Below are 56,833 nucleotides of genomic sequence, written 5' to 3'. Positions count from 1 at the left end.
ACCTCACCTATCTCTCCGGTGGTGATGCCTATTTCGGCGCTGATTTCGGCGGCGCCGATGTGCGGACCCTCGCCCGCGCGGGCTGGGCGACCGAGTGCCCGAACGCGGCGACCTTCTTCAAGCAGCTGAAGTTCGACCTCGCGACCGAGAACGCCATGATGGGCAAGATCCTCGATGACGGGCAGACCCCCGAGGCTGCCGCCAAGGCCTGGATCAAGGCCAATCCGGCCGCGCTCGGCCCCTGGCTCGACGGCGTGACCACCTTTGACGGCAAACCCGGCCTGCCGGCGGTGAAGGCCTCGCTCGGTCTGTGACCCCTGTGGGGAGGCCGGTGGCGCCCGCTGCCGGCCTGCGCCCTGCTTGCGCCCACCGTCCCGTCCACAATCGGCCTGCCGCCTGGAACGTGCCATGACGCGCCCGAACATTCTCATCCTGATGGTCGACCAGCTGAACGGGACGCTGTTCCCCGATGGCCCGGCCGAGTTCCTGCACGCGCCGCATCTGAAGGCGCTGGCGGCCCGCTCCGCGCGCTTTGCCAACACCTATACGGCGAGCCCACTCTGCGCGCCGGCGCGGGCCTCCTTCATGTCCGGGCAATTGCCGAGCCGCACGCGGGTCTATGACAATGCCGCCGAGTTCACCTCTGATATCCCGACCTTCGCCCATCATCTGCGCCGCGCCGGCTATCACACGGCGCTGTCGGGCAAGATGCATTTTGTCGGGCCGGACCAGCTGCACGGCTATGAGGAGCGGCTGACCACCGACATCTACCCCGCCGATTTCGGCTGGACGCCCGATTACACCAAGCCGGGCGAGCGCATCGACTGGTGGTACCATAATCTGGGCTCCGTCACCGGCGCCGGGGTGGCGGAGATCACCAACCAGCTCGAATATGATGACGAGGTGGCCTATCACGCTGCCCGCAAGCTCTATGACCTCGCGCGTGGCCATGACACCCGCCCCTGGTGCCTCACGGTGAGTTTCACCCATCCACACGACCCCTATGTCGCCCGCAAGCGCTTCTGGGACCTCTATGAGGACTGCCCGGCGCTGGACCCTGTGGTGCCGCCCATTCCCTTTGACGAGCAGGACCCGCACGCGCAGCGCCTGATGCTGGCGAGCGACCATGCCGCCAGCCCGGTCACACCCGAGGATGTGCGCCGCTCGCGCCGGGCCTATTTCGCCAACATCTCCTATATTGACGAGAAGATCGGCGAACTGCTCGACGTGCTGGAGCGTTGCCGGCTAAGTGACGACACGCTCATCGTCTTCGTCTCCGACCATGGCGACATGCTGGGCGAGCGCGGCCTGTGGTTCAAGATGAACTTCCTCGAAGGCTCGGCCCGGGTGCCGCTGATGTTTGCCGCGCCCGGGCTTCCCGCCGGGCGGATCGACCGCGCCGCCTCGACCCTCGACGTGCTGCCCACTCTGGCTGAGTTGGTCGGGCTTGATCTCGCCGGGGTGCTGCCCTGGACCGATGGCGAGAGCCTCGTCGCGCCGGCGCGGGGGGAGGGGGAGCGCTCGCCGGTGCCGATGGAATATGCGGCGGAAGGCTCCTATGCCCCGCTGGTCGCTTTGCGCGACGGGCCGTGGAAGCTGATCCTGTGCGACCTCGACCCGCCGATCCTCACCCATCTCGACGAGGACCCGCAGGAATTGGTCAACCGCGCGGCGGACCCGGCCTGTGCCGGAGTGATGGCCGCTATGAGCGCGGCGATGAACGCCCGCTGGGACCTCGCCCGCTTCGACGCCGAGGTGCGCGCCAGCCAGGCGCGGCGGCATGTAGTGTATGAGGCGCTGCGCAACGGCGCCTATTACCCCTGGGATTTCCAGCCGCTGCAAAAGGCCTCGGAGCGCTATATGCGCAACCACATGGACCTCAACGTGCTGGAAGACGGTCAGCGCTTTCCGCGCGGCGAATAGCGCCCGCGTCTTTCCCCGACAACGGCCCGAACCCGCGATCGTGCTGCGCCGCGGCGCAGATGAGGTGCGGCGCATCACGCTATTGCGATCTGGAACCGCGCGTCGAGTGGAAACAATGGCGAAGGACGCACGTTGTCCCGGCAGATTCACCGGCTGCGCAGGTTTGCTGTGGCGAGGTGAATGAGAGTTGAAACAAGCAATGCGACGCTGTTGTGCGCTGACGAACGTGCCGAAGGGTCGCTCTGTTCAAAGGATGTTGATTATGAAGAAGACCGTTTCCATCCCCATGCTGGGTGCTGTTCTCGCGGCTGCGTTTGTCGGCCCGGCCCTGGCCGACACCAACCGTCCGGTCATTGGCAGCAATTCCGGCTGGGCGCCGGGCACCCAGCAGACCCAGAATTATGGCGCGTCGAGCCATCAGGGTTGGTCGCAGCAGGGCCACGGCACCATGTATGAGGGGCGCAACGCCGCCACCATGTATGACGGCCGCAATGCCGGCGGCATGTACGGCCCGAACACCCAGGGCGTCGAGCCCTATATCGCCAACCAGATCGAGCAGAACGCCCGCAGCACCCGATGAGTGCGGCCCTCTTCCGAGGGCGTGCGTTGAAAAAGAGTGGCGGTCCCGCAAGGGGCCGCCATTTTTCGTGGCCGCCGATTCAGCCCGGCCCGCTGCCGCCGCCGCCCGGCCGTTCCGGCGGGGCGAGCGCAAGCATTGAGGTAACGGATTCCGGCGCCGGGCCGGCCTTGACCCCGCGCCGGGGCATGCCCTCGACGAACGGCACGAGTTGCAGCCGGGCGATCTCCAGCACCCGGCGCAGCTCGGTGACGGGCTGGGGATGCTCGTCAACGCGCAGATCGAGGGCGCAATAATCCTCCGCGCCCTGCACCCGCAGGCTGGCCGATTGCCGGCCGCGCTTGTCGCCGCCGGCCCGATCGCCCGCTTCCATTGCCCGCATCAGACGCTCGTCGAGCCTCTGCCCCGCGCTGGCGCGGAAGGCGCTCGCCATGGCGTCGATCACCTCGGGTCCGGTGAGCATGTTGCCCTGCACGGCAAAACCGTCGCCGATCTCCTGCCCGCACCAGGGCGTGCACTGCGCGCCGGTGAAGGCGGCCGCTTCGCCCGCGTGATCCACCACCCCGATCTGGCGCAGCTCGCGCGCGGCGTCCGCCGCCAACGCGCCCTCAAGCGCGGCGCGGGCGCCGTGCCCGCCGGCGATGGCGTCGAGCACGCCGAGCGCCAGATAGGGGTTCACCCAGGACTGGGTGGAGGCGGCGCCCACTTTTGCCCGGGTGAACGGGCACATGGAGCCCACCGCCGGCACGGCGGTCGCCACCGCGACGCCGAGCAGGCCGGAGGCGGGGCAGCGGGCGACGATGGAGAAGGTCATGCCGGGTTCCTCACACGCTTAAGTGTTTCAGCACCCGCGCGCGGGACTCCGGCTCGGAGGTGGCGCCGGTCTCGGCGATCTCGCCGCGGTCCAGCACCGCCCAGCGATCGGCCACGGCGAGCGCGAAGGGCAGATGCTGCTCGACCAGGAGCATGGTGGTGCCGTGCCGGTCGCGGGCGCTGCGGATGACCCCGGCCAGCCGGTCGATGACGGAGGGCTGAAGCCCCTCGGTGATCTCGTCGATCAGCAGCAGCTTCGCCCCCGTCGCCAGCGAGCGGGCCATGAGCAGCATTTTCTGCTCGCCGCCGGACAGCGTGCCGGCGCGCTGCTTGAGGCGCTGCAGCAGGAAGGGGAAGGAGGCTTCCACCTCGGCCAGCGCGGCTTCAAAATCCGGGCGCCGCACGGCGAGGCGCAGGTTTTCCTCCACGCTCATATCCTGGAACAGCGCCTTTTCCTGCGCGACATAGCCCACCCCCAGCCGCGCCACGCGGTGCGGGGAGAGCTTTGTTGCCTCGCTGCCGGATATGGCCACCGTGCCGGTCATCTTCGGCAGGAAGCCCATCACCGCTTTCAGCAGGGTGGACTTGCCCATGCCGTTCTTGCCCAGCACGGCGAGGATTTCGCCCGGTGCGAGGGACAGGCTGACCTCGCGCAGCACCACCGCGCCGGCATAGCCGCTGGAGAGATTGTCGACCGAGAGGGCGTTCATGCCGGCATCTCCTGGCTCGGGGAGGGGGCCGTCTCGTGATCGATTCCGGCATGGCCGGAGCCGGCATAAACCTGCTTGACCAGCTCGGAGGCCACCACCTCCTCCACCGAGCCGTCCAGCACGATGCGGCCCTGGTGCAGCACGATGACGCGCGAGGAAATCTCGCGCACGAAGTCGAGATCATGCTCGACCAGCAGCACGCACAGGCCCTGCTTCTTCGCGAGGTCGATCAGGATGGCGCCGATCTGCATCCGCTCGGTCTTGGTGAGGCCGGCGGTCGGCTCGTCCAGCAGCAGCACGCGCGGCTCCAGCGCCAGCACCATGGAGAGTTCCAGCGCCTGCTTCATGCCGTGCGAGAGCAGATGCGCCGGGGTGGACAGCTGCTTGTCCAGCCCGGTGGTGGCCAGCACATGCATCGCCGCTTGCGGCAGCTGCAGGTCCTGCGCGCGGCGCCAGACCGAGGGACGGTCATGGCGGACGCGGGCGATCTGCAGGCATTGCGCGACGGTCAGCGTCTCGAACACATTGGCCATCTGGAACTTGCGGCCGACGCCGAGCGCGACGCAGGCCTCCGGCGGCTTGCGGCCGATGTCGTAGCCATTGACGTGGATGGAGCCGGAGGTGCGCTCGGCGCCATCGGCGATGCAGCGCATCAGCGTGGTCTTGCCGGCGCCATTGGGGCCGACAAGGCTGACCAGTTCGCCGGCTCTCGCCTCGAAATCGATGCCCTCCAGCACGGTGAGGCTGCCGAAGCGCTTGACCACGCCGGCCACCATGAGCGCCGCCCCCTCACCCGGCTCGACGCCCTGGGCGTCGGCGGGATCGAGGGTGGAGAGCGTCACCGATGTCGCCGGCGTGGTGGGGCGCGGGCGGAGGAGTCCGAGCAGCTTGCGCGGCACATCGAACACCACAGGCAGCAGGCCACGCGGGAAGGCGACGATGACAAGCACGAACAGCGTGCCGATGATGAGCTGCCAGACGAAGGGATAATCGCCGGCGAGCTGGGCGCTCTCATAGTCGACGATCAGTGCCCCGAACACCGGGCCGAGCAGCGTGCCGCGCCCGCCGAGCGCGGTCCAGATCACCAGCTCGGTGCCGAAGACGAAGCCGGCGAGTTCCGGCGCCACCACCATGGCATAGCCGGCATAGATATAGCCGGCGATGGCGGCGATGGCGGCGCAGGCGAGATAGACCAGGATCTTCAGCCGCGAGGTATCGAGGCCGAGATATTTGCAGCGCTGCTCATTCTCGCGCACCGCCACCAGCAGGCGGCCGGCATCGCTCTTGACGAAGATATAGGCGAGCGTCGTCACTCCCACGAGAAAGCTGCCCGAGAGCCAGAACCAGGCTTCCATCGACAGGTCGAAGCTCATGAAGCCGGAGAGGCCGCTCGACGAGCCGGTGAAGGTGCCCCCCGAGTAGAGCAGCTGCGTCGCCACGATCGGCAGCACCAGCGTGATGACCGAGGCATAGAGCGCCGAGGCGCCGTGCCAGAAGGCGAGCCAGCCGACGATGGCGGCGACCAGCAGCGCGCCGCCGACGCCCAGCCCCAGCGCCAGGAAGGCGTTGGAGGTGGAGAAGTCCATATGGGTGGAGACGAGGCCGGCCGCATAGGCGCCGCAGGCGAAGAACACCGACTGGCCGAAGGTGAGGATGCCGAGAAAGCCCCAGAGCAGGTCCACCGTCAGCGCCACCGCCGCATAGAGCAGCGAGCGGGTGAGCACGTTGACCGAATAGGTGTCGAGCACATAGGGCCCGGCGAAGATCGCCGCGAGTGCGAGCAGGGCGACGACGAGGATGAGGGAAAGGCGGCGCGCTTCAGTCACGGGCGAACCCCTGAGGACGGATGCGCAGGATGATGGCGGCGAGCACGGCGATGGTGAGACCTCCGAGAACCGGGCTGAAATGGGTGGCGACCAGCACCTGCGCCCCGCCCAGCACCAGGCAGGCGAACAGCAGGCTGACCAGCGAGGCGCCTGACACCAGCACCAGCATGAAGGCGTTGACCAGCCAGGGCACGCCCATGGCCGGGTCGACGCTCGACAGCGGGGTGATGAGTGCACCGGCCACGCCCGCCAGCGCCGAGCCGAGGGTGAAGGTGAGAAAGCGCACCAGCCCGCTATTGATGCCGAGCCCGCGCGCCAGATCCTCGTTCATGATCACCGCCCGCGTCTCCAGCCCCAGCCGCGTGCCCTGAAGCAGCGCGGTGAGGCCGATGCCGAGCACGGCGGCGATGCCGACCAGAGCGAGGCGGTAGGCGGAATAGCTCTCGCCCCACAGGTCCAGCGTGCCGTTGAGCGGCGATTGCGCGAACTGAACCCCACGGCCGAAGGCGATGGTGATGAGCTGGCCGATGATGATCGACAGGCCCCAGGTGGCGAGGATGGCGTCGAGCGGACGGTTATAGAGCGGGCGGACGACGAAGCGTTCGATCGCCATGCCGACCACGCCGCCGAACAGCGCGGCGGCGGGAATGGCCAGCCAGGGGTTCAGCCCGGCCTGGGTGGTGAGGAGCGCGGCATAGCCGCCCAGCGTCATCAGCCCCCCATGGGCGAAATTGATGATCTTCATGACGCCGAACACGAGCAGCAGCCCGGTCGCGACCGCATAGAGGATGGCGGCGGTGGTCACGATGTCCAGCATCTGGCCGATCATGCGGAAGTCCTTGGGTTTGAGGCACGGCGGGTCGGTAAGTGAATCCGAGGACACGTCATCCTGAGGTGCGCGCCCACGGGTCTTGCCTCTGGCAAGCCCGAGGACAGGCTCCGCGCGCCGCGAAGGATGCCGGTACAGAGGCGCGCGTCGGGGACGCGTATCCCTCAAAGCCCGGCGGTGCCGGTCGCCTCACGAGGAGGGTGGGAGCCGCGCAGCAAGGATCGGGCCGCGCGGAGAAGTGGGCGCCCCTCTCCCGGCGGGGAGGGGGCGAGGGGCATTGGCGGGCGGGCACGAAAGCCGCCGCCGCTCACCCCGCACGTCGCACTCGCCTCGTCGCGATGGCGAGAGGCGGGTGGTTCACGCGGATGGGCTCACTTCAGCTTCGGGCACTGCTCGCCGGGATCGACGTCCTTGAAGGTGGAGATGATGCTCACCGAGCCGTCGCCCTTCACCTGGCCGAGATACATGGTCAGCGGCGCGTGGCGCTGCTTGTTCATGATGATGGTGCCGCGCGGGCCTTCCACCGCGACCTCGGCCAGCGCCGGGATCACCTTGGCGGCGTCGGTCGTGCCGGCCTTCTCCACCGCGGCCTTGTAGGCGTAGACGGCCTCATATTCCGGCACGGAGAGGTCGTTCGGGGTCTTCAGGTCGGCGCCGAACTTCTTCTCCATCGCGGCGAGGAAGGCCTTGTTGGCGGGGGTGTCGATATTGGTGAAGTAGGAGCCGGCGATGTAGATGCCCTCGGCATCCGGGCCCATCGACTTGGCGGTGCCTTCATCCACGGCCAGGTTGCCATAGAGCGACTTGATGCCCGCCGCGCGCAGCTGCTTGGTCAGGGTCACGTTCGGCGCGCCGCCGGCGGTGGAGGTGATGATGGCGTCCGGGTTGGCGGCCTTCACCTTGGAGAGGATGGCGGTCCAGTCGGTAGCGTCCATCGGCGCGTATTCGTCGCCGACGATCTTGCCGCCGGTCTTCTCGATATATTCCTTGGTGAAGGCGAGCATGCCGCGGCCGAAGGCGTAGTCCGAGCCGATCAGGAAGTAGGTCTTGGCGCCTTCCTTGTTGAAGAAGTCGACGATCGGGGCGACCTGCTGGTCGGGCACCCAGGCGTTCACATACATGTAGGGGCTGCAGGAGCGGCCCTCATAGAACGAGGTGTAGATGTAGGGCACCTTGCCGCGATTGACGATCGGCAGGCCGGCATTGCGGGCGGCCGAGGTCTCCATCGAGATCAGCGCGTCGACCTTCTTCTGGAAGATCAGCGAATCGAAGGCCTTCTGCGCGCCGGCCGCGCCGGAGGCGTCGTCGGCGACTTCCAGCACCACCTTCTTGCCGAGGATGCCGCCCTTGGCGTTGATCTCTTCCACCGCCAGCTCGGCGGACTGGACGACGGAGGGGGCGACCACCGAATTGGCGCCGGACAGGCCGACGGGAATGCCGATGGTGATGGTGTCGTCGGCGGCGAGCGCCGGGCCGGCGAGCAGGCCGGCGGCGAACACGCCGGCCATCAGCAGGGAGCTACGGGACATAGGCTTTCTCCGGAAGGTTGCGGTTCTTGTTGGGGTGGAGGGCGGAGCGGGGCCGGCTCAGTACCAGCCCCGGGAAATGTCGGAGCCGAGCATCTCGGCATAGACATCGGTGCGCCGGTCGCGCAGCACCTGGTTGAAGTCGTTCCAGTTGCGGGCCCGGCGGGCGGCGCCGAGGTCGATCTCGGCCGAGACGATTTCCTCGCCGGTGCGGCTGGCGGGGCCGGCTTCGGGCCAGCCGGTGTAGCCGACGATGAGGCTCTGGCCCTCGAAGGGCTGGCCGCGCTCGGTGCCGATTCGGTCGGCGCAGGCGATATAGAGCGAGTTGGAATGGGCGGCGGCCATGGCGAGGATGTTGGCCATCGCCTCGCGGCCTTCCGCCTGGCCGGGGATCGGCACCCAGTTGGTGGGCACGCAGACAATGTCCGCGCCCTGCAACGCCTGCAGCCGGTAGGTCTCGGGGAACCAGCCATCGTAGCAGATGGCGACGCCGATGCGCCCGAGCGCGGTGTGAAACACCGGGAAGCCGTTATTGCCGGGCTCGAAGAACAGGTTCTCGTTGCCCCACAGATGCATCTTCCGATAGGTGCCGATATGGCCCTCCGGCCCGATCACCACAGCGCTGTTGTAGAGCGCCGTGCCCTCGCGCTCGGTGATGCCGGCGACGATGTGCAGGCCGCGCTCGGCCGCGATCTTCGCCCAGGCCAGGCAGGTCGGCCCGTCCGGAATGGTCTCGGCCAGCGCGAAGGCCTCCTCGCGGGTCTCGAACACGTAGCCGGTATTGGCCAGCTCCGGCAGCACGATCAGCCTGGCGCCGTCATCGGCCGCGCGGGCGATGAGACCAAGCGAGTGGGCGACATTGGCGCTGGTGTCGCCGAAGCGCGGCTCCATCTGGATGCAGGCGACGCGGACAAGGCTTGAGACCGGCATGGAGGCACACCTCTGCGATCGCCGCGGCGGTCCGCAGCGTGAAAACAAAAAGCCCCCGGCAGTGCCTTTCGGCACCATCGAGGGCTGCATAGCCTGGATGTTGAGCGGCAACGCTGCCGCCACGCTCACGAAGCGTTGGACCTATGGAAGCGCAGCGGCGGGGTCCTGTCAAGCGACAATGCACGCCTTAAGGGCACAGCCGCATTTGCCTAGGAGTTAGGCAGCAAGGCTTACTTGTCCGGCTCGCCGTCGCGATCAAGCTCGGCCAGCATCGCATGGGCGTTGATGATCGAGCCGGCAATGGTGCCGATCGGCACCCGCTTGGCGGTCGCCTGCTTGCGCAGGAACTGGTAGGCGTCGTCCTCGGACAGATTGCGCAGGCCCATCAGGAGCCGCGTCGCCTTCTCGACGTCGCGGCGGGTGCGCAGCGTGTCTTCGAGCTTGCCGATCTTCGCCAGCAGCCGCCCCTCATAGCCGCGCTGCGACAGCGCCAGCACCAGGCTGGAGAGCACGCCGGAAGCGCGGATCGGGCGCACGAGCACGCCATGGGCGCTGGAATCCAGCAGCGCCTTCAGCACAGTCGGGTTCTCATAGTCGACAATGGCGATATGGGCGATGGCGAGGTCGGCCATGCGCCACGGCATGGAGCTGCGGGTGTCGCGGTCGAGCAGGAAGAACACCGCGTCGAGCGGGAGCGGCAGCTGCGAGGGCGGCGGCCACACCACCTGCACCTGGCAGCCGATGCGCTGGAGCTGGCGCACCAGATCGTCGCCATCCTGGTCGCGCGGATGCACCACGGCGACGCGGGTGTTGCGCAGGTTCTGGATCAGCTGCGAGGCGCTCATGCCGGCCGCCTCCGCGCCGTCTGGCGGGCCGGCTCACGCATGGTCATAGATGTGGTCGACGAGATAGGGGTCGGGCTTCACCGGCGCCTTGGCCTCCCACACCACGTCGAAATCGCCATGCTCGTTCACCATGCCGATGCGCGGCAGGAGATAGGTGTGGTTATTGTCGGGGTCGATGCGGATGCGGCCCTGCGGCGCGTCATATTCGGTGCCGAGCGCGGCGTCGACCAGGCGCTGGGTGTCGAGCGACTTCGCCCGCTTGAGCGCGTCGGCGAAGAGGTGGATCTGGAAATAGGCGGCTTCCGCATACATCGTCACCGCCGCGTCGCGGCCGAAACGGGCGCGGTAGGCGGCGACGAAGCGGCGATTGGCCGGGGTGTCGACGGTAGAGAAATACGGCGCCGAGGTGATGTGGCCGACGCACAGTTCCGGCCCGATGGCGCGGATCTCACCCTCCGACATGGTGAGGCTGGCGATCGGCAGGGTGCGCGGGTCGAGCCCGGCCTCGCGGAACAGCCGGTAGAGCAGATGCGCGCCCTGGCCGACCACGGTGGAGAACACCACGGAAGGCGCGCGGCGGCGGATATCCTCCACCACCCGGCGGATCTGGTCCTCGTGCGGCTGCTCCGGCACATAGGTTTCCGCCACCACCTCGCCGCCCTCGCGCGAGACGAGGTCGCGCATGATGCGGTTGGATTCGCGGGGATAGATGTAGTCCGAGCCGACGAGATAGAAGCGCGGCCCGAAGCGGGCGAGCAGATGGCGGGCGAGCTGCAGGCTGTTCTGGTTCGGCGCCGCGCCGGTGTAGATGACGTTCGGCGAATATTCGAAGCCCTCATAGAGCGAGGGGTACCAGAGCAGCGCGTTGCGCCGTTCCACCGTGGCGAGGATCGCCTTGCGGCAGGAGGAAGTGCAGCAGCCGAAAATGGTGCTGATGCCGTCCTCGGTCAGCAGCCGCTCGGCATAGCGGCGGTAAAGCTCCGGGCTCGATTCCGGGTCGTAGCACACCGGCTCGATCGGCCGGCCGAGCACGCCGCCCGCGAGGTTGATCTCCTCGATGGCGAGCGCGGTACCGCGGAAATGCTCGGTTTCCGGCTCGCGCATGTGCCCCTTGCGGGAGAACAGCACGCCGACCCGCCAGGGCGTGCCTGACGTGCCGGAACCGTTCTCTGCGCTGCCGAAACTCGTCACCGGCGCCTGCCCCGTGCCCTGATTGCCGCCCGCGCGCCGCGCCGGCGTCCGATTGCGCAATTGCTGCCCGGTTTCGCTGGAAGTCGAGCTGGCCCGTTTTGGCGCGCGGGAACGCGGCAGGTCAAGTGCGGGCGGCACGCGGCGGGGCAGGGTGCTGATTTATCGGGCGGCCATTCTGGCAATTCTGACATTAAGCGGCGCCGCGCGCGCAAATCCTCGGCGCCAAGCCGGCAAGGTGAGCATGGCGGTGCCAGCGATTGGTCACGCGGGGTGTCAAAAGCGTCATTATGGTGAGGAGGTTCCCCCGGTGGCGGAAACCGGCCGAAAGCTGCGCTCTATTTCGTCTTGTCTCGCGCGGAGCGTGGATTTCTCATGGTGCCAATCTCTCGACTATTTCGGGAACCGGAGAGCGCACATGTCGAACATCTTCCGCAGCGGCGTCGATCGGCGCCATTTCCTCAAGACCACGGCGGCAGCGGCCGGTGGCCTCATGGCCATGCCCTATATCGCCACCCGCGCCTCGGCAGCGACACTGAAGACGGTGAATTTCAGCGAGGCGGTGCACAATCTCGGTTACATCAACCTCTATGTCGGCATGCATGACGGCATCTTCGAGAAGCACGGGCTCGACATGAAGGTCTCCGCCGCCGGCGGCGACACCCAGACCTTCGCCGCCGTGCTCGGCGGCTCGGCCGATTTCGCCATTGGCGACGCCACCATGGCGCAGATCTCGCGCGAGAATGGCGGCCCCGGCGTCGTCGTCGGCACGGTGGTGCAGCGCGCGCATTATTTCGGCGTGTCGAAGACGATGGAGCCCTTCTCCGACCCGAAGGACCTGAAGGGCAAGAAGGTCGTCACCTCGCCGGAGCCGAACACCAATTATTCCGTCACCAAGCGCATGGTCGAGCAGGCCGGGCTGAAGCTCGGCACCGATGTGACCATCGTGCCGGTGAGCCCCGGCACCGAGATCGGCGCCATGCTGGCGGGCCAGGCCGACATGGCGGTGGCCTATCAGCCGAGCGTCGCCGCCGCCGAGGCGCAGGGCTCCAAGGTGGTGTTCGACTTCTCGAACTATATCGGCCCGTTCTGCAACACCGGCATCATGGTGCTGCCCACCACCATCGCCAAGGACCCGGAAATGGTGCAGGCGCTGGTGACGGCGTTCGAGGAGGCCTCGCGCAAGACCTATGCCGACCCGGCCTTCGCCAAGAAGGTGGCGCGGCTCGAATTCCCCGACCTGCCGGGTGAGGTGGTCGACAAGGCGATCGACGCCGAGCTGAAATATCTGATCCCGGCGCAGTCGGTCGTCACCAAGCCCGACCAGTGGAAGAACCTGATGGACATGCAGCTCTACCTCGGCAACATCAAGGGCACGGTGAGCTTCGACCAGATCATCGACAATTCCTTCGCCGACAAGGCCGTCAAGCAGCTCGGGTGAGCGCGGTGGTTCCCCCCGCCATCGCGGCAGGGGCGCGCGCACCGGTGCAAGCCGGCGCGCCGCCCCTCGTGGTCGCGCATGTCGCCAAGAGCTTTGATGCCGACGGGCGGGTGGTGCCCGTCATCGGCGACCTCTCGCTGACGCTGAACGAGGGCGAGATCGTCGCCATTGTCGGCCCCTCGGGCTGCGGCAAGACCACGCTGCTCAACACGCTGTGCGGCCTCATCGCCCCCGATGCCGGGCGCGTCAGCTGGTTCGGCCGGGAGATGTCCGGCCAGCCCGCCGGCGTCGGCTACATGCTGCAGAAGGACCTGCTGCTGCCCTGGCGCACGGCGCTGCGCAACGCGATGCTGGGTCTGGAGATACGCGGCGTGCCGCTTTCGGAAGCCGAGGAGCGCGCCCATGTCATGCTCGACCAGCTCGGTCTGCACGGCTTTGCCGACCATTACCCCACAACGCTGTCCGGCGGCATGCGCCAGCGCGTGGCGCTCGCCCGCACGCTGGTGAACGAGCCGGACGTGCTGCTGCTCGACGAGCCCTTCGCCGCGCTCGATTTCCAGACCAAGCTGCTGATCGAGAGCGACACCGCCAAGCTGGTGCGCGAGAGCCAGCGCTCGGTGCTGCTCATCACCCATGACATCGAGGAGGCGGTCTCCATTGCCGACCGCGTCATCGTGCTGAGCAAGCGCCCGACCCGGGTGAAGGCGATGTACGACATCGCGCTCGGCACCGAGCGCACCGACATGATCGCCGCCCGCGAGAGCGCCGGCTTCGTCGATTACGTCAGGCGCATCTGGGCCGATCTCGACGTGACGCGGCAATAGGAGGAACGCGATGAACGGTTCCCCCCTTCAGTCCCCCATTGCCGCCGACGCTGGGATCGACGCGGCGGCGAAAGGCGCCGCCGCTCGGCGCCTTGCCACGCATCGCCGCGCCCGGCTGCGGGCGAGCCTGCTGGTGCTGGCGAGCCAGATCGCGCTGCTGGCGGCCTTCATCGCCTTCTGGGAATACATGACCGCCTTCGACAAGCAGGCGGCGTTCATGTTCGGCTCGCCCTCGGCCATTGCCGGCTTTCTTCTCACCATGGCGCGCGACGGCAGCCTGTGGCGCGACACCTATGTCACCGGGGTGGAGACGCTGCTGGGCTTCCTGGTCGGCAATGTCATCGGCACGCTGATCGGCCTGTCGCTGTGGTATTCGCGCTTCGTCTCGCGGGTGATCGAGCCCTTCGTCATCGCGCTCGGCTCGATCCCGATCATCGCTTTGGCGCCGATCATCATCATCTGGTTCGGCACCGGGCTGACCTCGAAGATCGCGATGTCGACGCTCTCGGTGGTCATCGTCGCGCTGGTGACGTCGTACAAGGGCGCGGTGGGCGTCGATGCCGACCAGATCAACCTGATGCGGACGCTCGGCGCCTCGAAGTTCCAGATCTTCCGCAAGCTGGTGGTGCCGGCCTCGCTGACCGATATCTTCGCCGGCTTCAAGCTCACCGTCGGCTTCGCGCTGATCGGCGCCATTGTCGGCGAGTTCATGTCGTCCTCGGAAGGGCTCGGTCACGCCATCTTCAAGGCCGGCTCGCTCTACATCATCCCCAAGGTGTTCGCCGCGCTGGTCGCCACCATCGCGCTGGCCCTTGTCCTCACCTTCATCGTCGGCAAGGTGGAAAAGCTGCTCATGCCCTGGCGCCGCCTGGGCTGAGCGCGTTTCGACCTGCCGCGTCAGTGCCCAAAGGAGTGACCATGACCCAGCGTGTCAGCAAGGCCGGCAACATCAAATACGCCCTGTCGGCCAATGATGCCTTCGTCGCCGCCGTCTTGCCCGGCGAGACCTTCGTGGTGGAGTGCGCCATCAACGCCAATGACGGCACCATCCGCCATCTCGGCCAGCAGCTGACCGAGGCCGACGTGTCGCTGCCCTTCGTCAACGGTGCCACCGGGCCGATCGAGGTTAAGGGCGCCAAGGCGGGCGACATGCTGAAGCTGGAAATAATCGGCATGGAGCTCGACACGCTCGGCTTCACCGCGCTGTGGCCGGGCATCGGCATGTTTCCGGACTGGGTGCGGCAGAAGGAGTTCGGCATGCGCACCCATGTCGTCGAGGTGAAGGACGGCATCGTCCACTGGAGCGACAAGGTGAAGCTGCCGGTGCGCCCGATGATCGGCGTCGCCGGCGTGGCGCCGGTGCATGGCGGCGTGCTCACCGTCGACAACGGCACCCATGGCGGCAATCTCGACGTGCAGGAGATCACCCCCGGCAACACCGTGATGTTCCGGGTGAACCATGACGGCGCCCATCTCTTCCTCGGCGATTGCCACGCGCTGCAGGGCGACGGCGAGGCCAATGGCATGGGTGCGATCGAAATCGCCGCCACGCTCACCGTGCGGGTGACGCTGGAAGAGGCGCCGGCCCGGCTCAGCCATCCCCGCATCGAGACGTCGACCCATATCTGCACGCTCGGCTGCGCCCGCCCGCTGGAGGACGCGATGCGGATCGCCTTCCAGGAAATGATCTACTGGCTGGAGGACGACTACGGGATCCCGGCGGCGGAAGGCTACATGCTGCTCGGCCAGATCGCCGAGGCCCGCTGCACCCAGGTGGTGAATCCGAAATACACCTATATCTGCAAGGTCGACAAAAGCGTGCTCGCCCAGTTCGCCGGCTAGATCGGTCCTTCAGCGCGGCCCGGCGGCAGCGGCGGTGGGGAAGGCGACGACGTTTTCCTCCCGCCGCGTCAGGCTGCCGGCGATCTCGACCAGCTGGTGCGGGGTGAACGGCTTGGCGATGATCGGGGCGTGGGCGAAGGCGGCGGGCAGGCTCTCCCGGCCATAGCCGCTGACAAAGGCGAAGCGGATGCCGCGCCTCGTCAGCGCGGCGGCCAGCGCATCCACCGGCTTGCCATGGAGATTGCCGTCGAGCAGCGCGGCGTCGAAGCTCTCGGCCTCGATCATATCAAGTGCTTCTTCCACCGTGCGGGCCGGGCCGCACACGGTGGCGCCGGCATCTTCCAGCACCGCGATGAGTTCGAGGGCGACCAGCGCCTCGTCCTCGACCACCAGCAGGCGGCAGCCATCGAGCGCCTGCGCCACCCGCTCCGGTGCTGGGGCCGGCGCGGCGGGGACCCTTCCGCCCCGTTCCGCGCCCGATGCGGGCGGGCCGTCGAGCTTCATGGCGAGGTCCCAGACCACGCCGTCGCTGCGGAAGGATACGGCGGCGGTGCCGCCATCCGATTTCATGCTGCTGTCGATCAGGGTCGAGCCGAAGCCGCGCTTCAGCGGCGCCTGCACCGGCGGGCCGCCGCTTTCCTGCCAGCGCAGCTGCAACTGCTCGCCTTCCACCGACCAGTCCAGCACGACCCGGCCGGTGGGCCGGGAGAAGGCGCCATATTTCAGCGCATTGGTCGCCAGCTCGTGCAGGATCAGGGCGAGGCGCAGCGCCGGCTGCGGCTGGAGCTGCACCCGGGGCCCGCTGGCGTGCAGGCGCGCGGGATCAATCGTCCCGAGCCGCAGCTGGTCGTGCACGAGGTCCATCAGGTCGGCGCCCTGCCAGGTGCGGTCGCTCAGCATGCCATGGGCGCGGGCCAGCGCCTGGATGCGGCCGGAGAAGGTGGCGGAGAACTGGTCCGGATTGCGGGTATAGCGCAGGGTCTGGGTGGCGATGGCCTGCACGCTGGCCAGCGTGTTCTTCACCCGGTGGTTCAGCTCGCCGATCAGCAGCAGCTGGGTTTCCTCGGCGCGGCGGCGATCGGTGATGTCGAGGATCTGCACGCTCAGCGACACCGGCGTGCCGTCCGGGCGGCGCAGCACCGAGCTGTACCATTCGCAGTCGAGCATGCTGCCGTCGCGGGTGCGGCAGCGCACCGTGTCGTGCCCGCGCTCATGCGAGATGTCGGCCATAGATGCGGAGAACAGCGTGACCAGATCGGCGATGCAGCTGTCCGGCATCCAGCCGAGATCGGCGAGCGGATGGCCGATCATCTCCGGCGCGGTCCAGCCGAACATGCGTTCGGCTCCCTTGGACCAGCCGAGCAGCCGCATGTCGGGATCGAACTCGACGATGGCGAGCGGGGAATTGTCGGTGTGGGCCTGCAGCCGGTCGAGCGCCCCGCTCAGCTCGGCCGCGGCATGGGCCAGCGCGTCCTTCTGCCGGGCCAGCTGCTCATGCTGGCGGGCGATGGAGAAGAACACCTCGGCCTTGCTCTTGAGGATCAGCGGGTCGATCGGCTTGTAGATGAAATCGACCGCGCCGGCCTCGTAGCCCTTGAAGCGGCGGCCCTCGTCGGTGGCGGCGGCGGTGACGAAGATGATCGGCACGCGGCGGGTGCGCCCGGTGCCGCGCATCATCTCGGCCAGCTCGAAGCCGTCCATGTCGGGCATCTGCACGTCGAGCAGAGCGAGGGCGAAATCATGCTCCAGCAGCAGTTCCAGCGCCTCGACGCCGGAGCGGGCTTTGTACAGCGCCAGCCCGTCGCGGCGCAGCAGCGCCTCCAGCGCGCGCAGATTCTCCTCGACGTCGTCGACCAGGAGGAACTTGACCGGCTCAGGCGACGCCATGGCGGGTCTCCATCTGCGCCACCATCGCCAGCCGGCGATAGATGCGCTCATCGGGGGCGAAGGCGGCGAAGGCGTCGGCATGCTGCGAAAAACGCAGGCTCTCATTCATGCCGAGGCCGAGAAAGCCGCCGCGCGTCAGCGAGTCCCGGAACAGCCCCAGCGCCCGGTCCTGCAGGTTCGAGTCGAAGTAGATGAGCACGTTGCGGCAGGAGATCAGGTGCATCTCGGAGAACACCTGGTCGGAGGCGAGGCTGTGCTCGGCAAACACGGTGCGCGCGCGCAGCGACTTGTCGAACACCGCCCCGCCATAGGCGGCGGTGTAGTAGTCCGACAGCGAGGAGCGCCCGCCCGCCTTGCGGTGGTTCTCGGTGAACAGGGGAATGCGGTCGAGATCGTAGATGCCGAGTTCCGCCCGGGCCAGCGCCACCGGGTTGGTGTCGGTGGCGTAGAACAGGGTGCGTGCTTCCAGCCCCTCTTCGCGGAACAGGATGGCTAGCGAATAGAGTTCCTCGCCGGCGCTGCAGCCCGCCACCCACACTTTGAGCGAGGGGAAGGTGCGCAGATGCGGGATCACCTCCTCGCGCAGGGTGCGGAAATAGGCGGGGTCGCGGAACATCTCGCTCACCTGCACGGTGAGGCACTCGATCATGAGCGGCAGCAGCTCCGGCTCGCGCAGCAGGCGCGCCTGCACATGCGAGAGCGTGTCGCAGTGCAGCCGCTGGCGCAGCAGCTCAGCTCGCCGGCTCAGCGAGGAGCGGGAATAGGAGCGGAAATCATAATGGTAGCGACGGTGGATCGCCTCGACCAGCAGGTCGAGCTCGATCTTCTCGCTGACGCTGGTGTGGCCGGTCATCGCGACATCCACACCCGGGCGAGGGAGAGCAGCTTGTCGACATCGAGCGGCTTGGCGAGATAATCGTTGGCGCCGGCGGCCAGGCACTGTTCCTGGTCGTCCGCCATCGCCTTGGCGGTGAGCATGATGACCGGCAGCGTCTCCCAGCCCGGCCGCCGGCGGATCTCGCGCGTGGCGGTGAGACCGTCCATCTCCGGCATCATCACGTCCATCAGCACCAGATCGATCGGCTCGCCGCCTTCCGCCTTCTCCAGAAGCTCCAGCGCCTCGCGGCCATTACGGGCGATCTGCACCCGGGCGCCGTGCGGCTCGAAGATGGAGGTGAGGGCGAAGACGTTGCGCACATCGTCCTCCACCACCAGGATGTGGCGGCCTTCCAGGCGGGCATCGCGGTTGAGCGAGGTGGCGAGCAGCTTCTGCTGCTGCACCGGCAGGTCGGACACCACCTGGTGCAGGAACAGCGTCACCTCGTCGATCAGCCGCTCGGGGGATTTCGCGCCCTTGATGATGATCGACTTGGAGTAGCGGCGCAGCCGCAGCTCCTCGTCTGCGGTAAGCTCGCGCGCGGTGTAGACGATGACGGGCGGGAACGCCGCCGCCTCATTGTCGGCGAGCCGGCTCAGCAGATCGAAGCCCGTGGCGTCCGGCAGCGTCATGTCGAGCACCATGCAGTCGAAGGTCTCGCCCTCCAGCCGGGCCAGCGCCTCGGCGGCGGTGGCGGCGCCGACCGTCTCGACCTCCTTGGCCGAGAGAAGCTCGCGCAGGCCCCGCAGCTGGGCGGGGTCGTCCTCGACGATGAGGATGCGGCGCAGCAGGCGCGCCATGCGGAATTCGAGGCGCTCCAGCGCCTGCACCAGTTCGTCGCGCTTGACCGGCTTCATCATGTAGCTGACCGCGCCATAGGCGAGGGCGGTCTGCTCGTAATCGCTGGCGGAAACCACATGGACGGCGATGTGGCGGGTGCGGGCATCGTGCTTCAGCCGGTCGAGGACGGTGAGGCCGGAATGGTCCGGCAGCCCCATGTCGAGCACCACGGCGTGCGGCAGATATTGCCGCGCGGCGATCACCCCGTCATCGGCGGTTGTGGTGACGATGCACTGGAAGCCGAGCTCATGGGCGAGATCGAGTAGGATGCGGGCGAAGGCGAGGTCGTCCTCCACGACGAGGATCAGCCGGGAGCCGGCGGTGAGGCGGGCGCGGTCGTCGTCGATGCCGGCCGGCGCGCGGGGGGAAAGCGTGGCGGCCTCGTCGGTCGGCGCCGGCCGTGGCGCCTCCCTGCGGGCGGCCGGGCTGCGGCGGCCCGAGCGGGTGGGCGGCACCGGGCTGGCGCTGTCGACGACGATGCCGCGAAAGCGGGTCGGCACCACCAGGCTGAAGGTGCTGCCCTCGCCCAGCTGGCTCTCCAGCTGGATCTCGCCGCCGAGCAGATTGGTCAGCTCGCGGGAAATCGACAGGCCGAGCCCGGTGCCGCCATAGCGGCGGTCGATGGTGCCGTCGGCCTGGCGGAAGGCCTCGAAGATCGCCTCCTGCTGTTCCTCGGCGATGCCGATGCCGGAATCGCGGACCGCGAACACGACATGGTCGCCCGGATCGGTGTGGATGGCGAGAACCACCTCGCCCTGCGCGGTGAACTTGACCGCGTTGGAGAGGAAGTTCTTCAGCACCTGTTCGAGGCGCTGCGGGTCGCTTTCCAGAAGCTGCGGCACCTGCGGCGCGATCTCGGCCCGCAGGGCGATGCCCTTCTGCGCTGCCTGCGGCTCGAAGCTGCGGATGAGCTTTTCGGCCAGCGCCGCGATCTCCACCTGCTGCGGCTTCAGCTCCAGCTTGCCGGCCTCGATCTTCGACAGGTCGAGAATGTCGTTGATGAGGGTGAGCAGGTCGTTGCCCGAGGTCTCGATCATCTGGGCAAAGCCCACCTGGTCCTCGGTCAGATTGCCGTGCCGGTTCTCGCCCAGCAGCCGCGCCATGATGAGCAGCGCGTTGAGCGGGGTGCGCAGCTCGTGCGACATGTTGGCGAGGAATTCGGACTTGTAGCGGCTGGCGGTGGCCAGGTCGTTCGCCCGCTCCTTCAGCGCCCCCTGGGTGCGGGCGAGATCGTCGCGCTGGGCTTCCAGCAGCTGCGTCTGTTCCTCCAGCTGGGCGTTGGATTCCTCCAGCTCCGCCTGCTGCCGCTCCAGCCGGCGTTGCGAATCCTGCAGGGCCTGGCTCTGTTCGTGCAGTTCCTCATTGGCGGCGGTCAGTTCCTCGCCATGGGCGCGCAGCTCTTCCGCCTGCCGGCGGGTTTCCTCCAGCAGCTCTTCCAGCCGGGTGCGGTACTGCGCCGAGCGCAGCGCGACGCCCACCGCGCCGGCGGTGCGTTCCAGGAATTCCAGCGCCTCGACGGCCGGCTTGCCACGGAAGCCGAGCTCAAGCACGCCATTGACGGTGTCGTCCTCGCGGGTCGGGGTCAGCAGCAGCCAGTCCGGCTTCCCCTTGCCCAGCGAGGAGCCGAAATAGAGATAGCCCTCGGGCACGGCGTCGACGGTGAAGCTGCGCTTGTCGGCGATCACCTGGCCGATCAGCCCGTCGCCCCGGCGGATGCGGGCCGGCACCGGCGCCTCGGCCGGCACGCCATAGCTGGCGGCGCGCACGAAGGCGTCGCTGTCGCGGACATAGAACAGCGCGGCCTGCGCGCCGAGCCGCTCGGCAAGGAAGGTGAGAACGCGCTCGCCCAGCTCCTGGCTGGACAGATCGCCCATCATCCGGCGCGCGAGGTCGACCTGCGCGTTACGAACCCACTCCTCGCGGCGAACGGCAAGCTTGTTGCGGATGAAGAAGAAGCCAGTCGCCGCCAGAATCCACACCGTGGCGGTGCCCATGGTGCGGTTGACCAGGGCGACGGTGGGATCGATGCCGGCGCGGTCGACGAGAAAGCCGGTGACGATGACGCCGGTAATGGCCGCGGCGGTGACGAGTGGCACATGGGTGCGCAAGGCGAGAAAGGCGAGCACTACCGGGATGAAATAGCCGACCCAGACGGCGATGCCGAGCGGAAACGACAGATCCGCCAGAAACACCAGCGCGGTGAACGCCGCGAGAAGGACATAGAGAAGGACCGGCTTCTCCCCGAGCGCCCTGAACTGCACGCTGCCCTCACTCCCTTGAAAAGACGACGCGAAGCGGCTGCGCCACGGGCCACGCCGCTGGTCGGATGCGCTTTCTGCGCGCATGACACATCCGACCAGCGCCGATAAACTCTCGTGCGGCTGGAAGGTTCCGCGCATCGGGAGAAAAATTCGGCTGGCCGGGAACCTGGCCGGCGCGCCTCACGCCGGGATGCGGTCCGCCTCGGCGAATTGGGTCCGCACCATGCGGGCGTAGATCCCGCCCCGGGCAACGAGCTCGGCATGGTTGCCCTGCTCGGCGATGCCCTCGCGGGTGACGACGACGATGCGGTCGGCGGTGCGGATGGTCGACAGGCGGTGGGCGATGATCAGCGTGGTGCGCCCGACCGAGAGCGCCGCCAGCGCGCGCTGGATTTCCCACTCGGTCTCGCTGTCCAGCGCCGAGGTCGCCTCGTCGAGGATGAGGATGGGTGGGTCCTTGAGGAACATGCGGGCGATGGCGAGACGCTGCTTCTGCCCGCCCGAAAGCTTCACCCCGCGCTCGCCGATCACCGTGTCGAGCCCGAGCGGCAGCTCGGCGAGCAGGCCGTCGAGCTGCGCCCGGCGCGCCGCCTCGAGGATCGCGGCCTCGCTGGCGTCGAGCCGGCCATAGGCGATGTTCTCGCGGATGGTGCCGCCGAACAGGAACACGTCCTGCTGGACGATGCCGATATTCCGGCGCAGCGAGTCGAGGCGCACCTCGCGTATGTCGTGCCCGTCTATGCTGATGCGCCCGCCGGTAACGTCGTAGAAGCGCGGCAGCAGCGAGCACAGCGTGGTCTTGCCGGCGCCTGAGGGCCCGACAAAGGCGACGCTCTCGCCGGCGCGTATGTCGAGGTCGATGCCGTTCAGCACCGGCGCCGCCGCGCCATAGGCGAAGCGCACGCCTTCATAGCGGATGGCGCCCTTGACGGCCGCCAGCTCGACTGCGCCCGGCCGATCGGCGACATCCGGCTTGGTGGCGAGGAAGTCGAGATAGGAGCGCAGGCCGGCAATGCCCTTGGGGTAGACTTCCATGACCGCCGCGATCTTCTCCAGTGGCCGGAAGAACACCCCGACCAGCAGCAGGAAGCCGACAAAGCCGCCATTGGTCAGTTCGCCCCGCAGCACGAACCAGGTGCCGGCCAGCATGATGATGACCTGGGTGAGCCGCATGCCGAGATAGGACAGCGAGGCATTGGCCGCCAGCAGCCGGTAGGCCTCCAGCTTGGTGCTGCGGTAATGGGCGTTCTCGACCGCGAACAGCTGGCTTTCATGCTGCTCATTGGCGAAGGACTGCACCACGCGGATGCCGCCGATATTCTCCTCGATCCGGGCGTTGAAGGCGCCCACCCGGCCGAACAGTGCCCGGAAATTCGCCGTCATCCGCCGCCCGTAGCGGGTGGTGATCAGCGCGCTGGCGGGAACGATGATGGCGGTGAGAAGGGCGAGCTCGACATTGACGCTGAGCATCACCAGGAACGCGCCGACAAACGTCATCACCGCGATGAACACGTCCTCCGGGCCGTGATGGGCGACCTCGCCGATCTCTTCCAGGTCCTTGGTCAGGCGGGCGACGAGATGGCCGGTCTTGTGGTTGTCGAAATAGGAGAAGGACAGCTTCTGCACATGGTCGAAAGCGCGCCGGCGCATCTCGGTCTCGATATTGATCCCGAGCATGTGGCCCCAATAGGTGACGATGGCCATCAGCGCCGCGTTGAGCAGGTAGATCACCAGCAGGCCCACTGCGGCCCAGACGATGAGGTGCCAGTCCTGGCCCGGCAGCAGGTGGTCGATGAACAGCTTCACCGCCAGCGGGAAGCCGAGTTCCAGCAGGCCGGACAGCACGGCGCAGGAAAAATCGAGCATGAACAGCCCCTTATAGGGGGCGTAATAGGTCAGGAACGGCCGGATGAGCTGCATGATGGATCGCTTATAGCGGCCTCAATCGGCCAGATCGATACCCGGATGGCCAAGCCGCCAATAGGCGGCGATGGCGCACCGGCGCTTGGCGAGGCCGCGCTCGCCGGTGACGAACCGGCGCACCGCCCGCGCGGTCTTCTGCTCGCAGCCCGCCCAGACATGAATGTCCTCCGCGTCCGGCGGAAAGGCGAGCGCACGCACCGCCTTTTCAAGCCGGTCGCCCGTGCCGGGGGCGGCGCCGTCGCGGTGCAGCCATTGCACGTCGAGCCGGGCGGCGGAAGGCAGCGGTTGCTCCTCGCGTGCATCCGCCACTTCGAGGCGGATAACCGCTTCGGCATCGGCGGGCAGCGCGGCAACCATGCGGGCAATGGCCGGCAGCGCGGTCTCATCCCCGGCGAGAAGATACCAGCGCGCGGGCGGCAGGCCGGCGCCGCCGGGCCCGAGCAGCCCGACCCGGTCGCCGGCACGGGCCCGGCGAGCCCAGTCCGCCCCCGGCGTGGCGGCGCCGGGATGCTGCACCACGTCGAGCGCTATCTCGCCACGGGCCATATCGACCTCCCGCACCGTGTAGACGCGGGCCGTCAGCGCCTCCGGCCCGGTGGGCCAGATTATGCGTCCGTCCGGCGCGGCATGGGGCCAGACCGGATCACGGCCGGCAGGGGGAATGAGCACCCGCACATGCAGCCCGCCGGCGGCGAAATGCGCGGCGTCGCCTTCCAGCACCACGCGGCGCATCAGCGGCGTCAGTTCCCAGGCCCTCGCGACCCGCAACTCGCGGAAATAGGGCAGGGAAGGGTTGCCCGCGCCATGCCCTTCCCAGGCGAAGGCGGCAACCGTGCCGGCTCCCGCCGCGTGGATGTGCTCGGCCAGCTGCATCTTGAGCACGGCCAGCCGGTCCTCGCGGTCGCTGCGGGCATGCAGGGCGAGACGGCCGGCGGCCTCGACCGCGAGATCGACCTCGCCGCACCAGTTCTCCAGCCGTGCGGCGTCGGGCGAGCGGTGGCGGGTCGCTTCCGGTTCGAGCCGGTCGCACAGAAGCGCCAGCAGGTCCGCCGGCGCCGCGCAGGGTATGCGGGCGACAGCGGTGAAAGGGTCAGCCATGCCGAGGTTCTCCCCTTTGCAGCAGCCAGATGAGGTAGGGCCCGCCGACCAGCGCCGCGAGCAGGCCGGTGGGCAGCTGGTAGGGAAAGGCCAGCATGCGGGCCAGCCAGTCGGCCAGCAGCAGCACCCCCGCCCCGATAAGTGCCGAGGCGAAAACGAAGCTTCGCCCCGAGGCGAAGCCGGTGAGGCGCGCCAGATGCGGGCCGATCAGGCCGACAAGGCTCAGCGGGCCGACGAAGAACGCCGCCACCCCGGTCATCAGCGCCGCCAGCAAGGTGAGGGCGAGCTGGCTGGCGCCGACCGGCACGCCGAGCGCGGCGCTGACCCCGGCGCCGAGCGGCAGGATATCAAGCCAGCGGCCGAGAACGGCGACCGGCAGCAGCAGCACCAGCGCGCAGGCCGCGAGCATCCAGGCCTCATGGGCGCCGACGCGGTCGGTGGAGCCGGACATCCAGGCCAGCAACCGGAAGCTGCCGGGCCCGCCGGCGGCGAAGACGGCGGAGAGAAGGGCAAGCGCGGTGCAGCCGAGGGCGATGCCGCTCAGCAGCAGCCTTTCCGCCGCGAATCCGGTCCAGGCCGCCATCAGCAGCACCAGTGCCAGCGCCCCGAGCGCCCCGCCGGCACTGGCGGCGAGCAGGAGGGCGGCACTCGGCGCGGGCGAGAGGGTGAGCGCCAGTGCGAGGCCGACGCCGGCACCCGCGCTCACGCCCAGCACTTCCGGCCCGGCCAGCGGATTGCCGGTGAGCCGCTGCATGATCGCCCCCGCCGCCCCGAGCAGCCCTCCCGCCGCCGCCGCCGCGACGATGCGGGGGACGCGGAACACCGCCAGCTCGGCCAGAACCGGGCCGGTGGCGAGCGCCCAGCCATCGAGATCGCGCCCGGCCAACAGCGCAAGCGCGCCGATCAGCACCGCCCCGGCCGCCAGCAGGGCCAGCGCCCGCCCGGGCCGGCGCAGGCGGCGGGCGTGACCCGTGGCCATGGGCGGGCGGGCGGGCGATGCCGGCAGGCGCGGCAGCAGCCAGAGCAGCAGCGGGCCGCCGAGCAGGCCGACCGCCGCGCCTGTCGGGATCAGGTCGCCGCCGCTGCTGGCGGTGAGCTGCACCAGGCTGTCGGTGATCCACAGCATCAGCGCCCCGATCAGCGGCGCCGCGAGCAGCACGGCGCCCGGCCGGCGCGCGCCGCCGAGGCGGGCGAAGGCGGGGGCGGCGAGGCCGACAAAGCCGATCACCCCGACCTGCGAGACGACGCTGGCCGCCAGCCAGACGGCGAGCGCGATGAGCACAAGCCGCATGCCCTGCACCGCCATGCCGAGGCTGCGGGCGGCGGCATCGTCCAGTGTCATCAGCTCCAGCGGGCGCAGCAGCAGCAGGGCGGCGCCGGCGCCAAGCGCCAGCCGCGTGCCGACCAGCAGCGCCGGCTGCCAGTTCTGCTGGTGCAGCGCGCCGGCGCCCCAGATGAACAGCGAGAACACATAGTCGCCGCGCGCCAGGATCAGCGCCGCGCTCATCGCCCCCGCCATGAGCGAGAGCGTCATGCCGGCAATGACGACCGTGACCGGCTCGAAGCCGCGCCGCCAGCTCATCGCCAGCACCAGCGCCACGGCAAGGATGCCGCCGGCAAAGGCGGTGCCTTCGCGGGAGACCGCGAGCAAAGCCGGGGCGAAGGCCAAAGCGAGCGTCAGCGCCAGTTGCGCGCCGGCGGCGATGCCCAGTGTCGAGGGATCGGCGATCGGGTTGCGCAGCACGCGCTGCAGCAGGGCGCCGGAAAGCCCCAGCGCCGCCCCCGCCAGCAGCGCCGTCGCGGCGCGCGGCAGCAGGCTGTGCCAGAGCAGAAGCTGCTCCAACGCCGTCGCCTGCGGGCCCTCCAGCGCCGGCTGGCGGGCCAGCACCAGCGCGAACAGGACGGTGCCGAGCAGGGCAAGCGCCAGCCCGACATGGAACGGGCGCCGGCCGGTGGGGCGGGGAAGCGTCAGTTCAGCCAAGATCGCCCCCTCGGCCCGCCGCTTCGCCCTCGGCCCGCAAGGCCGCGCCCAGCAGCCGGGCGAAGCGCGCGGCGGCCGGCAGCCCGCCGAACGGGTCGACGCTGTCGAGCACGGCGAAGCGACGGTCGCGGACATTGGGCAGCGCGTTCCACAGCGCGCTCGTGGACAGCACCCGCGCCGCATCGGGGGGCACCGGGCGCAGGATGACGAGGAAGGCGTCGGGAAAGCGCGCCAGCGCCTCCAGCCCGATCGGGGCGGAGGCGGCATAGGACGTGCGCTCGCCCCACGCATTGGCGAGGCCGAGCCGCGTCAAGACCTCGCCGAACAGGCTGTCGGCGCCGAAGACGCGGAAATGCCGGGAATCGCCGAGATTGAGCACCAGCATCGGCCGGCCGGCATGGCTGGCGAGGTTCTGGCGCTCGGCGGCGATCTGGGCGCTGACACGGGCGATCAGCGCCCGGGCGGCTTCCTCCCGCCCCGTGACAACCCCGATCCGCTCCGCCGCCGCCTCGGCGCGGCCGAAGGGCGGATCGCCGGTGCGGTAGATGGAGAGGGTCTCGACCGGGGCGATGAGGCGGAGCGTCGGCTCCATCTCGGCATAATAGTTCGAGCTGAAGATGAGGCTGGGACGGGTGAGCCGGAGCGCCTCGAAATTCGGCGCGCCGCGCAGGCCGATATCGACCACGGAAGGCGGAACCGGCGGCTCCACCGCCACCTCGCGAAACAGCACCAGCTCGGCCGCCGCCACCGGCGTGATCCCCATGCCGAGCAGCGTTTCCAGCAGCGCCCAGTCGATCGTCGCCACCCGCAGCGCCGTCCCTTCGGCGCGCGCGCCTGGCGCGAGGAGCACCAGTGGGGCCGCGAGCAGGGCGCGGCGGCTGAGGCCCGGTCCCGGTCTCACAGCACGTAGCTCATCGGCGTGCCGCTGACGGGATGCGCCATGACGCCCATGTCGAGCCCGTAAATCGCGCGCAGCCGTTCCGGCTCCATGATCTCATGGCATGGCCCATGGGCGAGAAGCCGGCCGCCGCGCAACGCCAGCAGCGCGTCGCAGGTGCGGGCGGCGAGGTTGATGTCGTGCAGGATGACGATGACGGTCATGGCGCCGCCGTCAGGCCCCTCGCCGCCCAGCTCGCGCAGGATGGCCAGCACCTCCATCTGGTGGGCGATGTCGAGCGCCGAGGTCGGCTCGTCGAGCAGCAGGCAGCGCGCCCCCTGTGCCAGCATCAGCGCCAGCCAGGCGCGCTGGCGCTCGCCGCCGGACAGGCTGTCCACCGCGCGCTCGCGGAACGGGGCGAGCCCGGCCCGCTGGATCGCCGCTTCCACCCGCGCCTCGTCCTCCGGGCTGAAGCGGCCGAGCGCGCCATGCCAGGGGTAGCGGCCGAGGCTGACCAGCTCGCGCACATTAATCCCGTCCGAGGCCGGCAGGAATTGCGGCATGTAGGCGACTTCGCGGGCGAAGGCGCGCCCGGACCAGGCGCCGAGCGGGCGGCCGTCGAAGCGCAGTTCGCCGCTGCCGGGGGCGAGCTGGCGCGCCATCATCTTCAGCAGCGTGCTCTTGCCGGAACCGTTCGGGCCGATCAGCCCATAGACACGCCCGGCCGGCAGGTCGAGCGTCAGCGGGCCAAGGATCGCCCGCTCGCCAACCGCGAAGGCCGCCCCGCGCACGGACCAGAGCGCGCCGGCCGGCGCTGGATGCGCGCCGTCTACCATTTGTAGGAAAGGGTCCCGACCACGGTGCGGCCATCGCCATAGTAGCAGCCGAAGAAGCCGCAGCTGGCGACATAGGTCTCGTCGGCGATGTTGTTCACATTGAGCTGGGCCTTGAACGGCCCCTTCTCATAGTGGATGGCGGCGTCGAACAGGGTGTTGGAGGAAAGGAAGATGCTGTTGTCGTCCAGCGCGTAGCGATCGCCGACGAAGCGCACGCCGCCGCCGAAGCCGAAGCCGGTCCACGCGCCCGAGGGAATGGTGTAGTCGAGCCAGACATTGGCCATGTTCTCGGGCACGTTGGCCGGGCGGTTGCCGGCATATTCGCCCTGGGTGATCTCGGCGTTCATGTAGGTGTAGTTGGCGATCAAATTGAGCCCGTCCGCCAGCCCGGCCACGGCGGTGAACTCGAAGCCCCGGACCTCAACCTCGCCGAGCTGGGTCTCATAGCTGACGCCGTCGATCAGCTCGGTGGACACCACGTTGGACTGGGTGATGTCATAGGCGGCGAGGGTGAAGAAGCCGTTCCAGCCCACCGGCTGGTACTTCACGCCCACTTCCACCTGCTCGCCCTGCATCGGCTGGAACGCCGCCCCGCCGAGCTGGGCCGGCATGTTGCCGATGACCGGCTCGAAGGAGGTGGAGTAGTTGAAATAGGGGGCGATGCCGTTGTCGAACAGATAGGTCAGCCCGACGCGGCCGGTGAAGGCGCTGTCGTCCTGGTCCTGCGCGGTGTCGCCGAAATTGGTCAGGCTGGTGGAATCGGTGGCCGCCCAGTCATGGCGCAGGCCGACGGTGAGCAGCCAGTTCTGCAGGCGGATCTGGTCCTGCGCGTAAATGCCGGTCTGCGAGATGGTGCCGTTCACGTCGGCCGTGTACCACGGCGCGCCTGTGACCGGCTGGTTGTAGACCGGGAACAGGATGTTGATCGGCGAGGCGGTGCCGAATTCGGTGACGTTGGACTCGGTGTAGCGCCGATAGTCGACGCCGATCAGCACCTTATGGCTGAGCGGGCCGGTGTCGAACGTCCCGTGCAGCTGGCTGTCGAGGTTGAAGGTCTGCTGGGCCTCGGAATTGTCCGAGGAGCCGCGATTGGCGATCAGCGGGTTGGTGGTGCTGAGCGCGCTGTAATAGAGGCTGTTATAGTCCCAGTCGAGAACCGCGTAGCGGGCGTTCTGGCGGAATTCCCAGGCCTCGTTTAAGCGGTGCTTGAACTCGTAGCCGACACTGCCGAAGGTCCGGTTGGAGTTGTCATAGTCGGGATCGCCGAGGAACAGGCTGCGCGGCAGCCGCAGGCCGCCATCGGCATCCACCGTGTACTGAACCGGAAGCCCGACCGGGGTGCCCGACTGGTCGTACTGGATGTTGGCCAGCACGGTGAGCGAGGTGTCGGTGGAGGGCTGCCAGGTCAGCGCCGGGGCGAAGAACAGGCGGTTGTCGTCGACATAATCGGTCTGGGTGCCGCCATCGCGGGCGAGGCCGGTGAGACGGTAGGCGAAATCGGAATGGTCCGGAATCACGCCGCCAATGTCGAAGCGGCCGGTGTAGCGGTCGAAGCTGCCGGCTTCCGCCTGAACCTCGCCGAAAGTGGTGAAGGTCGGGCGCTTGGAGATGAAATCGATCAGGCCGCCGGGATTGCCTTGGCCGTAAAGCACCGAGGCCGGGCCGCGCAGCACGTCGATCCGCTCCATGCCGTAGGGGTCGAGAGCCGTGGTGCCGGCCTCGCGCATCAGCTTCAGCCCGTTGAGATACATGCTGTTGTCGGCGGAGAAGCCACGGATGATCGGGCTGTCGAAGCGGGGGTCGGTGCCGAAGGGCTGCGAGACGACGCCGGCGGTGTAGTCGAGCGCCTGCCCGACATTCTGTACCGCGCGCGCGTCCATCTGGTCGCGGGTGACGACGGAAATCGACTGCGGCACCTCGATGAGCGGCGTGTTGGTCTTGGTGCCGGCGGTGCTGCTGCGGGCGACATAGCCATCGACCTCGTCGGTGGTCCGGCGACCTTCGATGTCGATCTGTTCGAGCTCGATCGCCGCCGCGCGTTCCTGCGCCCGCGCCATGCCGGCCGGAACAATCACCGCCGCGCTGCCCATCAGCAGCGATACCATCGAGAGGCCCAGCCGTTCGCGCATCATGCTACCCGTTCTGAAACAGTTGAGATGAATTATAAAGAAGCGTTTCCCTCCGGCCCCAGGAAACACCGCTTCATATCAATGAACATCCAACCGTTCTTGTCGCATCCTCTTGTGTTTTGGACGATCGTGTTTTCTATTGCGTTCTCATCGAATGGATATGGCGCCATAAAAAGGCGAAGTGATACTTCATATTGATTCTAATCTATGAAGTCCCGCATTGATCTTGGCGAACGGCACGCAGGATGACATTCCAACCCCGCATGACCTCGTCGGTGGAGGGCATCACCCTTCTGGATGACCTGCACTGGCGGCGCTGGAACGGGATCATCGCCGATGTCTGGCATGTCGCCTGCGCGGCGGGGGCGCGCGGCCACTATGTCTCGCGCGACGCCCGGCTGTTCGTGGTGCTGGAGCGCGAGGGCGCGCGCTCGGATGTGCAGCTCTCCGCCGATGGCAACACCCGCACGGTGCAGCGCGCGCCGCACCGGATGAGCTTCGTGCCCGCCGACATGCCGATCTGGTCGCATATCGACGAGCCGGTGCGGGTGCGCCATCTCGATCTGCATTTTCACGCGCCCACGCTCAGCGAGCGGTTGGGCGAGGACCTCGCCGACGACCGGCTGTCGACGCCGCGTCTCGACTTTCTCGACCCGCGCCTGTTCACCCTGGCGCAGCTCATTGCCGAGGAATGCACCGGCCCGGACCGCCATCACGATCTTTATGGCGACGGGCTGACGCTGGCTCTGTTCATCGACCTGCTGCGCCTCGGCCGCGACACGTCGGGCGCCCAGGCCCAGCGCGCCATGCTGTCGCCGCGCCAGCTCCGGCGCGTCACCGATTTCATCGAGGCCAATTGCTCGCGCAACATAAGGCTGCATGAACTGGCGGAACTGACCGGCCTGTCGCAATCCTATTTCAGCCACGCCTTCAAGGCGGCGACCGGGGTGCCGCCCTATCAGTGGCACATGAAGGCGCGGCTGCGGAAAGTGCAGGCGCTGCTTGCCGACTCCGACCTGCCGCTGACCCAGATCGCCTCGGTCTCGGGCTTTACCGACCAGGCGCATCTGACCCGCAGCTTCCGCCGCCTGACCGGGGCCACGCCGGCCGCCTGGCGGCGCGCCCATGGACGCTGAGGCCACGCCCCCTCGATTGCCGGCCTGATTGCCCATCCCTGGGGGACGGGGCAAGGTGCGCGCCGGCTTTGGGGTCAAGGGGCGACTGTGACCATGGATGCGCGCGCGCGACGCTTCGCCCTTGTGAGTGGCCGCTGGGATGCGTGCCTCGCCGTGGTCGACATCGACGCGGCGCTCGATCCCGCTCATCACGACACGGACCGGGCGGTGATCTCGCGGCCCCGTGTCACTCCCGATCTGGTGGATGCGGGCGGCGCAGCCGTGCCGGCCGTGGGGCTGCCGGTGAGCGTGGTCGCCGTGCCGGCGCTCGATCGGCTGCTTGTCGTCAATCATGCCGGGGCCACCTCCCTGCAGGCCATGGAAGGGTGCCCGCATGGCCATGCCGGCGCCGTGGCGCTGTTCGAACTGCGGGCGACGCTGGCGGGGCGGGCGGCGGCGCCGACAATGCTCCCGACCGGCACGTTCGGCCCGGTGGGCTGCGTCGCCACGCCGGATGGGCGCCATGTGCTGGTGGCGGCCGGCGAGGGTGCGGGGCGTGAGGATGGCGGCTACCAGATCAGCGTGATCGACCTGGCCACCCCGGCGCTGCGGCACAATTTCGAGATGCCGCATGCGGGCACCCCATGCCCGCGCCCCTCGCCGGATGAGGGGTTTGGCGGCTTTCCCAACCCGGCCGGCATCGCCCTGGCGCGCGGCGCGCCGGACCTCGTGCTCACCGCCGACGGCGGCAGCGGCACGGTGAGCGTGTTTGCGCTGGCCGATGTGCTCGCGGGCGCGCCGCACCCGCCGCTGGCGCGGGTGGCGCTGCCGAGCGGGCCTTTCGGCATCGCCGCCAGCCCCGACGGCGCGCTGGCGGTGGTCGCCAACCGGGAATGCCCGCGCACCGGCGCCGAGGGAAACAGCGTGAGCTTCCTCGACCTCGCCGCCCTGCGGCGCGGCGAGGGGGCGGCCCCCTTCCATGTCGCGATCGGCAGCGATGACGGGCGACCCAGCCGGCCGATGGGCGTGGCCTTCGCCCCCGATGGGCAGAGCGTCTTTGCCGCCGGGTTCCGCACTGGCACGCTCTCGCGGCTGGCGCGCGGCGCGGATGGCCTGTGGCGCGAGGCGGGGCGCCTCGCGCTGGAGGGTCCCGATGGCGGACCTGCCTGCCCGCGCGGCGTCGCGGTCACGCCGGACGGTGCCCTTGTGCTGGTGGCGGGCGGGCCGCGCGGGGCGCCGGCAAGCAGCGTTCTCTGGCTCGTCGATGCGCGCGAACTGGCCACGCTGGCGCGGGTCAAGGGCGTTGGTAACGAGTCCTATTTCCTTGAAGTAATTGAGGTTTAGTCTCCCCGGCGAATACTGAAGATTCAGTTTGCTTTCCCCAAAGAAACTGGCAAACTGAATTCATAATTCAAATGCGCCCAAAGCGGCGCAGAAATAAAACGCGCCCTGGGAGGGGACCCATGACTGTTTCACGCCGAGATCTTATGCTCGGGGCGGCCGCTTCGGCATGCCTCCTGTCTTCCGGCGGCGGCATGCTGCGCGCCGCCAATGCCCAGAGCGGCTGGGCGCCGACCCGCGATGTCGAGCTGGTGATTCCGTTCGCCGCCGGCGGCGGGTCTGATCTTCTCGCCCGTGTCGTCGGCAAGATCATTGTCGAGGAGAAGCTGATCCCGCAGTCGCTGGTGCTCAACAACCGGCCGGGTGGCGGCGGGGCGGTGGGCATCGGCTATGTCGCCGCGAGCCGGCGCAAGGATCCCAACACCATCATCCTGATCAACGGCACGACGCAGATCACGCCGATCCTCAACCCGGCGGCGCGCACGCTGTCGGAAGTCCAGCCGATCATGAACTTCATGCTCGACGACTTCCTGCTCTTCGTGAACGGCGATTCCAAGTACAAGACCGCTCAGGAACTGATCGCCGACATCAAGGCCAAGCCGACCAAGACGTTCAATTTTTCCACCGGCGGCACCACCGACATCATGGCGATCACCGTGTTCTCGCGGGCGCTCGGCAAGGACATCAACCCGGTCAACTTCAACAGCGGCGGCGAATCGCTCACCGCCCTGCTCGGCGGCCATGTCGACGGGACGATCGGCAATCCGCTGGAATTCATGGGCCAGCTGGCCTCCGGCAAGGTCCGCGCGCTCGGCGTGTTCCGCGACACCCGCTTTGCCGCCATGCCCGATGTGCCGACGCTGAAGGAGGTCGGGCTCGACGTGCCGAACTTCCAGATGTGGCGCGGCATCGCGGTGCCTAAGGATGTCGACCCCGCCGCCCAGCTCTACTGGCAGGGCGTGATGGAGAAGGTGGCCGCCTCGCCGACGATGAAGAAGTACATCGCCGACAATGTCGCCACCGAGGCGCCCATCGTCGGCGCCGATTTCGTCGCCTTCCTTGCGGCGCAGGAAAAGCTCTATCGCGGTCTGCTGGCCAAGCCGGCCTGAGGAGCGGGCGATGAAGCACCGATTGCTGACCGGCGACATGGGTTTTGCCGTCGGCTGGGCATTGCTCGGCCTGTATTGGATGGTCGGCGCGTTCGACTATCCCCTGTGGTCCGGCTTTGCGCCGGATTCAGGTTTCCTGCCGCTGGTCTACGGCACGCTGCTGTTCCTGCTGTCGGTGGCCGTGGCGCTCTCGCTGTGGTTCGGCGAGGCGGAGGAGGAGGAGCGCGAGCCCCTGACCAAGTCGCTGCTGGTTCTGGCGGCGCTGGTCGTGGTGGTGGCGAGCCTCGGCTTCATCGGCTTCCTGCTGCCGGTCTTCGGCCTGATGATGTTCATCTATCTCTATGTCGAAAAGCTGCCGCTCCTGCGCTCGGCTGTGGTCGCGGGGCTGGTGACGGCCAGCCTGGCACTGGTGTTCGTGCACTGGCTCAGCATTCCCCTTCCGCTCGTGACCTGGGATTTCTGACATGGAAGCCTTGATGGATCTCGGCGGCGGGTTCAGCACCGCGCTGACCCCGAACAACCTGATGATGTGCTTCCTCGGCGTGTTTCTCGGCCAATTGGTCGGGGTGCTGCCGGGCATCGGCCCCTCGGCGGCGATCGCGCTGCTGCTGCCGCTCACCTTCGGCAGCGACCCCACCGCCTCGCTGATCATGTTCGCCGGCATCTATTATGGCGCGCAATATGGCGGCACCATCACCTCGGTGCTGATCAGCGTGCCCGGCGAATCCTCCACGGTCATGACCAGCATCGATGGCTACCAGATGGCGATCAAGGGCCGGGCCGGCGCCGCGCTAGGCATCGCCGCCATCGGTTCGTTCATCGCCGGCACCATCTCGACGCTGGGCCTGACCCTGCTGGCGCCGCCTCTGGCGCAGGCGGCGCTCGCCTTCGGCCCGCCGGAATATTTCGCCCTCGTGGTGCTCGGCCTCGTCGCGCTGGCGGCGGTCAGCGGCCGCTCGGTGCTGAAGGGCGTGGCTGCGGGCGTCGCCGGGCTTTTGCTGGCCACCATCGGCATCGACCCGCAGAGCGGCGTGTCGCGCTTCGATTTCGGCATGGTCTGGCTGCTCGACGGCATCGAGTTCATCGTGCTGACCGTCGCCCTGTTCGGCGTCGGCGAGGTGCTGGCGAGCTGCACCGCCGCGTCCGCCCGCCCGGTGGCGGAGGTGAAGAACGTGCTGCCGACGCGGGAGGACTGGCGGCGCAGCCGCATGCCGATCCTGCGCGGCTCGGTCGTCGGCTTCCTGGTCGGCGTGCTGCCCGGCACCGGGGCGACCATTGCCAGCTTCATCGCCTACATCATGGAGAAGAAGCTCTCCCGCCATCCCGAGGAATTCGGCAAGGGCGCCATCGAGGGGGTGGCCGGGCCGGAATCCTCCAACAACGCCGCCGCCGCCGGCGCGCTGGTGCCGATGCTGGCGCTCGGCGTTCCCGGCTCCGGCACCACGGCGATCATTCTGGGCGCGCTGATCATGTTCGGCCTGCGGCCGGGGCCGGAGCTGTTCACCCAGAACGCCACGCTGGTCTGGGCGGTGATCGCCAGCATGTATATCGGCAATCTGCTGCTGCTGATCATGAACCTGCCGCTCGCCGGCGTCTTCGCCCGGCTGCTGAAAGTGCCGTATAAATGGCTCTACCCGCCGATCCTTGCCATCTGCCTGGTCGGCGTGTTCTCGCAGGCCAACAGCCTGGAGGATTGCTGGCTGGTGGTGGGCTTCGGCGCCATTGGCTGGGGCATGAAGCGGTTCGACTGGCCGGCGGCGCCGATGGTTCTGGGCCTGGTGCTCGGCCCGATGTTCGAGAGTTCGCTGCGGCAGTCGCTGACCATGTCGCACGGCACCGCCTTCATCTTCATCAATCGCCCGATCGCGGCGGCGCTCATGCTGGCGGCGGTGCTGTTCATCGCCATCCCGGTGATCGCCGGGCTGCTCGCCTCCCGTCCGCGCCCGGCCAGTGCAGGAGAAGCCCCATGAACAACGATTTCCGCTCCCGCATCGGCATCGATCTCAACCGGCGGATCGGGCTGGAGCCGGGCCTCGACTGGGCGATCGCCCATGGCGTGCGCTATCTCGATATCTGCCTCGACCCGGACCCGGCGCTGCTGGACCCGGCCAATCCCCGTCTTGCCCGCGCCCGGGAGAGGATCGCGGAAGCGGGCGTCACGCTCGGCCTGCACACGCTGTCGGCGGTCAATGTGGCGGAGGATTCGCCCTTTCTCAGCGAGGCGACGGATGCCTATCTGACCGCCTATCTGCGCGCCGCCAAGGCCATTGGCGCCGGCTGGGTCATCATGCATGGCGGCTATCACTTCACCGCCGACAAGCGCGAGCGGATGGACATCGCCGTCGCCCGCCTCGCCCGGATGAGTGCCATTGCCGAAGACGAGGGCATGACTATCCTGCTGGAGAACATGAACCCCGAGCCGGCCGGCGCCGAGGTGAAATATCTCGTCCATGACCCGGGGGAGGCGCTGTATTATTTCGAGCGGCTGACCTCGCCGGCGCTGCGCTGGTCCTTTACCACCAACCATGCCCACATGCTGGACTGCGGCATTCGCGGCTTTCTCGACGTGATGGATCTCAGCCGCTGCGGCGAGGTGCGGCTCGCCGACAACCGCGGCGAGATCGAGGAGCATCTCTATCCCGGCACCGGCAATGTCGACTTTGCCGACATCTTCCGCGAGCTGGAGCGGCGCGGCTATCGCGGCCACTACATGCAGGATTATCTCGGCATTGACGACATGCTGCGCGGCCGCGAGATCATCGCCGATATCGCGGAGAAGGCGGTGGCGCGCGAAGGGGTCTGACCGGGCGGGGTTCGTTGCCGGCTACAATTCTCCGCCGGCCCCCGCGTCATCTGGCCGGGGCGACGACGATGGAGCGTGTCACCACGTCGACCACGATCGCCTTGCGCCTCGCCAGCCAGTCGGGTGCGGCGAAGTCGCGCTGGAACATGCTGCCGAGCGTGTAGCGGTTCGAGACGTGGATGAAGCACAGGCCGAGGATCGAGATGTAGAGGTTCTCGGCGTCCATCTCCCGGTGAAAGATCTTCTCCTTCTGGCCGCGTGCCAGCAGGGTGCGCAGCTGCTCCAGCAGCGGGCGCGTCAGGTGCGGGATCGTGGCCGAGCGCTGGGCGGTACGGCCCATCATCAGGTTCTCGTTCATGATCAGCCGCACGAAATGCGGATCGGTGCTGAGGAAATCGAAGGTCAGTTCGACAAGAGCCTTCAGCGCCTCGCGGGGGTCTGCATGGGCGATGTCGAGCGTCTGCTCGCGGTCGCGGATGATCTTGTAGGAGGCCTCCAGCGCGGCGAGGTACAGCTCGTCCTTGTTGCCGAAATAGTGGTAGATCATGCCGACATTGGCACTGGCGCCGGCGGCGATGCGCTCGATGCGGCTGCCGCTGAAGCCATGCTCGGCGAATTCCGCCTTCGCCACGTCAAGAATGCGCTGGCGGGTCGCGGCGGCGTTGCGCTTGCCGGGCGTGCGGGCGGGGGATGGCACAGCATCCTCGGGCGGGGCGGAACTCATCTTCTCTCCGGCGGGCTCGGCAGGTCGGCGAAAGCCTGCGCTGCAAGCTTCAGCAATGCCATGTCCCGGCCGCGTCGCGCCAGGATCGACAATCCCACCGGCGCGCCATCCACCGTTCCCACCGGCACGGTGATCTGCGGCAGGCCGCCAAGCCCGGCCGGGCACAGCAGCTGCATCGCGCGCGCCCGATAGGCAGTTTCGATCTCGGCCGAGGCGGTGGCGCGCAGCGGCGGCAGGCCCGGTGTCGTTGGCAGGCAGATGAGCGCGTCGCCGAGGGTCGCCTCCAGTTCCTGCGCGAGGGCGTCCGCCTGCTGCCGTGCGGCCTGCGCCTCCGCCTGGCCGACCTTGGCGGCGGCGGCGAGGCGCTGGCCGACACCCTCGCCGAAGCCGGGTCTCTCGCGCTCGATCCAGCCGCCGAGCGACTGCCAGATCTCCCAGGCCTGCACGGTGCGGAAGATGTCGAGCCAGCGGTCGAGGCCGAGGGGGCTCAGCGGCGCCTGGCTGCGGGCGGGCAGCAGGCGCGCGAGACGCGCCACGCCGTCGGCGAGCACGGCGCGGACATTTGTGTCGCAGCGCTCGAACGCATCGGTGGCGACGACAAGACGGGAGAAGCCGGTGCCCGCCGCGACTTCCGGTGGGTCCCCGAGCAGCACGGCGCCGACCTTCATCAGCAAGCCGGTGTCGCGGGCGAACCAGCCGACCGTGTCGAAGCGCGGGGCGAAGGGCGCGACGCCGGCAAGGGACACGTGGCCATGGGTCGGGCGCATGCCTAACAGCCCGCAATAGGCCGCCGGCACCCGCACCGAGCCACCGCAATCCGTGCCGATGGCGAAATCCACCAGCCGAGCGGCCACCGCCACCGCCGAGCCGCTAGAGGAGCCGCCCGGCAGCCGGTCGCGGGCGGCGGGGTTGATCGGCATGCCGTAGTGAAAATTCTCGCCCGAGATCGAGTAGCACAGCTCGTCGCTCAGCGTGCGGCCATGCAGGGCGGCGCCGGCGGCGAGCAGGGCCGTCACCGCCTCCGCCGTCAAGGTGGCGGGCGGATGGGTGGCGAGCCAGGCGGGATGGCCGAAGCCGGTGCGGCTGCCGGCGACGTCGAACACGTCCTTCAGACCGAAGCTGAGCCCGGACAGGGACCCTTCGCCTGTGGCCGGCCGGGCCACATGGTTCTCCTGACAGAAGGCGCCGAAGGGGTCATCGGGTGGGCGGGCGTCGGGGGGCATGCGGTTTGCTCAGTTGGGCTGCGGGCGATGCAGCGCCGGGGCGGGCCGCGTCAGGGTTCGCCGGCCGCGCTTATAGGCGAACAGGACGGGGGCAAGCTCGGCCACCGCCTCCTCGGTACGCGCGCAGTCCAGCACGACGAAATCGGCCGCCTTGCCGGGGGCGAGGCCATAGTCGGGCGCGTTGATCAGCCGGGCGGAGCGCTCGGTGATCATGTTGAAGCACTCGCGAATGTCGGCGGCGGCGCCGATATGGCAGATATTGGCGTTGAGGTTGGCCATGCGGGTGAGGGAGCAGTCGCCGAACGGGGTGAACGGATTGAGCACATTGTTGGTCGACAGCGAGCAGTTCACCCCGTGATGCAGCAACTTATGGGTGTGGGTGACGCCGCGCGGCTGGTGGCAATCGCAGTCGCGACCCATCAGGAACAGATCGGTGGAGGGCAGCACAGTAAGCGCCACTCCGGCGTCGCGCATCCGTCGCGCCGCCGCCTCGAACCGGGCCGGGCTCGCCCCCGCCAGCTTGGTGACATGGCCGATGGCGGTGCGTCCGCCCCAGCGGCAGCGATCCGCCAGCGTGCAGACATACTCAAGGTCCAGATTTTCGGCGCTCGGGCCGAAATCGAGATGCATGTCGATATCCACGTCGAACTCGCGCGCCAGTTCGAACACCCGGTCGATCTGGCCATGCGGGTCGCTGTCCGTATAAGGCGCGGCGCCGACCACGCGGGCGCCGTTGTTCAGCGCCGCGACCATGAGTTCGTCGGTGCCGGGATTGTTGAGCAGACCTTCCTGCGGGAAGACGCAGATCTCAATGTCGATCGCCCAGCGATATTCCTCGATCAGCGGCCGCACGCCCTCCAGCCCGCGCAGGCCGATGCCGGGGTCGACCTCCAGCTGGGTGCGCATATGGGTGGTGCCCTGCATCAGGCATTTTTCCAGCGTGCGTTTGGCCCGCGCATAGACATCCTCAGGGGTGAAGCCGGCCTTGGCCTTGGCCACCTCGCCAATGGCTTCGGGCAGGTCGCCGCGCACCGACTGGCAGCGGTCGAGAATGCAGGATTTGTCGAGATGGATATGGGTCTCGACAAAGCCGGGCGAGACGAGCCGCCCGCCGACATCCAGCTCCTCGCCCTCGGCGGCGAGAGCGGCCTCGATCACCGCGATACGGCCGGCGTTGATGCCGATATCGACGGTGCGGTCGGGGGCGTCGGGAAGGCGGGCATTCCTTACGATCAGGTCCATCGACGGGCCTCCTCCGGCCGGTAGTGCGGCGGCGTGCGATCCGGGGTGCCCTGCTCAACGGGTGGCGCGCCTCATCGCCGGGCGTCGGGCCCAGGTGGCGAGCAGGGCACGAGAGCAACGCAATTAAGTGTTTACTTAGTTTGCGACGGGCCCGCCGCGTCGTAAAGCCGATTGATTGGCCAGATCGTGCCCACTCAACACGCTGTTGCCGAAGGGATTTCTGAGGAGTCGGAACCCGTTGCGCGCCATGCGGGCAGGGGCTGCCTAGAATCCGCTCCCAGGAGTTCGCTCCCAGGAATCCGCTCCCGCGCGGCTGCGCAGCCTCAGGCGCTCTCGCCCTTGAGCGTGCGCCGCACCGCCTCGCCGGTCAGCCGGTTATGCTCTTCCAGCCGCTCGGCGAGATCGAGGCGGGCGCGGGCGCGGAAGGCGACCATGATGCCCTCATGCTCGCCGAAGGATTCGAGCACGCGCTGCGGGTTCTCGTTCACGACGAAACGCAGCCGCAGCACGCGCTTCTGCAGATTGTCATAGCTCTGCAGCAGCACGGGATTGTGTGTCGCCAGCGCCAGTGCGCGGTGGAACTCCTGGTTCAGCGCGGTATAGGCGGCCGGCTCGGGAGGGCTGGCGAGCGCAGCATGGGCGCGCTCGATCCGGGCGGCGTCCTCGGCGGTTGCCCGCACCGCGGCGAGTCGGCCGATCATCTGTTCCAGCGTGCCCTTCATCTCGAACAGATGGCCCACTTCGACCGGGTCGATCGGCGCGACGATGGAGCCGCGATTGGGCCGCAGCTCGATGAAGCCCTCGGCGGCGAGCACCTTCAGCGCCTCGCGCAGCGGGGTGCGGGAAATGCCGAAGCGCAGGCACAGCTGCGCCTCGGGGATGCGCGCACCGTCGGCCAATTCGCCATTGAGCAAAACGGCGCGCAGCTTGTTGACGATCTGCTCGTGCAGCGTGCCGGCCTCGCTCGCTTCCGGTGCCGGCGCGGCCATGGTTCTCACTCCCCGGCCAGTGCCAGGCCGGCCCCGGAGGGGCTGGCGAAGAGCGACCCGAACGGGGCCAGCGGGGCGGTGGAGACCCCCATTTCGCGCAGGCAGCCCCACAGCGTGGTGCTGACGGAATCGAACACCGGAATGCCGAGCGCGCGCTCGACCTGCGCTCCCACCAGCGCGCCGCGCATATTGGTGCAGACGATGGCGATGGCGTCCGGCGCCGCGCCGGCGACGTCCGTGCACATCTGTCCGATGCGGTCCTCGTCGATCTCGGCGAAGGAGAAATTGTCGGATATGCCGCAATGAGACCCGGCGACCACCTCAACGCCGATGGAGGCGTAGTTGGCGACGATGCGCGCGCCGACATCCTCCGTATAGGGCGTCACCAGGCCGAGCCGCTTCACACCGCGCTCGGCGATCAGCCGGTTGAGGCTGAGGATGGCGCTGGTGGCCTTCACCCCGGTGCGGGCGTGGATCTGCGCGCAGAGCCGCTCGTCGGTGTCGAAGCCGAGCCAGCTCGCCGAGGTGCCGTTCCAGGCGATGATATCGGTGCGCGCATCCGCCAGCAGCTCGGCGGCGGCGAGGATGGGCTCCTGGCGGAACTGGTCGGACGCGCTGTCGTCGAGGGCGATGCGCGTCACCCGGAAGCGGCCGAAATGCGCCGAGACGCCGGGAAACAGCGGCTCCAGCATCCGTGCCGTGTAGGGCTCCAGCACGGTGTTGGACGAGGGCGTCAGCATGCCGATCAGGTGCCGGGGGAAAGGGACGACATTTTGCATTCAAAAATGACCCGACAACAGCCGCGTTGATCACCGGGCGCGGCGTCCACCTGCATGTGCGCCGCGCCCCTTCTCCTTCGTCTTGCCCTGAGCGCCGACATCAGTCAATCCGGCTGAGTGCTTTGAAATCAACGAAATTGCATAGTTATCGTGCAGAGCATGGCGCGCCTGATGGCATCGCCCTGACCGCGCTTCCGGCGTGGTGCCTACTATTTGGTATTTAAGTGACCACTTAGTTGTTGCAGACTTTAATCACGATAATGAATTCAAAAAATCCTTCCAGGAGCCGTGTCATGCGCTTGCCCCTTTTGCTGACCACCGCGCTTTCCGCTGCCTTCCTCGCCGCTGCGCCGGTGCTGTTCCCGGCCCCGGCCATGGCGCAGGACGGCAAGACCTTCCGCTATGCCTACCGCGTCGACCCCGCCTCGCTCGACCCGCACGCGCTGGCCGAGACCTTCACCCTCTCCTGGCTCGGTCAGGTCTATGAGCCGCTGGTCGGGCGCGGCAAGAAGCTGGAACTGGTGCCGGCGCTGGCGACCAAATGGGAGCAGCCGGAACCCAATGTGTGGCGTTTCCATCTGCGCGAGGGCGTGAAGTTCGCCGATGGCACCCCGCTCACCGCCGACGATGTGATCTTCTCGCTGCAGCGGGTGAAGAAGGACGGCTCGGACATGGCCTATACGGTCGCCTCGGTGACCGACATCAAGAAGGTGGACGATCTCACCGTCGATCTCGTCATGGCCAAGCCCAACCCGATCCTGCCGGTGCAGATCACCTCCACCTACATCATGAGCAAGGCCTGGGCGGAGAAGAACGGCGCCACCGCGCCGGCGAGCGTGAAGGCGAAGGTGGAGAACTTTGCTTCCACCAACGCCAACGGCACCGGCCCGTTCATGATCGCCTCGCGCCAGGCCGGCGTGAAGACCGAGCTGGTGCCCAACCCGAACTGGTGGGGCGAGAAGAGCTCCAATGTCGACAAGGTCGTGTTCACGCCGATCCAGTCCGACGCCACCCGCGTCGCCGCCCTGCTCTCGGGCGAGGTCGATATGGTCTATCCGGTGCCGCAGCAGGACGTCGCGCGCATCGACGGCAATGAGGGCACCAGCGTGCTGAAGGGCTCCGAGCTGCGCACCATGATGCTCGCCATGGACCAGCACCGCGACGAGCTGCAGAACTCCGACGCCAAGGGCAAGAACCCCCTCAAGGACAAGCGCGTCCGCCAGGCGATCTACCAGGCGATCGACATGAACGCGATCCGCGACCGCATCATGGGCGGCACCTCGCACATCGCCGGCACCATGATCGCGCCTGGGATCAACGGCTACGACCCCAAGCTCGACGACCGCGCCGCGCCCTATGACCCGGAAGCGTCGAAGAAGCTGCTGGCCGAGGCGGGTTATCCCGACGGCTTCTCCTTCACCATGGACTGCTCCAATGACCGCTACGTCAATGACGAGCGCATCTGCCAGGCCATCGTCGGCATGCTTGGCCGGGTTGGGCTGAAGGTGACGCTGAACGCCCAGACCCGCTCGAAATTCTTCGAGAAGGTGCTCGCCCGCGACACCTCCTTCGCCATGATCGGCTGGCAGCCGCTGAGCTACGACGCCCATTCGACGCTGCAGGACACGATGAACACGCCGGAGGGCAAGGTCGGCACCTACAATATCGGCAACTACTCCAACCCCAAGGTCGACGAACTGACCCAGAAGATCGAGGTCGAGGTCGATCCGGCCAAGCGCAACGCCATGATCTTCGAGGCGATGATGCTGGACAAGGCGGATTATGGCCACATCCCGGTGCATCAGGCCGGCCTCGCCTGGGGCGTGCGCAAGGGCGTGAACGTGGTGCAGCGCTCGGATGACAGCCTGGAGCTGAAATGGGTGAGCGTCGACTGACGTCCTGAAAGGGAGGCCGCGACATGAGCTTCGTTCTCGGACGGCTCGGGCAGACCGTGCTCGTGCTCCTCGTCGCGGCCTTCGTCAGCTTCGCGCTGTTCCGTTATGTCGGCGATCCCGTCAACAACATGGTGGGGCAGAGCGCGAGCCTGGCCGACCGCGAGGCGATGCGGGCGGCGCTGGGGCTGGACGATGCCTTCATCCTCCAGTTCGCCCGCTTTGTCGGCCATGCGCTGACCGGCGATTTCGGCATGTCCTACCGTTTCGGCCAGCCGGTGGCGACGCTGATCGCCGAGCGCTTCCCGGCGACGCTGGAACTGGCGCTGATCTCCATGCTGATCGCCACCGGCCTCGGCGTGCCGCTGGGCGTGTGGACCGCGCTCCACCGCGACCATTGGGCGGCGCAGGCGCTGATGGCGGCCTCGCTGATCGGCGTCGCGCTGCCGACCTTCCTGATCGGTATCGCGCTGATCCTGTTCTTCTCGGTCTGGCTCGGCTGGCTGCCCTCCTTCGGGCGCGGGCAGGTGGTGGAGATCGGCGGCTGGACCACCGGGCTGCTCACCACAAGTGGCCTGCGCGCGCTGGTGCTGCCCGCCGTCACGCTGGGCGTGTTCCAGCTGGCGCTGATCCTGCGGCTGGCGCGGGCGGAGATGCTGGAGGTGATGCGTGCCGACTTCATCCGCTTCGCGAGGGCACGAGGGCTGAAGCCGCGCGCGATCCAGTACCGCCACGCGCTGCGCAACACGCTGGTGCCTGTCGTGACGATGATCGGGCTTCAGTTCGGCAATGTGTTCGCCTTCTCCATCATCGTCGAGACGGTGTTCCAGTGGCCCGGCCTCGGACTTCTGGTGATCCAGGCGATCCAGTTCGCCGATGTGCCGCTGCTTGCCGCCTATCTCGTACTCATCGCGCTGTGCTTCGCCGTGATCAATCTGGCGGTCGATCTCGCCTATGTCGCCATCGACCCGCGGGTGCGGTCCGGCGGCGGCGCGAGGAGGGCGGCATGAGCCTCCTCTCGATCGGCCGCAGCGTCGGCAACTGGTGGCAGGGCGATCTCGCCTATCGCTTCCGCCGGTCGCCGGTGGCGATCCTCGCCGCGCTGGTCGGCCTCGCTTTGCTGGTCGCGGCGATGGGCGCGCCTGTCCTGGCGCCGTATGACGCCTTCGACCCCGCCGCCGCCAATGCCGCCGACGCCCGCCTGCCGCCCGGCGTCGAGGGGATGTTCGGCGATGTCTATCTGCTCGGCACCGATCCGCAGGGCCGCGACATGCTGTCGGCCATGCTCTACGGGCTGCGCACCTCGCTGGTGGTGGGCCTCGCCAGCGTCGCCGCCGCCGCCCTTGCCGGCGTGCTGCTGGGGCTGATGGCCGGCTATTTCGGCGGGGTGCTCGACGCGTTCATCATGCGCGCGGCCGATGTGCAGCTGAGCTTTCCCGCCATCCTCATCGCCCTGCTGATCGACGGGGTGGCGCGCACCGCCATGCCGCAGGAGCTCCACGCCGAGCTGGCGGTGCCGATCCTCGTCGCCGCCATCGCCGCCTCGTTCTGGGTGCAATATGCCCGCACGGTGCGCGGCCTTGTGCTGGTGGAGCGCGGGCGGGACTATGTGCTGGCGGCCAAGGTGACCGGGGTAAGCACGCCGCGCATCCTGCTCACCCATATCCTGCCCAATGTGCTCGGCTCGGTGCTGGTGATCGCCACCATCAACCTCGCTCTGGCCATCCTTACCGAATCCACTCTGTCCTTCCTCGGCGTCGGCCTGCCCTCCACCCAGCCCTCGCTCGGCTCGCTGGTGCGGATCGGCAATGAGTTCGTGTTCTCCGGCGACTGGTGGATCAGCGCGCTTCCCGGCCTGCTGCTGGTGCTGCTGTCGCTGTCGGTGAACATTTTCGGCGACTGGCTGCGCGACGCGCTCAACCCGAAGCTCGCCTCATGAGCGCGCTTCTCTCGGTTCAGGGCCTCCGGGTCGAGATCGCCCGGCGCGGCCGGGCGATGACCGCGATCGACGACGTGTCGTTCGAGATCGCCGCCGGCGAGATTCTCGGCGTCGTCGGCGAATCCGGCGCCGGCAAGTCCGTTACCGGCACCGCCGTGCTCGGCCTGCTGGAGCGACCGGCCTATCAGGCCGGCGGGCGCATCCTGTTCGATGGGCGGCGGATCGACACGCTGGACGACGATGCGATGCGCACATTGCGCGGCAAGGAGATCGCCGCCGTCTTCCAGGACCCGCTGACCAGCCTCGACCCGCTGATGACCATTGGCGACCAGCTGATCGAGACCATCCGCACCCATCTGGACCTGACCCCGGCCGAGGCGGTGGAGCGCGCCGCGCGGCTGCTGGCCGAGGTCGGCATTCCCGCCCCGCGCGAACGGCTGGCGAGCTACCCGCATGAAATGTCCGGCGGCATGCGCCAGCGCGTGGTGCTGGCGCTCGCCTTCAGCTGCGAGCCGCGTCTCATCATCGCCGATGAGCCGACCACGGCGCTTGATGTGTCGATCCAGGCGCAGATTCTCGACCTGCTGCGCGCCATGTGCCGGGAGCGCGGCACCACGGTGATGCTGGTGACGCACGATATGGGGGTGATCGCCGAGGTCGCCGACCGGGTCGCTGTCATGTATGCCGGCCGGCTGGTCGAGCTCGGCCCGACGGCCGGCCTGCTCGGCGAGGCCGTCCATCCCTATACGCGCGGGCTGATGGCCTCGATCCCCGACATGCACCGGCGGGACGCGGAGCTGGCGCAGATTCCCGGCTCAATGCCACGCCCGGACGCGCCGGTGCCGGGCTGCGCCTTTCATCCCCGCTGCCCGCGCGCGCTGGTGCGCTGCGCCAGCGAACGCCCGCCGACCTTCGCGGTGGGCGCCTCGCAGGTCGCCTGCTGGCTGGCCGACCCAGTGGCGAGGAGCGCGGCATGAGCGGGCACAAGGACACGATCCTCTCCGTCGACCGGCTCACCGTGCGCTTCGACGCGTCGCCCTCGCTCATCAAGCGGATCGTCACCGGCGCCGGCCGGCGCACCGTGCATGCGGTGGAGGAGGTGGATTTTGAGGTGACGCGCGGCTCCACCTTCGCGCTGGTCGGTGAATCCGGATGCGGCAAGTCGACAATCGCCCGCACGATCGCCGGCATCCAGCCGCCGAGCGGTGGCAGCGTCTCCTTCATGGGCGTCGATATCGCCGGCTTCCGCACCCGCCACGCCGCCATGCCCTACCGCCGCAATCTGCAGATGATCTTCCAGGATCCCTATGCGAGCCTGAACCCGCGCTGGCGGGTCGGGCGCATCATTGCCGAGCCGATCCTCACCCATCGGCTGATGCAGCGTGGCTCGGCGCTCGACGCGCGGGTGGCGGAACTGCTGGAAACCGTCGGCCTTGCGCCCGGAGATGCCGCCAAGTTTCCGCACCAGTTCTCCGGCGGCCAGCGCCAGCGCATCTCCATCGCCCGGGCGCTGGCGGCGAACCCGGCCTTCATCGTCTGCGACGAGCCGACCTCGGCGCTCGATGTGTCGGTGCAGGCGCAGATTCTCAATTTGATGAAGCGCCTGCAGCGCGAACGTGGGCTGACCTATCTGCTGATCTCGCACAATCTCGCCGTCGTCGCCCACATGGCCGACGCCATGGGCGTGATGTATCTCGGCCGGCTGGTCGAGCAGGGCGATGCGGGCCAGATCCTCGCCCGGCCGCTGCACCCCTATACGCGGCTGCTGCTCGACACCGTGCCCGATCCGCGCGCGCCGAAACGCGACCGTGCACGTCTGTCCGGCGAGGTGCCGAGCCCGCTCGCCCCGCCGACGGGCTGCGCCTTCCACCCGCGCTGCCCGCTGGCCAATGCGCGCTGCGCCCGCGAGCGGCCGCTGCCGCTCCGCGTCGGGGCGGCGCTCGTCGCCTGCCATGCCGTGGAGGAGGGGCGGCTGCCATCCCGCCCGTCCGCCAATGAGAACTGCCTCGCCACATCGGGAGACGCCGCGTGAAGACCACGATTCTGAACTGCCACGCCCTTCTCGGCGAGGCTGCCACCCCGTCGCCAGGCCCGGTCGATATCGAGATCGACGGCCGCCTCATCACCGAGATCCGCCCCGCCGGCGCGCGCGAGCCGGCCGAGGGAGCGGTGATCGACGGGCGCGAATTGCTGATCGCGGCCGGCCTGATCAATGGCCATCATCACAGCCATGAGGGCTTCTACAAGGGCCGCAAGGACAATCTGCCGCTTGAGCTCTGGATGAACTATGTCCGGCCGCTGAAGCCGATCGAGCTGACCCCGCGCGACGTCTATCTGCGCACCATGATCGGGGCGATCGAGGCGGTGCGCAGCGGCACCACCACGCTGTGCGACGACACCAACCAGAGCCCGCGCATCCGCCCCGACCATGTCGAGCAGGTGTTCCAGGCCTATGAGGACATCGGCATCCGCGCCAATGTCGGCATCACCCTGTTCGACAAGCCATTCTTCCGCGCCGTGCCCTTTGTCGACGAGGAATTCCCCAAGGACCTGCTCGCCGAGTTCGACGGCACGCGCATGTATAGCGGCGCCGAGCTGCTCGACTTCGTGCGCGGGCTGGCACGCGACCACCATCCCTCGACCAACCGCGTCGCCTACATGGCCGCGCCCTCGGCGCCGCAGCGCTGCACGCAGGAGTTTCTGCTCGATGTGCGCCGCATGGCGGACGATTTCGACCTGCCGTTGATGATCCATGTGCAGGAGACGCGGATGCAGGTGGTGACGGGCCATCTGTTCTACGGCTCGACCATGATCGAATATCTGCACCGCATCGGCTTCATGAAGCCGAAGACCGCCTTCATCCACGGCATTTGGCTCAACCCGCGCGAGATCGAGCTGCTGGCGAAGACGGGCGTGTCGATCCAGCACAACCCGCCCTCCAATCTAAAGGTCGGCTCCGGCCTCGCACCGGTGCGCGAACTGCTGAAGGCCGGGGTGAATGTGAGTCTCGGCACCGATGGCTGCGGCTCGATCGAGGGCACCGACATGCAGAACGCGCTCTATCTCGCCGCGCTGCTGCAGAAGCTGCGCGGCGATTACACGGAGTGGGTCGGCGCCGAGGAGGCGTTCCATGCCGCCACCATGGGCGGGGCGCGGGCGCTGGGCCGCGGCAAGGAGCTGGGGGCGGTGGAGGCGGGGCGCGTCGCCGATCTCGTCGGCTACCGGCTCGACCGTATCCCCTTCACTCCGCTCAACAATGCGGTGAACCAGCTGGTCTATGCGGCGAGCCGGGCCGAGGTCGACCTCGTCATGGTCGATGGCGAGGTGATCGAGCGCGACGGCAAGCTCACGCGCATCGACGAGGCGGCGATCATCGACGAGATCCGCGAGGCGCACACACGCATCGCGCCGCAGCTCGCCGCCTCGGAGACCGATGTGGAGCGCATCTCCCCGCATTACGAGCGCATCTATCGGCGCTGCCAGTGCATGGAGATCGCCGCCGACACCTATCCCGCCCGCCTCAGCCACTGAGTGAGATCATGACCCGCCCCGCCGATTTCCACGCCCGCGCCATCGAGGTGCTGCACGACGCCAATGAGGCCGCCTGGCGCGAGAGCGACCCGGAAGAGGGCGTGCGCCACTTCACCAACGCCACGCGCGGGCTGCTCGGCGATCCCGACGCGGTGAACCAGCCCGGCGCGCTGAAGCCGGGCGAGACGCAGTTCGTCGTCTCCGCCTGCTTCTTCATCGCGCCGAGCCGCGACCACATGATCGTCTTTGCCGATAATTTCGGCCTCGGACGGGCCCGCATCTCCGTCACCGACAGCCGGCCCGGCCACACGGTGCAGACGAAGCAGGCGGCGGTGGTGCCGAACACCGATGTCGACCCGATCTTCCGGCAGATCATCAAGACCGGGCGGGTCGGCTGCTCGATCTATGTGCCTGTCATGTGGAAGGGCGAGGTGATCGGCATGTTCAACACCGCCTCGCAGGCCCGCTACATCTATGACGAGACCGACCTGCGGGTGCAGAAGCTGTTCGCCGCCTGCGCTGCCGCCGTCTGGATGGGGCTCGGCGGCCCGCAGCGTGTGGCCGAGGTGGCGGAGAGCCTCGGACCGTGGAGCGCCTGAGGCGCTCCACCAAGCAGGCCTTGCAGTCTCCGGGCCTTAGAAACCCATCGCGCAGCCATCCTTGCGCGGGTCGGAACCGGCCAGCAGGAAGCCGCTGGCGGGATCGCGCAGGATGATCTGCGCGCCGCCGAAGGGCTCGACGGCTGAGGTGACCTTGTGGCCGCGCGCCTCCAGCTCGGCCGGCAGGCTTTCGGGATAGGTGCGCTCGATCTCCAGCACGCCGTCATGGGCGAAGGAGCGCGGCGCATCCACCGCGTTCTGCAGGTCGAGCCCGCGATCCAACAGGCCCGAGAGCAGCGCCGCCTGGCCGGAGGCCTGGTACTGCCCGCCCATGACGCCGAACACGCCGACGGCTTCCCCGTCCTTGCGCAGCAGGCCGGGGATGATGGTGTGCATCGGCCGCTTGCCACCGGCGATGGCGTTGGGGTGGCCCTCGATCAGCCGGAACGAGGCGCCGCGCGAATGCAGCAGCACGCCGGTGGCCGGATCGATACGGGTCGAGCCATAGCCGTGGAACAGTGAGTTGATGAACGACACCATGTTGCCGTCGCGGTCGACGACGCTGATATAAACCGTGTCCTTGTGCTCCGGCTCGTCCCACAGCGCCGGCGGCAAAGCGCGGCCCATGTCGATCCGCGCGGCCAGGCGGCGGGCTGTCTCGCGCGAGAGCAGCTCTTCCACCGGCGCCGTCATCGCGGCGGGGTCGGCGAGCAGGGCGTCGCGGTTGTAATAGGCGAGCTTGCCGGCCTCGGCGTGGAGATGCACCCGGTCGGACAGCGACATTCCCTCGCCGAGGTCGAACTCGCGCAGGATGTTGAGGATCATCAGCGCCGCCAGGCCCTGCCCGTTGGGCGGGCATTCCTCCACCGTATAGCCCCGGTAGTCGCTGGAGATCGGCGTGGTGTAGAAGGCGCCGTTCGTCATCGCCGCGAAGTCGTCCAGCGTGTGCAGCCCGCCGAGGCTGTTGAGATAGCGCACCACGGACTGAGCGGTCTCGCCCTCATAGAAGGCCGCCGCGCCCCGGGCGGCGATGTCGCGCATGCGCTGGCCGAGCAGCGGCTGGGCGTGGCGGTCGCCGGCCAGCAGCGGCTTGCCGGCCTTCAGGAAGAAGGCGCTGGCGTTTTCGTCCTGCGCCAGCAGCGGCGCATCGTCGGCCCAGTCGAAGGCGACGCGCTGGGTGATGGGGTAGCCGTTCTCGGCATAGTCGATGGCGCGGGCGAACAGCCGGTCGAGCGGCAGGCTGGCATAGTCCGCGTGCAGCCGCGTCCAGGCGGAAATCGCCCCCGGCACGGTGACGGCATGCGGGCTGGTGCGGGGAATCTCGGTGGTGAGCCCGGCGGCCTTCAGCGCCTCGACGCTGGCGGCCATCGGCGCGCGGCCGCTGCCGTTCAGCGCCACGGTCGGCTGACCCTTGGGCGCGTAGAGCACGAAGCAGTCGCCGCCAATGCCGGTCATTGCCGGCTCGACCACGCATTGCGCCGCCACCGCCGCCAGCGCCGCGTCCATCGCGTTGCCGCCGGCCTGCAGCACCTCCAGCCCGGCCGCCGTTGCCAGCGGGTGCGAGGTGGCGATCGCCGCATCGCGGGCGAACAGGGTCGGGCGGGCCGGGCCGAAGAAGTCGGTGCGTTGGGTCGTGATCACGGGAGGCGTTCCTGCTCACCTGTTGGACGGTCGAAGCCATACAGCTCCGCCGCATTGTCTGTCATGATTTTCGCCGCAATGGGATCGCTGCCGCAGAGCGCGCGGAACAGGTCGACCAGCGCTGCGTCGTCCGGCGGGTTGCCGGGCTTGGACGGGTGCGGCCAGTTGGTGGCGAACAGGCAGCGCTCCGGGGCATGGGCGATCAGTGCGCGGGCCAGCGCCGCGACATCGGCGTAATCGGGCGGACCGCTGCGCGAGGTCTCGTAGACGCCCGACGTTTTCACAAAAGTGCGCCCGCCGTCCAGCAGGCGTTGCAGCGCCCGGAAGCCGGCATGGTCGAGCCCGACCGGCTCCAGGAATTTGCCATTGTGGTCGATCACCAGCCGGCCCGGCAGGCGCGACAGGCGATCGGCTTCGTCGTGCAGCAGGCGGCCATCCATCTGCATCTGCACATGCCAGCCATAGGCGGCGGTCTTGGCGGCGAGCCTCTCCAGATCGCCCCAGCCCAGCGCGCCGCCGCCGATCATGAAGAAGCGGATGCCGAGTATGCCGAGGCCGGTCAGCCGCTCCAGCTCCTGTTCGCTCACCTCAGGCGGCACCACCGCGACGCCGCGCGCATCGTCGCCCAGCACCGCCATGGCGTCGAGCGTGGCGCGGTTGTCGAAGCCATAGACCGAGGGCTGCACAACCACAGCGCGCGTGAGGCCGAGCATGGCACGGACCTTCAGATAGGCCGCGATGTCGCCGCCCGCGACGGGGGGGAAAGGCGAGGCGGGCGCCGGCGGATAGATCTCCGCCGGGCCATAGATGTGCATGTGGCAGTCGCACGCGCCCGGAGGCGGCGTGAACGCCGGCGCCCGTACCGGGACAAGCGCGCTCATCGCGACAGCCAGTTGGGAATGCGATGCGGGTTCCTGGCATGGATCGGCAACCGCCCCTCCAGCATCGCCTTCACCTGCTCCACCGTTTCCATCGCCTGGAACTCCGACGGCTCGATCATCAGCGCCGCCGAATGCGGGGTGGCGACGACGTTGGGCAGGCGGGCGAGCCGCAGCGAGGGCTGCTGGTCCGGCCCGTCGCCGACATCAAGCCCGGCCCCGGCGATGGTGCCTGATGTGAGCGCCGCCTCCAGCGCATCCTCGTCGACCAGTATGCCGCGCGAAACGTTGATGAAGAAAGCACCGCGGCGCATCCGGGCGAAGGCGCCCGCATTCATCATCCGCTCGGTTTCCGGCGTCGCATAGGCGGCGCAGACCACGAAATCGGGCTTGGCTAGCACCTCGTCCAGCCCCACGGGGATGACGGCGCCATTGTCGAAGCGCGCATAGGGGTCATGCACCGTCACCTTCATCTTGAAGGCCAAAGCCAGCTCGACGATGCGCCGGCCAATCGAGCCATAGCCGATGACGCCGACATGGGCGCCGGCCAGCTGCCGGCCGAACACCATCGCATGCGAGGCGTCGCCGGCATGGTAGCGCTCGGCATCCCGCGTGATGTTGCGGGCGAGGTCGAGCATGAGGGCGAGGGCGTGCTCGGCCACCGCGTCGGCATAGCCGGAGGAGCAGTTGCAGACGAGGATGCCGGCCTCGGAGGCGGCGTCGACGTCGATATTGCGCATGTCGACGGCGCAGCGGGTGAACAGCTTCACATCCTTCAGCCGCTGCATCACCTCGCGCGGGCCGGCTGCGAGGCGGTCGGAGATGACCACCTCGCAGCCCTCCGCTGCCTTCACGAGGGTGTCTCCCGACAGGGGCTCATTACTGTCGTTCATCACCAGCTCGATCGGCAGTGCCTTCAGGGCGTCGACGGCCCTGTAGCCGTAGAAATGCTTGAGCAGGTCGCGGTTATGGGTGAGCAGCACACGCATAGGTTTCACTCGGTTCCCTCAGCCATGCCGGCGACGATGTCGGCGGGCAGCTGCGCCATCACCCAGCGGTTCATCGCCAGCACCATGTCGTCGCGCCAGGAGAGCGGGCCGGGGCGGGCGAGGCAGGAGGAGAGGCCGATCTGCTGCTTCTGCAGGATGTCGACATCCTCCATCGCCACCGCTTCCCAGCGCTTGTAATAGGGCGCCGCGCGCTCCTCGAAATCGGGCAGCTCGGTATAGGCCTTGGGGAAGCAGCCGCCGACGGAGAGCACGGAGCGGTCGACCGCGATCGGCCGCACCGCCAGCCACCACATGCAGTCCTGTGCGTAGACGAACTGCACGGTCGGCTCGATGACGGTGAAGAACGTGCCCTTGCGCGCCTGCTCGGACAGGCCCTCGATCGGCGGGAAGGGCGGCTCCTGGCCGAGCACGGCGATGGAGCGGTTGGCCTGCACCTGGATGACGTGCCAATTGCCCTGGGTGGGGAAGCTGACCGAGCGCTGGGCGCCGACGGTGGCGGCGTGGACGATGCCGGTGTGGTAGGTCTCCATGGCGTTTTCGAGCAGGAGCTTCCAGTTGCACCTCGTCTCGATCTCCATGTGCCAGGTCTTGACCATCTCGCCGAGCTTATGGCTGCCGACCAGCTCCGGCATGTTGCCGAGATGGGCCATCAGGCCGGGGGCATTGTCGTCATAGTTGAGGAAGACCGAGCCTTCCCACACTTCCATGCGGATGGGGATGAGGCCGTGCGGCGGCTTCTCGAATTTCGGCACTTCGCGCATGCCGGGCGCGCCGGCCAGCGTGCCGTCGAGCCGGTAGTTCCAGGCGTGGTAGGGGCAGGTGAGGTTCCTGGCGTTGCCGCAGCCTTCCATGAGGATGGAGGCGCGGTGGCGGCACACATTGGCGAAGGCGCGCAGCACGCCGTCCTCGCCGCGTACCAGCAGCGCCGGGCCGCCGACGCTGTCGAGCGCCTTGAAGTCGCCGGGGTTCGCCACCTCGTCCACCCGGCCGGCGAAGAACCAGCTCTTCATGTGGATGTGCGCCATCTCGGCCTTGAACACGGCGGGGTCGGTGTAGAAGCGGGTCGGCGCGCTCTTGGCATCGCCGAGCGGCGGCTCGGACCAGACATAGGGTTCGGGAACCAGCGTCGTTTCCAGGCTCATGACGGCCTCCGTTCAGCGATGCCCGGCATTCAGGCGGTGTTCCGCCTGGCCGAGCTGGACGAGATGAAGGGCGATGACGGCGACATGGCCGGCCAGCATGGCCGACATGCCCTGCACGTCATGGGGCGGGCTCAGCGTGTTGATGTCGACACCGACCAGATCCAGCCCCTTCAGCCCGTGCAGGAGATCGAACACCTCCGCCACCGGCGGCCCGCCCCAGGTGGGGGTGGCGACACCCGGCGCGGCGGAGGGGTCGAAATAATCCATGTCGAAGGACAGGTGAACGGGGCGCGTGCCGACCACCTCGCGCACCTCGGCGGCGATCGCCTCCGGCCCACGCTTGCGCACGTCCTCGCCGGGGATCAGCCGGTAGCCGAGCGCGCGCGTGTGGTCATAGGCGCCGCCGACCAGCATGGTGCCGCGCGCGCCGATGTGGAAGGAACGCTTGGTGTCGACCAGCCCTTCCTGCGCCGCCAGGGTGAAGGTGGTGCCGGTGTTGAGCTCCTCGCCGGGATAGGCGTCGGTATGGGCGTCGATATGGATCAGCACCAGCTCGGGATAACGCTTTGCCAGTGCTCGCAGAACCGGCAATGTCACCGTGCCGTCGCCGCCGACGCAGAGCGGCACCGCGTCCGCCGTCACCACCTCTTGCACCACGGCTTCCATCGCCGCCATGGACGGGCCGATATCGGAGGCGACGACATCGACATCGCCGAGATCCACCACCCGCCCGCCTTCGCGCGGGTCGCTATCCGCCAGTGGGGGATAGAACGGGCGCACCTCGCTCGACATGGCGCGGAACGAGGCCGGCCCCTGGCGCGAGCCGATGCGGGTGGCGTTGGTGCCGCAATCGAAGGGCAGGCCGATGACGGCGATCTGCCCGGCGCTGGCGGACGTCGCCTGTGGCACGCCGAGAAAGGTTCCGAGCCGCATCCGGGGCGCAGCGCCAGGGTATTCCGTCATGAATCGGCTCCAAGATAGAAAGACTTCACGCGCTCCGGATCAATATTCGCGCCGCTATCCTCATGGACGATACGGCCCAGGCGCATGATGTAGACATGGTCGGACAGGCGCATCGCCTCGACCGCGTTCTGCTCGACCAGAAGAACCGTCATCCCCTGCTTGCGGATTTCCAGCACGGTGTCGAGGATCAGGTCGATCATCTGCGGGGCGAGGCCCATGGTGGGCTCGTCCATGATGAGCAAAGACGGGCGCGACATCAGCCCGCGCGCGATCGCCAGCATCTGCTGCTCGCCGCCGGACAGGGTGCCGGCCAGCTGTGCCATGCGCTCGCCGAGGCGCGGGAACAGCGCCACCATCCGATCGAGATCGCTTGCGATATCAACGGCATCGCCGCGCGCATAGGCGCCGAGCACCAGATTCTCGCGCACGCTCATGCCGGCGAAGACGCGGCGGCGCTCCGGCACATGGGCGATGCCGCGCGCCACCCGCAGCTCCGGCGCCAGCGCGGTAATGTCTTCTCCGGCAAAGCGAATTCGCCCGGAGGCGAGCGGCAGCAGGCCGGACAGCGCCATCAGCGTCGTGGTCTTGCCGGCGCCGTTGGAGCCGACCAGCGACACGATCCGGCCGGGCTCCACGGCGAGGTCGATCCCGTCGACGGCGCGGATGCGGCCATAGGAAACCGCCAGTCCCGCAACCTGAAGTAGGGGTTCGGTGGGGTGCAGTGTTGGTTCGATGGGGTGGACGATCGGTGCGATGGGGCTCATCTGGATCACCTCGCCCGGCCGAGATAGGCGGCCTGCACCGCCGGGTCGGCCAGCACCTCTTCCGGCGGGCCGTCGGCCAGCTTGCGGCCGTATTCCAGTACCGTGAGGTGGTCGCACAGCCGGCGCACCACCTGCATGTCGTGCTCGATCAGCAGCACGGCGATGCCCTGCGCCCGCACTTGCCGGACCAGATCGGCGATCTCGGCCTTCTCCACCGCGTTCATCCCGGCCAGCGGCTCGTCGAGCAGCAGCAGCTTGGGCGAGGAGATCAGCGCGCGGGCGATCTCGACCCGGCGCTGGTGGCCGTAGGACAGGGTGGTGGCGACGCGGTCGGCCACCTCTGCCCCCAGCCCGACAAAGGCGAGCAGCTCATAGGCGCGGGCGATCATCGCCGCTTCCGCATCGCGCGCGGCGCGCCGGCCGAAGACGAGGGAGAGCGCATTGGCGGAAAAGCGCTGATGGGCGCCGACCAGCACGCTCTCCAGCACCGTCATGGCGCCGAACAGGCGGATGTTCTGGAAGGTGCGGGCAAGGCCCCGCCGGGCGAAACCGTTGACCCCGATCCCGCCGATCTCCGCGCCGTCGAAGACGAGTTCGCCCTCGGTGGGGCGGACAAAGCCGGTCAGCACGTTCAGCACCGTGGTCTTGCCGGCGCCATTGGGGCCGATCAGCCCGTGAATGGCGTTGCGGCCAATGGCCATGTCGAGATTGCCGACCGCCTCCAGCCCGCCAAAGCGCACGGTGATGGCGCGGGCTTGCAGCAGCGGCGTGGGGGAGGGCGCTCTCATGCGACCTCCTTCACGCGCCGGGCGCCGGGCCGGGCGCCCGGCATGGTGAGAGCGACGCGGGCGCTGGCGGCCAGCCCCTGCGGGCGGAACACCATCAGCACGATCAGCACCACGCCGAGCAGGGCGAAGCGGGTTTCGGGATAGGCCTGCACGAAGGGCAGGTCGAGCGCCAGCTGCAGGAACACGATCCAGATCAGCGCGCCGACAAAGGGGCCGACAAAGGTGCCGAGCCCGCCGAGCACCACCAGCATCAGGAGCAGGATGTTCTCGAACAGCGAGAAGTTCAGCGGGCTGATATATTGCTGGCTATGGGCGTAGAACACGCCGACGAAGCCGCCGACAAAGCCGCTCGCGGCATAGGCGTAGAGCTTGTAGCGG

The 56,833-nt window shown here is 68.3% G+C and carries 50 protein-coding genes (2 of these 50 only partly in view); 20 read left to right on the top strand and 30 right to left on the bottom strand.

The features are described from left to right. The 3 genes from BLO63_RS08975 to BLO63_RS08965 form a co-directional block, all read left to right on the top strand. Nucleotides 1-314 carry the end of a choline ABC transporter substrate-binding protein gene (locus BLO63_RS08975; RefSeq protein ID WP_091439303.1) on the top strand. The gene continues 631 nt to the left of window position 1, outside the view, so 314 of the gene's 945 nt are visible here — the last part of the coding sequence; the start codon falls outside the window, past its left edge; the stop codon is at nucleotides 312-314. Between the two features lie 94 nt (nucleotides 315-408). After that, a complete protein-coding gene (gene betC / locus BLO63_RS08970; protein ID WP_091439300.1) occupies nucleotides 409-1,923 on the top strand; it encodes a choline-sulfatase in 1,515 nt (504 codons plus the stop codon). A gap of 262 nt (nucleotides 1,924-2,185) precedes the next feature. After that, nucleotides 2,186-2,503 (top strand): hypothetical protein, encoded by a 318-nt coding sequence (locus tag BLO63_RS08965; protein ID WP_091439299.1) that lies wholly within the window; start codon nucleotides 2,186-2,188, stop codon nucleotides 2,501-2,503. A gap of 79 nt (nucleotides 2,504-2,582) precedes the next feature. Here the strand turns inward: BLO63_RS08965 and BLO63_RS08960 are convergent, their stop codons facing one another. From BLO63_RS08960 to BLO63_RS08925, 8 genes are all read right to left on the bottom strand, one after another. Beyond that, a complete protein-coding gene (locus BLO63_RS08960) occupies nucleotides 2,583-3,314 on the bottom strand; it encodes a DUF1028 domain-containing protein (protein ID WP_091439296.1) in 732 nt (243 codons plus the stop codon). A gap of 10 nt (nucleotides 3,315-3,324) precedes the next feature. Next, on the bottom strand, nucleotides 3,325-4,023 hold the full coding sequence (locus tag BLO63_RS08955; RefSeq protein ID WP_091439294.1) for an ABC transporter ATP-binding protein: 699 nt from the start codon (nucleotides 4,021-4,023) through the stop codon (nucleotides 3,325-3,327). Next, complete coding sequence (locus BLO63_RS08950; protein ID WP_091439292.1) at nucleotides 4,020-5,849, bottom strand: ABC transporter permease subunit; 1,830 nt, start codon at nucleotides 5,847-5,849, stop codon at nucleotides 4,020-4,022. The genes BLO63_RS08955 and BLO63_RS08950 overlap by 4 nt, the downstream gene beginning before the upstream one ends. Beyond that, the gene (locus BLO63_RS08945) at nucleotides 5,842-6,678 is read right to left on the bottom strand and encodes a branched-chain amino acid ABC transporter permease (RefSeq protein WP_091439289.1); all 837 of its coding nucleotides are present in this window, start codon (nucleotides 6,676-6,678) and stop codon (nucleotides 5,842-5,844) included. Before BLO63_RS08945 ends, BLO63_RS08950 begins: the two co-directional genes overlap by 8 nt. Before the next feature lie 371 nt (nucleotides 6,679-7,049). Then, nucleotides 7,050-8,186 carry a substrate-binding protein gene (locus tag BLO63_RS08940; protein ID WP_091440381.1) on the bottom strand — a complete coding sequence of 379 codons (1,137 nt, stop codon included), beginning with the start codon at nucleotides 8,184-8,186 and terminating at the stop codon, nucleotides 7,050-7,052. A 78-nt stretch (nucleotides 8,187-8,264) separates the two neighbouring features. Next, nucleotides 8,265-9,134: a nitrilase family protein gene (locus tag BLO63_RS08935; RefSeq protein WP_091439287.1), complete on the bottom strand. Its 870-nt coding sequence runs from the start codon at nucleotides 9,132-9,134 to the stop codon at nucleotides 8,265-8,267. Nucleotides 9,135-9,364: 230 nt separating this feature from the next. Then, a complete protein-coding gene (locus BLO63_RS08930; RefSeq protein ID WP_091439286.1) occupies nucleotides 9,365-9,979 on the bottom strand; it encodes an ANTAR domain-containing response regulator in 615 nt (204 codons plus the stop codon). A gap of 33 nt (nucleotides 9,980-10,012) precedes the next feature. After that, entirely contained in the window at nucleotides 10,013-11,170 is a 1,158-nt protein-coding gene (locus BLO63_RS08925; protein ID WP_091440378.1) for a transporter substrate-binding domain-containing protein, read from the bottom strand. Between the two features lie 415 nt (nucleotides 11,171-11,585). Between BLO63_RS08925 and BLO63_RS08920 the strand changes: the two genes are divergently transcribed. Genes BLO63_RS08920 through BLO63_RS08905 form a run of 4 tightly spaced genes read left to right on the top strand, consistent with a single transcriptional unit; the run spans nucleotide 11,586 to nucleotide 15,274 of the window. After that, a complete protein-coding gene (locus tag BLO63_RS08920) occupies nucleotides 11,586-12,608 on the top strand; it encodes an ABC transporter substrate-binding protein (protein WP_091439284.1) in 1,023 nt (340 codons plus the stop codon). Further along, nucleotides 12,605-13,432, top strand: coding sequence for an ABC transporter ATP-binding protein (locus tag BLO63_RS08915; protein ID WP_425284325.1), 828 nt, complete (start codon nucleotides 12,605-12,607; stop codon nucleotides 13,430-13,432). The genes BLO63_RS08920 and BLO63_RS08915 overlap by 4 nt, the downstream gene beginning before the upstream one ends. 10 nt (nucleotides 13,433-13,442) lie before the next feature. After that, complete coding sequence (locus BLO63_RS08910; RefSeq protein ID WP_091439278.1) at nucleotides 13,443-14,309, top strand: ABC transporter permease; 867 nt, start codon at nucleotides 13,443-13,445, stop codon at nucleotides 14,307-14,309. A gap of 41 nt (nucleotides 14,310-14,350) precedes the next feature. Then, entirely contained in the window at nucleotides 14,351-15,274 is a 924-nt protein-coding gene (locus BLO63_RS08905) for an acetamidase/formamidase family protein (RefSeq protein WP_091439275.1), read from the top strand. 9 nt (nucleotides 15,275-15,283) lie between these two features. Here BLO63_RS08905 and BLO63_RS08900 read toward each other — a convergent pair whose 3' ends face one another. The 9 genes from BLO63_RS08900 to BLO63_RS08860 all read right to left on the bottom strand — a co-directional run bounded on the left by BLO63_RS08900 (nucleotide 15,284) and on the right by BLO63_RS08860 (nucleotide 29,986). Further along, on the bottom strand, nucleotides 15,284-17,161 hold the full coding sequence (locus BLO63_RS08900) for a response regulator (protein ID WP_091439272.1): 1,878 nt from the start codon (nucleotides 17,159-17,161) through the stop codon (nucleotides 15,284-15,286). Next, complete coding sequence (locus BLO63_RS08895; protein ID WP_091439269.1) at nucleotides 17,148-18,014, bottom strand: CheR family methyltransferase; 867 nt, start codon at nucleotides 18,012-18,014, stop codon at nucleotides 17,148-17,150. The genes BLO63_RS08900 and BLO63_RS08895 overlap by 14 nt, the downstream gene beginning before the upstream one ends. Next, nucleotides 18,011-21,139 carry a response regulator gene (locus tag BLO63_RS08890; RefSeq protein WP_091439266.1) on the bottom strand — a complete coding sequence of 1,043 codons (3,129 nt, stop codon included), beginning with the start codon at nucleotides 21,137-21,139 and terminating at the stop codon, nucleotides 18,011-18,013. The genes BLO63_RS08895 and BLO63_RS08890 overlap by 4 nt, the downstream gene beginning before the upstream one ends. A 180-nt stretch (nucleotides 21,140-21,319) precedes the next feature. Beyond that, complete coding sequence (locus BLO63_RS08885; protein ID WP_091439263.1) at nucleotides 21,320-23,059, bottom strand: ABC transporter ATP-binding protein; 1,740 nt, start codon at nucleotides 23,057-23,059, stop codon at nucleotides 21,320-21,322. A 21-nt stretch (nucleotides 23,060-23,080) separates the two neighbouring features. Beyond that, on the bottom strand, nucleotides 23,081-24,160 hold the full coding sequence (locus BLO63_RS08880; protein WP_091439260.1) for a siderophore-interacting protein: 1,080 nt from the start codon (nucleotides 24,158-24,160) through the stop codon (nucleotides 23,081-23,083). Then, nucleotides 24,153-26,141 (bottom strand): Fe(3+)-hydroxamate ABC transporter permease FhuB, encoded by a 1,989-nt coding sequence (gene fhuB, locus BLO63_RS08875; RefSeq protein WP_091439257.1) that lies wholly within the window; start codon nucleotides 26,139-26,141, stop codon nucleotides 24,153-24,155. The genes BLO63_RS08880 and fhuB overlap by 8 nt, the downstream gene beginning before the upstream one ends. Continuing rightward, a complete protein-coding gene (locus BLO63_RS08870) occupies nucleotides 26,134-27,042 on the bottom strand; it encodes an iron-siderophore ABC transporter substrate-binding protein (protein ID WP_091439254.1) in 909 nt (302 codons plus the stop codon). The genes fhuB and BLO63_RS08870 overlap by 8 nt, the downstream gene beginning before the upstream one ends. Further along, nucleotides 27,039-27,854, bottom strand: a complete 816-nt coding sequence (locus tag BLO63_RS08865) for an ATP-binding cassette domain-containing protein (protein WP_091439252.1) — start codon at nucleotides 27,852-27,854, stop codon at nucleotides 27,039-27,041. Before BLO63_RS08865 ends, BLO63_RS08870 begins: the two co-directional genes overlap by 4 nt. Beyond that, nucleotides 27,848-29,986, bottom strand: coding sequence for a TonB-dependent siderophore receptor (locus BLO63_RS08860; protein ID WP_091439249.1), 2,139 nt, complete (start codon nucleotides 29,984-29,986; stop codon nucleotides 27,848-27,850). The genes BLO63_RS08865 and BLO63_RS08860 overlap by 7 nt, the downstream gene beginning before the upstream one ends. 242 nt (nucleotides 29,987-30,228) lie before the next feature. On the opposite strand from BLO63_RS08860, the gene BLO63_RS08855 reads away from it, so the two are divergent. The 6 genes from BLO63_RS08855 (at nucleotide 30,229) to BLO63_RS08830 (ending at nucleotide 36,351) form a co-directional block, all read left to right on the top strand. Beyond that, nucleotides 30,229-31,119, top strand: a complete 891-nt coding sequence (locus tag BLO63_RS08855; RefSeq protein WP_205409297.1) for an AraC family transcriptional regulator — start codon at nucleotides 30,229-30,231, stop codon at nucleotides 31,117-31,119. A 93-nt stretch (nucleotides 31,120-31,212) separates the two neighbouring features. Next, nucleotides 31,213-32,442 carry a lactonase family protein gene (locus tag BLO63_RS08850; RefSeq protein WP_091439244.1) on the top strand — a complete coding sequence of 410 codons (1,230 nt, stop codon included), beginning with the start codon at nucleotides 31,213-31,215 and terminating at the stop codon, nucleotides 32,440-32,442. Nucleotides 32,443-32,633: 191 nt separating this feature from the next. Further along, nucleotides 32,634-33,548, top strand: a complete 915-nt coding sequence (locus BLO63_RS08845; RefSeq protein WP_244517774.1) for a tripartite tricarboxylate transporter substrate binding protein — start codon at nucleotides 32,634-32,636, stop codon at nucleotides 33,546-33,548. 10 nt (nucleotides 33,549-33,558) lie between these two features. Then, nucleotides 33,559-34,011: a tripartite tricarboxylate transporter TctB family protein gene (locus tag BLO63_RS08840; protein ID WP_091439239.1), complete on the top strand. Its 453-nt coding sequence runs from the start codon at nucleotides 33,559-33,561 to the stop codon at nucleotides 34,009-34,011. A 1-nt stretch (nucleotide 34,012) separates the two neighbouring features. Beyond that, complete coding sequence (locus tag BLO63_RS08835) at nucleotides 34,013-35,518, top strand: tripartite tricarboxylate transporter permease (protein WP_244517772.1); 1,506 nt, start codon at nucleotides 34,013-34,015, stop codon at nucleotides 35,516-35,518. Further along, nucleotides 35,515-36,351, top strand: coding sequence for a sugar phosphate isomerase/epimerase family protein (locus BLO63_RS08830; RefSeq protein WP_091439237.1), 837 nt, complete (start codon nucleotides 35,515-35,517; stop codon nucleotides 36,349-36,351). The genes BLO63_RS08835 and BLO63_RS08830 overlap by 4 nt, the downstream gene beginning before the upstream one ends. A 46-nt stretch (nucleotides 36,352-36,397) precedes the next feature. On the opposite strand, the gene BLO63_RS08825 is transcribed toward BLO63_RS08830, so the two are convergent. From BLO63_RS08825 to BLO63_RS08805, 5 genes are all read right to left on the bottom strand, one after another. Next, entirely contained in the window at nucleotides 36,398-37,075 is a 678-nt protein-coding gene (locus BLO63_RS08825; protein WP_091439235.1) for a TetR/AcrR family transcriptional regulator, read from the bottom strand. Continuing rightward, nucleotides 37,072-38,298 (bottom strand): amidase, encoded by a 1,227-nt coding sequence (locus BLO63_RS08820; protein ID WP_091439233.1) that lies wholly within the window; start codon nucleotides 38,296-38,298, stop codon nucleotides 37,072-37,074. Before BLO63_RS08820 ends, BLO63_RS08825 begins: the two co-directional genes overlap by 4 nt. Nucleotides 38,299-38,307: 9 nt before the next feature. Further along, nucleotides 38,308-39,540, bottom strand: a complete 1,233-nt coding sequence (locus BLO63_RS08815) for an amidohydrolase family protein (RefSeq protein ID WP_091439231.1) — start codon at nucleotides 39,538-39,540, stop codon at nucleotides 38,308-38,310. 323 nt (nucleotides 39,541-39,863) lie between these two features. After that, complete coding sequence (locus tag BLO63_RS08810) at nucleotides 39,864-40,529, bottom strand: GntR family transcriptional regulator (protein WP_091439228.1); 666 nt, start codon at nucleotides 40,527-40,529, stop codon at nucleotides 39,864-39,866. 5 nt (nucleotides 40,530-40,534) lie between these two features. Further along, nucleotides 40,535-41,308: a maleate cis-trans isomerase family protein gene (locus tag BLO63_RS08805; RefSeq protein ID WP_091439227.1), complete on the bottom strand. Its 774-nt coding sequence runs from the start codon at nucleotides 41,306-41,308 to the stop codon at nucleotides 40,535-40,537. Between the two features lie 293 nt (nucleotides 41,309-41,601). Here BLO63_RS08805 and BLO63_RS08800 point away from each other — a divergent pair, with 293 nt between their 5' ends. Genes BLO63_RS08800 through BLO63_RS08770 form a run of 7 tightly spaced genes read left to right on the top strand, consistent with a single transcriptional unit; the run spans nucleotide 41,602 to nucleotide 49,269 of the window. Then, nucleotides 41,602-43,203 (top strand): ABC transporter substrate-binding protein, encoded by a 1,602-nt coding sequence (locus tag BLO63_RS08800; RefSeq protein ID WP_091439224.1) that lies wholly within the window; start codon nucleotides 41,602-41,604, stop codon nucleotides 43,201-43,203. 23 nt (nucleotides 43,204-43,226) lie between these two features. Then, on the top strand, nucleotides 43,227-44,210 hold the full coding sequence (locus BLO63_RS08795) for an ABC transporter permease (protein WP_091439222.1): 984 nt from the start codon (nucleotides 43,227-43,229) through the stop codon (nucleotides 44,208-44,210). Further along, the gene (locus BLO63_RS08790; protein WP_091439220.1) at nucleotides 44,207-45,139 is read left to right on the top strand and encodes an ABC transporter permease; all 933 of its coding nucleotides are present in this window, start codon (nucleotides 44,207-44,209) and stop codon (nucleotides 45,137-45,139) included. The genes BLO63_RS08795 and BLO63_RS08790 overlap by 4 nt, the downstream gene beginning before the upstream one ends. Next, a complete protein-coding gene (locus BLO63_RS08785) occupies nucleotides 45,136-46,116 on the top strand; it encodes an ABC transporter ATP-binding protein (RefSeq protein WP_091439217.1) in 981 nt (326 codons plus the stop codon). Before BLO63_RS08790 ends, BLO63_RS08785 begins: the two co-directional genes overlap by 4 nt. Next, nucleotides 46,113-47,171 (top strand): ABC transporter ATP-binding protein, encoded by a 1,059-nt coding sequence (locus tag BLO63_RS08780; protein ID WP_091439215.1) that lies wholly within the window; start codon nucleotides 46,113-46,115, stop codon nucleotides 47,169-47,171. Before BLO63_RS08785 ends, BLO63_RS08780 begins: the two co-directional genes overlap by 4 nt. Beyond that, a complete protein-coding gene (locus BLO63_RS08775) occupies nucleotides 47,168-48,670 on the top strand; it encodes an amidohydrolase family protein (protein WP_091439213.1) in 1,503 nt (500 codons plus the stop codon). The genes BLO63_RS08780 and BLO63_RS08775 overlap by 4 nt, the downstream gene beginning before the upstream one ends. Nucleotides 48,671-48,678: 8 nt before the next feature. Then, the gene (locus BLO63_RS08770; RefSeq protein WP_091439210.1) at nucleotides 48,679-49,269 is read left to right on the top strand and encodes a GAF domain-containing protein; all 591 of its coding nucleotides are present in this window, start codon (nucleotides 48,679-48,681) and stop codon (nucleotides 49,267-49,269) included. 36 nt (nucleotides 49,270-49,305) lie between these two features. Here the strand turns inward: BLO63_RS08770 and BLO63_RS08765 are convergent, their stop codons facing one another. The 8 genes in view from BLO63_RS08765 to BLO63_RS08730 are tightly spaced (at most 12 nt apart) and all read right to left on the bottom strand, a layout consistent with a single transcriptional unit that may run on beyond the window. Beyond that, nucleotides 49,306-50,910, bottom strand: coding sequence for a gamma-glutamyltransferase family protein (locus BLO63_RS08765; protein ID WP_091439208.1), 1,605 nt, complete (start codon nucleotides 50,908-50,910; stop codon nucleotides 49,306-49,308). After that, complete coding sequence (locus BLO63_RS08760; protein WP_091439205.1) at nucleotides 50,907-51,791, bottom strand: amidohydrolase family protein; 885 nt, start codon at nucleotides 51,789-51,791, stop codon at nucleotides 50,907-50,909. The genes BLO63_RS08765 and BLO63_RS08760 overlap by 4 nt, the downstream gene beginning before the upstream one ends. After that, the gene (locus tag BLO63_RS08755; protein ID WP_244517813.1) at nucleotides 51,788-52,777 is read right to left on the bottom strand and encodes an NAD(P)-dependent oxidoreductase; all 990 of its coding nucleotides are present in this window, start codon (nucleotides 52,775-52,777) and stop codon (nucleotides 51,788-51,790) included. Before BLO63_RS08755 ends, BLO63_RS08760 begins: the two co-directional genes overlap by 4 nt. A 5-nt stretch (nucleotides 52,778-52,782) precedes the next feature. After that, the gene (locus BLO63_RS08750) at nucleotides 52,783-53,940 is read right to left on the bottom strand and encodes an aromatic ring-hydroxylating oxygenase subunit alpha (RefSeq protein ID WP_091439201.1); all 1,158 of its coding nucleotides are present in this window, start codon (nucleotides 53,938-53,940) and stop codon (nucleotides 52,783-52,785) included. A gap of 12 nt (nucleotides 53,941-53,952) precedes the next feature. Continuing rightward, the gene (locus BLO63_RS08745; RefSeq protein WP_244517770.1) at nucleotides 53,953-54,903 is read right to left on the bottom strand and encodes an arginase family protein; all 951 of its coding nucleotides are present in this window, start codon (nucleotides 54,901-54,903) and stop codon (nucleotides 53,953-53,955) included. Then, the gene (locus BLO63_RS08740) at nucleotides 54,900-55,667 is read right to left on the bottom strand and encodes an ABC transporter ATP-binding protein (protein WP_162841795.1); all 768 of its coding nucleotides are present in this window, start codon (nucleotides 55,665-55,667) and stop codon (nucleotides 54,900-54,902) included. The genes BLO63_RS08745 and BLO63_RS08740 overlap by 4 nt, the downstream gene beginning before the upstream one ends. Nucleotides 55,668-55,672: 5 nt before the next feature. Continuing rightward, a complete protein-coding gene (locus BLO63_RS08735) occupies nucleotides 55,673-56,455 on the bottom strand; it encodes an ABC transporter ATP-binding protein (RefSeq protein ID WP_091439196.1) in 783 nt (260 codons plus the stop codon). Beyond that, nucleotides 56,452-56,833 carry the 3' end of an ABC transporter permease gene (locus tag BLO63_RS08730; RefSeq protein WP_091439194.1) on the bottom strand. Its footprint extends 1,658 nt past the window's final position, so the window shows 382 of its 2,040 coding nt (coding positions 1,659-2,040); its start codon lies beyond the right edge, outside the window; it ends in the stop codon at nucleotides 56,452-56,454. The genes BLO63_RS08735 and BLO63_RS08730 overlap by 4 nt, the downstream gene beginning before the upstream one ends.

It is taken from the genome of Ancylobacter rudongensis, from assembly GCF_900100155.1.
In the GTDB taxonomy this organism is placed as follows: Bacteria; Pseudomonadota; Alphaproteobacteria; order Rhizobiales; family Xanthobacteraceae; genus Ancylobacter; species Ancylobacter rudongensis.
Note: the sequence above shows the minus strand (reverse complement) of the source record. Positions and strands in the feature narration are given on the sequence as shown.

Bases quoted from the DNA above. Each gene is read 5' to 3' on its own strand.
- BLO63_RS08835 (WP_244517772.1), top strand. From the start codon at position 34,013: ATGGAAGCCTTGATGGATCTCGGCGGCGGGTTCAGCACCGCGCTGACC.
- BLO63_RS08750 (WP_091439201.1), bottom strand. From the start codon at position 53,940: ATGAGCCTGGAAACGACGCTGGTTCCCGAACCCTATGTCTGGTCCGAG.
- BLO63_RS08845 (WP_244517774.1), top strand. From the start codon at position 32,634: ATGCTGCGCGCCGCCAATGCCCAGAGCGGCTGGGCGCCGACCCGCGAT.
- BLO63_RS08910 (WP_091439278.1), top strand. From the start codon at position 13,443: ATGAACGGTTCCCCCCTTCAGTCCCCCATTGCCGCCGACGCTGGGATC.
- BLO63_RS08805 (WP_091439227.1), bottom strand. From the start codon at position 41,308: ATGCAAAATGTCGTCCCTTTCCCCCGGCACCTGATCGGCATGCTGACG.
- BLO63_RS08800 (WP_091439224.1), top strand. From the start codon at position 41,602: ATGCGCTTGCCCCTTTTGCTGACCACCGCGCTTTCCGCTGCCTTCCTC.
- BLO63_RS08895 (WP_091439269.1), bottom strand. From the start codon at position 18,014: ATGACCGGCCACACCAGCGTCAGCGAGAAGATCGAGCTCGACCTGCTG.
- BLO63_RS08740 (WP_162841795.1), bottom strand. From the start codon at position 55,667: ATGAGCCCCATCGCACCGATCGTCCACCCCATCGAACCAACACTGCAC.
- BLO63_RS08900 (WP_091439272.1), bottom strand. From the start codon at position 17,161: ATGGCGTCGCCTGAGCCGGTCAAGTTCCTCCTGGTCGACGACGTCGAG.
- BLO63_RS08940 (WP_091440381.1), bottom strand. From the start codon at position 8,186: ATGGCCGGCGTGTTCGCCGCCGGCCTGCTCGCCGGCCCGGCGCTCGCC.
- BLO63_RS08865 (WP_091439252.1), bottom strand. From the start codon at position 27,854: ATGGTAGACGGCGCGCATCCAGCGCCGGCCGGCGCGCTCTGGTCCGTG.
- BLO63_RS08955 (WP_091439294.1), bottom strand. From the start codon at position 4,023: ATGAACGCCCTCTCGGTCGACAATCTCTCCAGCGGCTATGCCGGCGCG.
- BLO63_RS08755 (WP_244517813.1), bottom strand. From the start codon at position 52,777: ATGCGTGTGCTGCTCACCCATAACCGCGACCTGCTCAAGCATTTCTAC.
- BLO63_RS08960 (WP_091439296.1), bottom strand. From the start codon at position 3,314: ATGACCTTCTCCATCGTCGCCCGCTGCCCCGCCTCCGGCCTGCTCGGC.
- BLO63_RS08920 (WP_091439284.1), top strand. From the start codon at position 11,586: ATGTCGAACATCTTCCGCAGCGGCGTCGATCGGCGCCATTTCCTCAAG.
- BLO63_RS08820 (WP_091439233.1), bottom strand. From the start codon at position 38,298: ATGCCCCCCGACGCCCGCCCACCCGATGACCCCTTCGGCGCCTTCTGT.
- BLO63_RS08795 (WP_091439222.1), top strand. From the start codon at position 43,227: ATGAGCTTCGTTCTCGGACGGCTCGGGCAGACCGTGCTCGTGCTCCTC.
- BLO63_RS08735 (WP_091439196.1), bottom strand. From the start codon at position 56,455: ATGAGAGCGCCCTCCCCCACGCCGCTGCTGCAAGCCCGCGCCATCACC.
- BLO63_RS08810 (WP_091439228.1), bottom strand. From the start codon at position 40,529: ATGGCCGCGCCGGCACCGGAAGCGAGCGAGGCCGGCACGCTGCACGAG.
- BLO63_RS08785 (WP_091439217.1), top strand. From the start codon at position 45,136: ATGAGCGCGCTTCTCTCGGTTCAGGGCCTCCGGGTCGAGATCGCCCGG.
- BLO63_RS08905 (WP_091439275.1), top strand. From the start codon at position 14,351: ATGACCCAGCGTGTCAGCAAGGCCGGCAACATCAAATACGCCCTGTCG.
- BLO63_RS08825 (WP_091439235.1), bottom strand. From the start codon at position 37,075: ATGAGTTCCGCCCCGCCCGAGGATGCTGTGCCATCCCCCGCCCGCACG.
- BLO63_RS08790 (WP_091439220.1), top strand. From the start codon at position 44,207: ATGAGCCTCCTCTCGATCGGCCGCAGCGTCGGCAACTGGTGGCAGGGC.
- BLO63_RS08815 (WP_091439231.1), bottom strand. From the start codon at position 39,540: ATGGACCTGATCGTAAGGAATGCCCGCCTTCCCGACGCCCCCGACCGC.
- BLO63_RS08930 (WP_091439286.1), bottom strand. From the start codon at position 9,979: ATGAGCGCCTCGCAGCTGATCCAGAACCTGCGCAACACCCGCGTCGCC.
- BLO63_RS08780 (WP_091439215.1), top strand. From the start codon at position 46,113: ATGAGCGGGCACAAGGACACGATCCTCTCCGTCGACCGGCTCACCGTG.
- BLO63_RS08935 (WP_091439287.1), bottom strand. From the start codon at position 9,134: ATGCCGGTCTCAAGCCTTGTCCGCGTCGCCTGCATCCAGATGGAGCCG.
- BLO63_RS08770 (WP_091439210.1), top strand. From the start codon at position 48,679: ATGACCCGCCCCGCCGATTTCCACGCCCGCGCCATCGAGGTGCTGCAC.
- BLO63_RS08840 (WP_091439239.1), top strand. From the start codon at position 33,559: ATGAAGCACCGATTGCTGACCGGCGACATGGGTTTTGCCGTCGGCTGG.
- BLO63_RS08745 (WP_244517770.1), bottom strand. From the start codon at position 54,903: ATGACGGAATACCCTGGCGCTGCGCCCCGGATGCGGCTCGGAACCTTT.
- BLO63_RS08830 (WP_091439237.1), top strand. From the start codon at position 35,515: ATGAACAACGATTTCCGCTCCCGCATCGGCATCGATCTCAACCGGCGG.
- BLO63_RS08880 (WP_091439260.1), bottom strand. From the start codon at position 24,160: ATGGCTGACCCTTTCACCGCTGTCGCCCGCATACCCTGCGCGGCGCCG.
- BLO63_RS08855 (WP_205409297.1), top strand. From the start codon at position 30,229: ATGACATTCCAACCCCGCATGACCTCGTCGGTGGAGGGCATCACCCTT.
- BLO63_RS08945 (WP_091439289.1), bottom strand. From the start codon at position 6,678: ATGATCGGCCAGATGCTGGACATCGTGACCACCGCCGCCATCCTCTAT.
- BLO63_RS08850 (WP_091439244.1), top strand. From the start codon at position 31,213: ATGGATGCGCGCGCGCGACGCTTCGCCCTTGTGAGTGGCCGCTGGGAT.
- BLO63_RS08965 (WP_091439299.1), top strand. From the start codon at position 2,186: ATGAAGAAGACCGTTTCCATCCCCATGCTGGGTGCTGTTCTCGCGGCT.
- BLO63_RS08760 (WP_091439205.1), bottom strand. From the start codon at position 51,791: ATGAGCGCGCTTGTCCCGGTACGGGCGCCGGCGTTCACGCCGCCTCCG.
- BLO63_RS08860 (WP_091439249.1), bottom strand. From the start codon at position 29,986: ATGATGCGCGAACGGCTGGGCCTCTCGATGGTATCGCTGCTGATGGGC.
- BLO63_RS08885 (WP_091439263.1), bottom strand. From the start codon at position 23,059: ATGCAGCTCATCCGGCCGTTCCTGACCTATTACGCCCCCTATAAGGGG.
- betC (WP_091439300.1), top strand. From the start codon at position 409: ATGACGCGCCCGAACATTCTCATCCTGATGGTCGACCAGCTGAACGGG.